Origin of the sequence: Lacihabitans lacunae (genome assembly GCF_042649125.1) — a bacterium.
GTDB lineage: Bacteria > Bacteroidota > Bacteroidia > Cytophagales > Spirosomataceae > Leadbetterella > Leadbetterella lacunae.
Map to the genome: position 1 here is coordinate 1 of NZ_JBHRYQ010000001.1, position 57,671 is coordinate 57,671.

Genomic DNA, 57,671 nt, shown 5'->3' on the forward strand with positions numbered 1-57,671 from the left:
TTTTTTATGCCTCCAATACCTAGTTTTAGTCTCTTTTTTACATCTTCACTCAATTCCAGTTTGTGATCGGCAGTAAGTGAGATTCCTAATTAGCATGAAAAATACGCATTTGTGAAACCTTTTCTTCGAGCGATTTTAGACAATAGGTCATTCACTCGCTTTTCTATAGGTGCGTCAGATTTTTTGTAAACGGGAGTCTGAGCCAATAAAAGTTAGAAGTCAAAAGAAATAGAAGTACAAGAATGCTGCTTTTTTTCATTGAAATTTAATTTTAAATCTAAACTTGGGTTTTATTTATTTACTGTCAAACGGGCATATTTTTATTTTTAAAGAAAACATACCTTAAACCTACCATTGAAGCCATTTTTTAAACATTTTGAAAAACACCCCCCTTTCATTAACTGGGTCGCTTGCCAGCGGGGCCTCCATTTTTTCCGGGAGGCCGGACCCTTCAAAAAAACGGAGCAAAAAAAACTGCACCCTGCAAACTCGCACAATTAAAATTCTTATTGTCAAGGTTCTAATAAAAAATACTTCCCAAAAGAATTTAACAGTGCTCAAACAGTGCAGGGCGATCTAATGATTTATTTTCTATTTTATTTACCCGTTTGACAGTTTTTATTTATTCAAAAAATGGTTTTTAAAGGTTGTTTTTCTTCAACTCAGATACCGCATAATCTGCAGCTCGAGCGGTTTAGGGCCATATACGTGATAGAGGATTTACGCATGAAGATGGAGGTCATGGCAGCTCCATCGGTTACGAAAACGTTTTTACAGGCGTGTACTTGGTTATATTTGTTTAAGACCGAGGTTTTTGGTCGAGGCCCATTCTGGCTGTTCCCATTTCGTGTATACCAAGGCCCAAGTGCACATCGCTTCTGTTGTTCCCAACCACGTTTTTAAATCCGGCAGTTTCTAACATTTCTACGGCCGAATTCATCATGTCTTTCCTCATCTCTATTTCGTTTTGGCCAAATTGGCATCAATACAATCTGCGGAATACCCCACTGATCTTTTTTATCTTTTGATAAATACATGCGGTTATTTGGGTCAGGAAGCGTTCTCCAAAGCCGCCAAAACCAATCGTCCATTTGCCAGGATGGGTAAGGTCTTCTTTAAAAGTGGCTCCAAATCCGTTTGCCCTACGCCGCGGCTCCAGCCCGCTCTGTTTGCTCCACCTTGGTAACCAAAACCACGGATATAAGAAGTTTGGCTGTCGCTTCCCCAGTTCCTAAACCTCGGAATAAAGAGCATTTGGTCGCTGTCCGAAGATGTAGTCGTCTTCAAAACCCTCAATGCTGGCATTGGCTCCCACACCCAAGTGATGATCCATAATGTTGCGGCCACTTGGTCGCTGTCGTTTCCAAAACCGTTTTGAAATCTCGCCGATTTGGAATTTAGCATTAGCCCTGCGGTGTTCATGGCTCCGCATTTAAGAATATTATTTTAGCAAAAAACTCTTCTGTTTTGTGCGTTTTCTGATGTATGATTCTTACACCAATGGCTTTTGCTTAGCTTCGTCATAGATAATTTCAGAGGCAATACTATCGTGTAAAATCGTCAGGTTGTTGGTACGCATCGCGGCCGGTATTGAGCCCGACATAGAACTGTAATAGCCACCATATGGACAGCCGCGGCTGCATTTATTTCTGTATTGGCACGATCCACGGCCTAGTTCGGTATGTTCCTGGGTGGGTTGAGAAAGGTTGGCTACACGACCAATAGTTACCGGTCGATTAAGTTTTTCTTTCATCATTTTTTTATAATAATTTTTTTGGTTTTCTGGCGATACATCGGCATTGGCGGCAAAAAATGCCCATCAGGCAATACGTCTAGTCCTTCTTTTTGACCACTTATTCCCACAAATTTTTCTACGTGTGTATACCAGCTTTCTAGGTCTTTGTATCTGATTGGCCAGTCTACGCCTATGCCATCTTTGGCGTTTGCTTCAAAATCTTTCTCGTTCCATCTGTATGACTGTCTGCCCCAATGCATACTTCTACCTCCAGTGTGGTAGGCCCTAATCCAGTCAAATGGTTTTTCTTCTATAAAAGGATTTTCTTTATCATTTGTAAAAAAAGTCTTGGTTTCTTCTGCTGCTCCTGCAGGAAAACGGCTACTTGCCCACATTTCTTCGGCTGAGTGGAGGGTGATTTTGCCTCTATGCTGAAAGTCCCAAGGCTGCCCCATGGCAGTGTCATAGCCAGACACGTGCGGCACTTCTTTGCCTCGTTCTAACATCAGTACTTTTAGTCCTTTTTCGGTTAATTCTTTTGCTGCCATTCCGCCGGTCATTCCTGAGCCCACTACGATGGCATCGTATGTATTATTTGCTTTGGCTTTTATATTTAAATTCATGATTAGCTAAATTTTTTAAGGTTTAATAGGCAAAAGATTTTTGACTAGGCTTGATTTTTATGACTTCCAGCCTTCCGGGTACTTGGTGGTAGTCAAAGTTTTCGGTGATTCCTTTTTCAGAGGTGAAGTATCCGAGTAGTGTCATTTCTTTCACTAGTCTCCAAAACGGTATCCCTTTGCCATCAGTATCCATTAGTTCCTTGTCTTCGTTGTCTCCCATTTTGGTCTGTTTGACATTCTTTTTCTTCATCAACTCTTTGGTGTCTGCCTCAAGTTTTTTGAGGGTGGCGGTTTTCTGAGCTTGGTTTTGTTTCAAAAAGCCTAGTTTATCTAGTTCGTCAAGGCCATTTGTGAAGTTTCTTTTTTCAGCGGCTTTATAGCAATCATTAATCATCATTTCTATAAATGCCGGCACGCCAGCGTCTTTTGCCCCAGCAGTTTTAGTGCGAGGGATAATCATTTCAGCCACCTCTGCCAATATGGCTTTCTGGGTTTTGTTAAGCGAGAAAGTAGAATCAAAACCTAGTTTTTTATCTAAGTTTTCCATGGCAAAAAGGGTAGGAGCAGAGAGGGTTCCGCCCATTAAAAGTGCCACATGTTTAATCAGGTTTCTTCTATTCATAATTTTTAGATATTTATTGTTGAATAATTCTTTTTTATTGTGGTTTATATGCTAACCCAGAAAGTAGCACATACAGGTTTCAATTTCAATACGTATTGCGTGTAGTCTATACCATTTCTTTTTATATGCTTAATTCTTTTAATTTCTGATATATCGCCATTATGCGGATTCCAGTTTTCTAATTTTAGCTTACCTCTTATCAGTATCTCAGTAGATATTACATCATCAGATGAATTAGCAAAAAAGAATATATCCTTGCCGTCTTTTAGCTTGTGCACATATGAAAATACTCCTAGTTCGCTTTTAAGTTTAATATTTTCTGTGAAGATTATATCAGCGTCCGTTTGTAATTCATTAATTGCTTTTGTTAGAGCTTCGGGATTTAATGCTTTTAGAAAAATAGCTTTTCCGCCTTTGGGGTTAGTTTGCATTGAAGCGTTTTTAGCTGCATTTTCACCAAATATTTCGTTAATGATTTCTACAATTTCACCGTCTTTACCTATCTCTGCTGACTTAGAAGGCAGTAAACCTGTTGCAATTACTTTACCTCCGTTGTCATAAAACTCTTTTATTTTTTTGAGTGTTTCAAGCGAAATTACTTTTCCAGCAGGTATTATTAAAAGCTTGTAATCTTGGAAGTTTTCGGTATTGCTTAGTCGTAATTTTTCTCCTTGAATTTGATATTTGTCCGATGCTAAAAATTCAGGATGTACAAAAGTGAAATCTTGCCGAATTTCATTGGTTAGCATTTCGCTAATTTTGAGATAATCGGCTTCAGGGTAGGTGAAAGCTCCTCCTCTTTTGTTTTCAGGGGCATCGAAACGAAAATCACCCTGCAAACTGCTAATGGGATACAAAACGGCAATTTCACTAATATTTCGTCCGCCTTGAAGCATAAAGCAAGATCTAGCTGCATATTCGCTATATGTTGCCAAGCCAGGACTAAGTTTTTTGCTATATGGTGAAATCAAAGGTGGAATATTTACCGTCGTGGGGTCATACCACATGCCGTGAGGAACAATAAAGTTTATGCCTCGTGCTTGAATTTCCATGAGGGCTCGGTAAAGCATAAGTGAGTCTACGGTATTTTCTTTTAAAGCACCGTAAATTTCGGTAGCAGTAATGGGCTTGTCATAAAAATTAGAGGCAGAACTGATTAATTTGAAGCCATCTCTGCCGTGTCCATATCCAATGATAAGGTCGGCCAATGGCATGTGTGAATGGCGGTAAAACTTAAAAATATCGCCGTTCATATCTACGGGTTGCTCAGCATAATTTCCAGGAGGGTGACCTGTGCTTTTTATCCCCTGTTTGGTTGCCCACTCAGCCGCGAGCCTTGGGTAACCCTCTGCCAGTAACTCGGCTCTTGTATTGAAAAAATCAATTCGAACAGACTCTGTTTCTGGTCCAATATCATACCAAAGTGCAGGATAATAAATTGTAGGGTCATAACCATTTAGCTTTTGGAAAGCATCATTAAAGTGAGGTGTCCAAGCTTTTTCGTGTCTCCAAAATCCGACGTCATCAAAAAAAGTGAGCTGTATGGTATTCTGAAAATAAGGCTTAAAACGCCTTTCGTACTCATCAAAAGTCAAACTCATGAGGTTTTTTACCGAAGTAGTGTCGAGGTAATCTACAGTGTAAGCACCTTTGTGATAAGTAGCTGGTATACAGGTAAAAATCATTAACTTCCAATTTCCCTCAGGTACTCTCCAGGTAAGAATTTTTTCTTTGATATAAGGTGAAACGTCGATTCGCTCTAGTGTTTCGGTATTCATAGCCACAGCAGCCATCAGTGGTTCGTTTGGAAGTACCATTTTAAAATTTCGGTATCCAGCCATTGTAAACTCTCTTTTCTCCAAACTCTTTCTAATATCCTGGGGAAATTTTTCCTCAAGCATACCACCTGCATTTCCGCTAGGAAAATCAGCATCGTCGTACATGATGACGTTCATGTCTAACTTTTTTGCAGTTTTGAGGATATGGTCATACTTTTCGAAATAGGATTCGCTCAGAAAGTCTGGCTTTGTACGTGTTACGGGTAATACCGCAACACCTCCAAAATTTGCCTTTAGCTTGGCATCTCGCATTTGCTCTTCAATGCCTTCGTTGCTTAACTCACCATTGATATGCCAAAAGGGCATAGGTTTGTATTTGTTTTCGGGATTTTTGAAGCTTTCTTTTTGAATTGTTTTTTTTTGACCAAAAGAAAACATTGTAGAAAAAAAGAATACAAAACAAATGCTTTTGTTTATGTTATTTAAGCTTAAAGCTATATTAGTAAACTTATTAAGTTTAATATATGTCATTGTCAAGATTAGTTTTTTAATTTAAATTCACTACTTACCACTCAAACACATAACTTCCAGATCCTACTTCTACGTGTACCGATTTGTTTTCTGCCTTTATGTTTTTGTAAATGTCAGATTCCGTCATTATCTGGCCATCGGCAGAGATTTGGTTTACCTTTGCCTCTGGTAGCATTATGGTAGCTGTAGTGTTAGCTGGTACTTCTACTTGTAGTTTCATTTTACCGCCTTCGCGAGACCAATGCGAAACTATCTGCCCGTAACTAGACTCGAAACTGGCTTTAGCAAAGTCTAATTTAGTAGTAGGGTGTGGTTGAATCAGGATGTGTTTATAGCCTGCTTCGCCAATTTCTATTCCAGCCACCACACGATACATCCAGTCTCCGATGGCTCCGTATGCATAATGGTTAAATGAGTTCATACCTGTGGTTTGAAACGTACTGTCAGGTTTTTGTCCGTCCCAACGCTCCCAAATAGTGGTGGCCCCCATTTTGACAGGATATAACCATGATGGGTATGTTTCTTGAAATAAAAGGTCATACGCCACGTCAGTTTGTCCGTTGTCTGAAAGTACTTTGGTAATATAAGGTGTGCCCAAAAAGCCCGTAGATAAGTGGTTTTTACGCCCTTTTATATCTTCTACTAAATATCCTACAGCTTTGGGTCTTTGGTTTTCGGGTAATAGGTCAAACATTAAAGCCAGAATATATGAAGTCTGCGAGTCAGAAGCGGTACGGCCAGAAAGCGTTACATATTCGTTGTTAAACTTTATTTTTATTTGTTCAAAAAGCTCGTTGTACATTTTTGCGTCTTCGGTTTTTCCTAAAACCTGAGCGGCTTGAGCGGTAAGTTTTGTCGAATAGGCAAAAAACGCAGTAGCTATATAGTTTTGATTGGTATGGCCGTCTGCTTCACGAGTAGAACCCGATGCAGGTACATAAAACAGCCAGTCGCCAAATACACTTCCGTTTTTCCAAATTAGGTTGTTTCCTGATTTTGAACGGATATATTCTACCCATGCTTTCATGCTTCCATATTGCTCGGCAAGGAGTTTTTTGTCTCCGTAAACTTCATAGATAGTCCAGGGTGCTATTACGGCCACATCTCCCCATCCTGCTGAGGTAGGTACTGTAAGCGAACCTTGTGGATTGAGGGCATCTGGAACAACAAAAGGCACCTCGCCGCCTGGGCGTTGGTCTGCTTTTACATCTGCCAGCCATTTGGTAAAAAAGGCTGCCACATCGGCATTAAAACTGGCAGTTCTTACGAAGGCTTGGGCGTCGCCCGTCCAACCTAGGCGTTCGTCACGCTGTGGGCAATCCGTAGGAACATCCACAAAATTCCCTTTTTGACCCCATCTAATATTACTTTGTAACTGATTAATTTTAGGATTTGAACATGTGAATTCACCAGTTTCCTCAAAATCTGAATGAACAACTACTGCTGTTAAGTTATCTGGCGTAAGTTCTGTACCTGCGGGAAGGCCTTCAATAGAAAAATACCTAAAGCCAAAGAAAGTAAAACGTGGTTCGTAAGTTTCCTCCATATTGCTCTCACCAATAATATAAGTGGCGGTGGCTTTAGCTGTTCTAAGATTGGCCGTATAAAATTCGCCGTATTTATCTAAAACTTCAGCATGTTGCATTTTTATAACTGTTCCTGCTGGCCCTTTTACTTTAAGCTTTACCCAGCCTACCATATTTTGACCAAAATCTGCTACTAAAGTGCCTTTTGGAGTTCTAAAAATTCGAATAGGTTTAATCTCTTGGATACGTTTTATAGGTGCACCCATTGAGGCCACCAATACATCATTCTTATAATTTGCAACATGCACAGCGTGCCATTTGCTATCGTTAAAAGCTGGCTTGGTCCAGTCTGATATGGTTTTGGTAGCGTCATATGTTTCGCCATTGTATATGTCTGCCATTCTGATTGGGCCCGCTTGCGAAGCTTTCCAATCTGCATCTGAGGTAATTATTTCTTCAGAATTGTCGGTGTATTTCACATGGATTTGACAAAGTAAGCCTCTTTGGTTTCCATATACAGCGTATTTGTTTTGCCATCCGAGGTTACCTCTGTACCAACCGTCTGCTAGCATAGCACCAACTGCATTTTTGCCCTGATTTAGATGGTTCGTAACATTATATACTTGGTATTGCAGGCGTTTGTTATAACTGGTCCATCCTGGAGTAAGTACTTGGTCGCCTATTTTTTGGCCATTTAGATAAAGTTCATAAAGTCCGTGAGCAGTTACGTATGCTTTTGCTTCTTTTATTTTTTTCTTAATAGGAAAATCTTTTCTAAGCAAAATGGTAGGCGAAATTCGCATGGTGTCATTCGGTATCTCTATCCATTTTGCTACCCATTCTGTATTTGATAAAAAACCAGTTTCGAAAATAGAAGTGGCACTCCAAGCTGATTCTTGGTCTTGGTTATCCCAAACTTTTACTCGCCAAAAATACCTCGTTCTACTTTTTAGTGGCCCGGCATACATTTGGAGTATTGAGGCACTTGAGTTTACTTTTTTTGATGTCCAAACGATTGATTTTTTGTTAAAATCAGTAGATTCAGAAACTTCGATTAAATATGCTGTTTGTGAAGTATTGCGTTTGTCAGATTTTAATTTCCAGCTCAACCTTGGCTCTTTAACGTCAATACCTACGGGGTTGGTTAGGTGCTCGCACGTGAGGTCGTAGGTGCTCAGCTGGGCACTCGCCACGAAACTAAGCAAGATAAGTACAATTGTCTTCATCATTTTTGTTAAGGTTTGATTGAATACGTTTTAAAAACTTTTTATTTCAGTTTTATTCTTTGAAAAAAAATAGCGTCGGTAGTTTTATGAAAAGTTGTGGAGAAAAGTAGATAAATGAGCGTTTTTTTAATAATTCTTGGACAAAATGTTATCCCCAAATCTGCTCCCCGAAGGGAGTAGACTTTTTAAGTAAGGGGCATTAATCAACCTATATCAATCAATATTTTTTTTAAAATGTATTTACGTTTAGTTCTATCACATTTTTTCCTGGCGAAAGGCGGAGGTTCCTGAAATTCATATTTGCTTTATTGCCGTTTAATATCACTTCGTCTTCAGGCGAAGCCATTAATTCTATTTCAGCCGAAACATTGGCAGGGATAGTAATCTCAAAAACTTGTCTCAAGCGGCTTTCTTTTACATACGACGCCACTATGTTTCCGTGAATCGTCGGTGTAGTTAAGCTGCAGTTTGTCAAAGTTCCGAGTTGAGGTTTAATGCTCATGATACTGCCACCGGGTGTTTTTGGTTTAATGCCCCACATGTTTCGAGCCACTATGTTTGCTGGTGCTGCACCCCATGCGTGGTTCCAGTCTAGGTTTGGTTTGTATTTGTTATCCCAAGCCTCCAGGGTCATGGTAGATCCAATCGCTATCATGTTCCACCAACTGCGGTCGTGGGTGGCAGTCATGAGTTGCAATGCATAGTTAGGTTCGTTGCCATTATATAAGGCCTCCAACAAATATTGAGCTCCATATACGCTACAAGCCATACCACGCGACTTCATGTATTTTACTACGTTAGCTTTTTTATCTGCTGGACAAATATCAAATGCAAGAGCCATCATGTTTGCATGAAGCGAAGAATGATCTGTGCCTTCTCCGTCTACATAACGTTGATTTTTTTCATCAAAAAGCTTTTCGTTTATGCTTGTTTTAACATTGAAGGCCAAGTTTTTAAACATTGACTCATCTTTTGTTTTTCCTAGCACTTTGGCAAACTCTGCCATTATTTCCATGTTTTTATAGAAAAAGCAGTTTACTACGGTGTTTATTGGCATAAATTCAAAACCATCTCGCTCTCCATCTATTCCGAGGTTTAGTTCTGCTCCATTTTGTGATTTTTTTCCCGGAGGCCAATCAACGATATCTCTGAGTTTGGTTTTGGGGTCGGTGAAGCCCAAGTTTTGCATAAACTCCGCTGTGTTTTTTTCTGAAGCAATACTGATAAGTCCGTCTTCTCTACGGAGCTCCATTAAGGTTTTATATTTCAGTTGTTCATAATATTTCTCAATTAGTTCGGTATTGCCGGTGTACATATAGTCTTGGTAAAACATAAGTGCCACATGCAGCTGCCACTCAGTAGGCCAAGTAGGGTGACCCATAAAGTATTCGATGGTTTTGCGGGCAATCATATATTCGCGGTCTGTGCTGTAGTGGCTCAGTTGGTTAAGGTAAGCGTCTGCCTCATACGGAATTCGCTCACGGTCGCCATCTAAATATAAACCCGAAAATGAACTGGCTTTCATGGTGTATTTACACAATTCCCACACTTGGTTAAGGATAGTGTCAGAGCTATTAAACGAGCTTTGATCGTATTCAAAATAGCTAAAGTAAGCTACTTGTTTTATGTCCTGGGTAGAAATACTCTGTTTGGCGTTTTCTATTTCACAATACCTAAATGGCATTATTACTGGGAAAGAGTCTGGCATCACTACGGCCATCGACCTGGTATTTCTTTCGTCAGGTTTAAGTTGTAACAAATACGTGTTCGTTCCTTTTTTTGCTTCGAGCACTACCTCTTGGGCTCTGATATTGCCACTTGGCTTTCTGTTAATATGGCCGTTTTCGAGTTGTTCGCCCAACCATACCTTTATTTTTTCATTTCTTTTTGCTGTATATTTTAGTTCCAAAGTACCGAATGCATCTTTCCCAAAATCAAAAAACTGATTGCCATTTGGTAAGACTTTTGAAGCATTGGGTGCTATTTTTTCTACCTGAAAAATATTAGTAGAAGACACCAAGTCTTTTATTCCTGAGATTTTGAATTGCTGAATTTCAGAATATTCACTAGTACGATTCACGGTATCCCACAAACGGACCTTCCAATAGTACGGTTTGCCTGGGGCAAGGGGTTTTCCTTTATAGGTTATGTCAGCAGATTTTTTGCTTCTTATTTGCCCGCTATTCCACATGTCGCCAATGTTGTTGTCGGCATTTTCTTTTGAGGAAGAAACTAATATTTGATAGGCAGACTGAAAACCCAACAACTGAGGCACAATCCAACCAAATTCTGGTTCTGCATCATTTATTTGAGCATTGGCGGGTTGTCTAATAGTTTCTACCGTAAGGCCAGTTGCTACGCCCGAATATGGGTCTTTATATTTCTTGATTAGTCTTTCAGTTGCCGCTCTTAACTCTTTTAGCTTGGCTGCATAAGCTGGGTTTTTAGCCAAGTTGTCTATTTCTTTTGGGTCTTTATTGAGGTCATAAAGCTCCTCGATCGTTTTGTCGTTTATATACCTAAAGTATTTCCAGCCTAGGGTCTTAATACCTTCACTAGGTGGTATGTCTTTAAACTCCCACAAGTGCTCAATTAGAACTGTGTCACGTAAGTCGCTCGATTTTGAGCTAACTATTGGCATAAGGCTTTTTCCATGCCATTGAGCGGGTTGTTTTAAACCTGCTAAGTCTACAATAGTTGCCGGCACGTCTGTATTGAGGGCGAGTTGATTTACGTCTAAGTGCTTATTTTCTCTTGGGTCAAAAACTATCAAAGGCACTCTGATTGAGTTATCGTACATTAGCCATTTACCGGCTAACTGTCTTTCACCTTGGAAGTACCCGTTATCTCCCATTACAATAATGACGGTGTTTTTATCCAAGCCTTTTTCTTTCAATTTGGCTCTGATTTTAGCTATTTCCTGATCTACCCCTGATATCATGCGGTAGTATCCTTTTACGCTATGTTGGTATTTCTCGGGGGTGTCATATCTCCATGTCCATCTTAGTCTATTAAAACCTTGTTTTACGATTTCGGGTAGCATATCGAAAAACTTATTGTCTGAGATGTCTGGTTTTTCTATGGTTACGTTTTCTAATTGGTGCTCGGTTTCGGGTGTCCAAAAATATTGCTCAGGTGCACTATCATGAGCATGAGGGGCACTGAAGCTTAGTGACAAACAAAATGGTTTTTTACTTGGAGATTTCTCTAAAAAATCGAGTGCTTGCTGGCCTGTATATCTGGTTAAGTGAACGGTGTCTTTTCCTATAGTTTTATAAAAATACCCCCTGCGGTCGTTGTATTTATTGTTTCTATCATAATCATCGTATTCGTCAAAAAGGTTTTCTTTTTTATCGTATTTTACGCCTAGTTTTCCAAAAAAGGCTGTGTAATAACCGCCTTCTTTGAGTACTTTGGGGTAGGCATACTGCATGTATTCTTCTTTGATAGCTCCTGTCTGAAAGTTGTAGCCATGTGCTCTTTCTTGCATACCACTTAGTAGAGTAGCTCTACTGGCAGCACAAATAGGGGTGGTTACCACGGCATTTTTAAAATAAACCCCTTGCCTAGCCAAGTTGTCCATTTCGGGGGTTTGCACATATTTGTTTCCCGCATATCCCAGTGCGTCCCAACGCTGATCGTCTGTAAGTATGAAGATAATGTTAGGCTTTTGGGTTTGTTGGGCGAGTGTCCGTTGAGCAAAAGTTAAAAGTAAGAGAGCGATAAAAACGATTTTCTTCATGGTTATAAATGTTTCACAATTTATTTGCTAGTTAAGTTATTGGTTTTAATTGACTAGAAAACAGTGTTTAAATAAATGATTTGGAAAAAGTACAGGTAATTAGTAGCTAAATTGATGAAAAATATGCTGAAAATGTTTTTTTTGAATTTAAAGGATGAGTTTCTTTTTTATTCAGAAACTCATCCTTGTAGATATTTTATCTAAAATTTACCATCCTGGGTTTTGCTTAATGTTCGGGTTTTGAGCGATACTTCCCAGTGGAATAGGCCAGTAATAATGCTTACTTTCGTCAAAAACTGGGTTGGCAATATCGGTTCCTTTATACACATCTATATAGGTTTTACCACTTGCAGGGTCTATCGAAGTTTCAATTTTTGCACCCACATATTTTGCTTTTGCAGCTGCATCAAACAGAATCCCTAAAGTTGGCTGGGCAAGTTTTTTTCCTTGTTTCCATCTTTTAAGGTCATTGTATCTAAAGCCTTCACCAAACAATTCGATTCTTCTCTCTCTTCTTATTTCTACCAAAAGTGGCGATATTCCTTCGTTGGCATATCTTGGATCTACAGGTATTGCATCTAGTTTCATGTGCGGCATACCTACTCTAGTTCTTAGTTTATTGATCGAAATATCTAAGTCTGTTTGCGTAATTTTTCCAAGTTCTGCTTGTGCTTCGGCATAGTTTAGTAGAGCTTCACCAAATCTCATCACCAAGGCTGGCGTTATTCCGGTGTTAAATCCTGGTCCAATATTCGGGTTGAAATACTTAATAATGTGGTAGCCTGTAGTAGAAGTATTTCCACCTGCCATTCCGGTAATTCTTGGGTATGTACGGTTTACGTCAAATACCAAAGTAGCGTTATCTTCAGGTAGCAAAATCGTCTGACGAAGTCTCGGGTCACGATTTGCGAATACATCCTCCAATACTTTATCTCCTTTGTAAAGTGGAGAAAGCGAGATAGGAAGTCCGTCTTTGCACAGATAGTCTTCAACGAAACTTTTTGTAGCTCCGCCAATGGTTCTGTGGACCGTTCTTTCTACGTTATTAAATAAAATACCGGATGCATATTTTTTCCAGTACATTACTTCTTTATTGCCAGTAAAATCTGCCAACCTTTGGAAATTGCTGTAATCGGCATTTGGGTTTCCTGTAGTATGTAACGAATATGGACCTTTGTCAATTAACTCTTTTGAGGCAGTAGCCGCTTCTGTAAGCCATTTTTCTGGGTTAGGAAGTCCGTGATATTTTCTAAATGTACCTTCAAAAAGACAAACTCTTGATTTGATTAAAAGTGCAGCCCAACGATTTAGTCTACCCGGATTTCCACCGTCTCCCCAACTAGCCGGTAAACCAGCCACTGCGGCATTTAGGTCTTCTAGTACTTTGTCCATTACTTCTAACCTTGGTGTACGACCGCTGTAAAGCTCAGGAGAATCAATGTTTAGTGGTTTGTCTAAATACGGCACATCACCAAATTTGCTGACTTTTTCGGCATAAAACCATCCACGAAACAACCGAGCTTCTCCTATGTATTTGTTTCTGATGGCATCTGTAACTTTAGTTTTCGGGTAGTTTTCTAGTCCTACGTTTATTGCTCGTATGAAGTCCCAACCTTTGTATCCAAAAGTTTGTGAAGACGCCGTAGTGGGAACCACTTGAAGACCTGACCTAACGAGTTGCATATAACCTACACCAACCGGAGCGAAGTTGTCACTAAAATTATCCTGAAACCAGATACTTTGGATGTTATTTCCTGTAGAGTGCCCTTGAAGAATGGGTACATTGTCATTGTTTATGGTCATGGCATATAGTCCATTGTTATAAACGGCCATATCGGCTTCGGTATTCCAAAATGTTTCGTTCGAAATTTCATCTAATGGGTACCTTTCCAAAAAATCTTTTTCGCAGCCAGTATTTACTAACAGTAGTGTTAGGATTAGGCTTGAAAGTTTTAATATATGTTTTTTCATTATTTTAGTTCTTTTTGAATTTTATCTAAGTGATTTAAAATGAAACATTTAAGCCGAATGTTAAAAGCCTTTGCATAGGGTATTCCACATTTGCAGACCTGATAGTTTCAGGGTCTAGAGGTTTTCTAATTTTCGAAAATTCCCATACATTGGCACCATTGGCGTACACTTGAATATTTTCTAATTTAAGTCTATTAACTAAGCTTAAAGGAAGCGTATAACTTAGGTTTACGTTTTTAAGACGGATATAAGAAGCGTTTTGAACGTAACGGCTTTGAGGTTGAATGTTTTTCTTTCCTAAAAGTTCGGGAGCTCCAAAGTAAGCGTCTCTGTTGGTTTCGCTCCATGAGTCAGTTAAGTGAAATTTCTCAACATATTCCGATTGGAAAGGGTAGAACCAGCCGTAGTTAGTATTGCTAGGCAGATATTGAATTTTGGCTATTCCTTGGAAGAAAGCAGACAAACCGAAGCTTTTATATCTGATGCCTGTGTTTATTCCAAATGTATATCTTGGACTAGTGTTACCTATTATTTTCCAGTCACCAAGATTACTCAATGTACCATTTCCTCTGTCAATTTTTCCGTCTCCGTTTAAGTCTTTGTACTGCATATCTCCTGCTCTCCAGGTGTTTCCAATTGAAGATTGTAGAGGAGCGGCTTTTACTTCATCATCAGATTGGAATAATCCTACGGTTTCATATCCCCATATTTGACCCAGTTTTTGACCTACATAAAATGTAGAAATATCACCAGTTGGGTTATTATATTTTGTAATTTCAGCCTGAGCGTCTGAAAGTGCCAAAGTAACGTCATAGCTCCAATCTTTTTTGAATTTGTCTCTCCAGGTTATCGAAGCTTCCCATCCTTTAGTTCTTAGGTCAGCTCCGTTTTCTTTTGGTGCTCGAGTTCCTAATATATCTGGATAGCTTACATCCAAAAGCATGTCTTTGGTGTCTCTGGTGTAGAGATCAAATGAAGCGTCTAACTTTCCTTTAAATAGCGTAAAGTCAAGGCCTACGTTTCGAGAAGTTACACTTTCCCACGTTAGGGTAGGGCTAACCAGACCGGCTGGAGAGATAATAGGTGCTGCTCCTGTATTGAAAATATACTGTGACATTGAGGCCGATAATGTAGAAATGTATGGGTAATAATTGCTACCTAATAATTGATTTCCTAATGTACCATATGATGCTCTGATTTTTAAGTTAGTAAGCCAAGACGATGTAGACTCCATAAAGTCTTCGTTTGATATCCTCCATGCACCAGAGAAAGAAGGGAAAAACCCATAACGTGAATCTGATGGGAATCTCGATGAACCGTCGTAACGACCATTTAACTCGATTAAGTATTTTTTCTTATAATCATAATTTAACCTATAAAAGGCACCTCTAAGTGCAACATGAGATCGCGAGCCTGTGGCAATTTGAGTACCAGTAGTAGCAGAAAGGTCATTTATTCCGTTCGAAATAATGCCTCTGTTTTGGCCTCTAATCCATCTGTTTTTACCTTCCTCTTGGTTGATACCCACCATAGCAGTTACTGAATGACTTCCAAGATTTTGGAATTCATATTGAGCATAAGCGTTTAATACACTATAGGTATTGTTTGTGTTTTCACTGGCTAAGTAATCATCTCCACTGTAGCTAGTTAAAATAAAGTCAGGTGCTAATAAATTTGGGTTAATAACTTCCACTTTGCTAGCTACGTCTTGGTATATTCTGTTAAATATATTGTAAGAGAAATCTGTTCTGATTTTAAGCCCTTTCATAGGAGTTAAAGTCATGCCTTGGGTTAGCCATAAATCGTGGTTTGTAAAAGTGGTTCTACCGCCATCTCTGAAATACGGGATAGCATTTACTCCCGCCATTTGCCTGCCGATATATGGTTCATAAGTAGCTCTGTCGCCTTGATTTATGTAATATGGAAGGTCAGGAAACTCAATTAATCTAAAAGGCTCAGCTCTTAATACTGAATTAATTGCTACATCATTTGAATAAAAGTGGGCTTTGTCGCTATACTGCGTATTTAAAATTATTTTTTCATCTAATGATAACCACTTGTTTATTTTAAAATCTCCTTTTAGCATAATGTTATATCTCTTAAACTTATCATTGCCAATTCTTTGGAAACCATCCTTGTTTATATATCCAAGCGACGCATACAGCTTTGCGTTTTCTGAACCTCCAGAAACCGAAATGTCATGTTGATTACTTGGCGAGTAATCGTTTATCAGTCTGTTTTTATAATCATTATTCCCATAAAATCTAATTACTCCATTGACCACTGCATATTGAGGGGCGGTTAAAGGGTTTTCAGAATAGGCTTTTGTACCCGCTACGTAATCGTCATCCCATTTTGGTACGTTGGAGTTTCTTACGGCCGCCTTGTTTTGAGCAGTTACAAATTCATACGGATCCGTAACTAGATCTACATTAAAAATTGACTTAGAAATTGAAATCTGATTATTGAAATTCACTTTTATTTTACCAGATTCTCCTTTTTTGGTTTCTACCAAAACTACACCAAAAGCCGCTCTAGCACCGTAAACTGCCGCCGCCGCTGCGTCTTTGAGTACACTTATGCTTTTGATGTCATTTGGGTTTATTCTATTTAAGTCCATCGGAACACCATCTACTAGAATAAGGGGAGATCCTCCGTTTATAGACTCATATCCTCTGATGTTAAAGTCTACAGCTGTGGTAGGGTCACCGTTTCTAACGGTAATGTTTAGGTTTGGAATTACGCCTTGTAAGCCTTCGCCCACAGTAGATATCGGCCTGTTTTGAAGCACTTTTCCTGAGGCTACACCAACAGCACCCGTAAGGTTAACTTTTTCTTGAGTTCCATATCCAACCACTACCACTTCGCTTAGGGCTTTTATGTCTGAAAGTAAGATTACTCTTATGTTAGTGCTATTTCCTACTTCTACTTCTTTTGATTCAAAACCCACATAGCTAAATACCAATATGGTTTTATCGGTAGGCACGTCTAACTCAAAGTTTCCTGAGATGTCAGTGGTGATACCTTTAGTGGTCCCTTTTATTACAACGGACACACCTGGTATTCCTTGGTTTTGTTCATCTACAACCGATCCGGTTACTTTTTTGAGCATCATTTGAGGGTCAAAGTACTTCGGTTTGTCTAATAAATAAGATGACTTTTTGATGGGAGCCATTGCGGTTTTCTTTAGTAGAATGCGGTCTCCAAATACTTCGTATCCGATAGAAACAGGCGAAAGAATTTCATCCAAAACCTCTGAAAGCTTTGATTTATTTATGTTTAATGAAAAAACTTTGCTTGGTCTTATTTTGGTACTGTAAACAAACTTTACGCCGGTCTGAGATTCTATTTGAGACAAGATCTGTTTTAGCTCAGTTTTTTCTACTTTCAAGCTAACCGCTTTGTTTAGTACCTCTTGAGCTTCGGTGTTCTTAGCGGAAGCAATGCCTAAACTCAGCAGGACTAAGAATAATTGTATCGCAGATATTTTCATAATCTCTCTCAAATGTTTGAGAATGGGTAGTTTTTTTTTCATAAATTTGATTGTTTTATTAATTTAACTAGTTGAGAAAACAGTCTTTCCAAAACACTCGTTAGGAAAGAAAACCTAAGGACCTCAAATGTTCGCAGCATTTTTGGTCCTTTTTTATTTTAACAGCCTTCGCCATTTACAAAAATGACAGTTCCTCTTTTTTCATATTGGGCATCTATTGATTTACATATTAGTTCTAATTGAATGTACATGTGGAGGTCATTTAAATCCGCCGTTATTCGGCATTGGTTTAGCTTTTCGTTAGAAACCACAAAGTCTATTCCGTATAGTTTTGAGAGTACATTTAATACCTCTTGTAGTGGTCTGCTTTGAAATATTAAACTAATTTTTGATTGTTCGGCCTTTCCAATTGGCTTGGGTTTTTCTACCAAACTGGGTTTTATATTTTGTGTTACTTCGTCATAAATCACTTTTTGATTTGGTGTTAGTATCACCCCGTTTTTTTCGTTTTTTCTGGATTTTTTACTTGTATATACCGAAACCTTCCCTGTGTTTACTACCACCTCTATTGATTTTGACTTTTTGTTTTCGTTTATCCAAAAACTAGTTCCCAGTACCTCAGTAGACAAGTCGCCTGTGTGTACAATAAACAGTTTGGTAACGTCTCTTTTTACTTTGAAAAATGCATTTCCTCTTAGATGAACCTCACGTTTGTCAATATTGAAATTCTTATCATACGTGATACTGCTGTTTTTAGAAAGATGCACTTCCGTTCCGTCTGAAAGCAATACTATTTCTTGGTCTTTGGTGTCGTTTGATATTTCAATGTTGTCGTTTTCTAATAATGCGGTGATGTTATTTTTGTCAAAAATATTTACATTAAATAGGTAAGAAATGACCAACATAACCGATGCTGCAAGCCCTACATAAAATCCAATTCTACGTATTTTAGAGGTGCGGTGATTGTTTACTTCTTTTGATATAGAAGCCCACATTCTTTTTTTTACCACTTCGTCATTTTGCTTCATGACAAAGTTTAGGTCGTTTGCATTTTGGGCTTCGTTCCATTCTTCTAAAAGTCGATTTTCCTCTTCGGTGGTGTTGCCATCGAGGTATTTTTTTGCTAAGTTATTAAACTCTTCTAGCGTCATTTTTTTTGTATTAGTTTATATGGTATGACTTTAAGTTTTCTTGTAAAAACTTCAAAGACTTCGTTATATGATACTCCACGGCTTTTGGTGTAAGGTTTAGTTGGTCGGCTATTTCTTTTACCGATTGATCCTCAAACCTACTTTTTCTAAATACTTCCGCACTTTTTTCAGGAAGCTGATTGAGCACTTTGTCGAGGGCGTTGGTGAGTTCTTGAAAATTTACAATGTTTTCAGTGTCTCTATTTTCTTTTATCTCCTGAAAAATCAGATATTCTTGGTATTTTCTATAGCTGATTCTCGATTTTATATAATCATACACTTTGTTTTTTACAGAAAGTGTTAGGTACAAATCTAGGTTTTGAATTTGTACTTGGTCGTGTCTTTTCCAAATACTCAAAAACACCTCTTGAACCAACTCTTCGGCTTCTTCCCAAACTCCGATTTGGTTATAGGCTACAAAAAGTAGTTTTTTCCAATAGCGGTTATAAATCTCCTCGAAGGCCCATCTTTTGCCTTCATAAAGAAATGTTATTAGAGAATGGTTGTCTGTTGCTTTTTTGTTAAGCATCCGTGTAAGGTTTTTAAGGTTTACAATATAGAGTAGATTAAGTCGACTAAATCCCTAAATAATTTTATAAAATATTTGAAAAATTATTTTTTCTTGATTTTTGTCTTTTTTAATCTTTTGAAAATCATTTGGTTGAGTTTGCTCAGGATAAAAAAAATACCCCTGAAAAACTATCGATTTGACATCAATGAGTCTAACAGGGGATCCAACCTTTTCTATCTAAAAATTTAGTCCATGCGGTTAGGTTAAACTTAACCTCGCCGCAGTTTTTGATTACTACTTGCTCTTTTTCAATTATCGCTAATTGAAGGTGTTTTTCATGAGAAACTTTTGTTCTATTTTTCATATAGAGTAGTTTTTGAAGTATAAATCCCTAGTTTTTCGAAAAAAAAATATTTTTAAGGTTTGAACACTGCTTTAAATTCTTTCCAGAAAACGCAACTGAAACTTCTAATAAAACCATTTGTCAAAAAGTCTAATTTAAGCCAACAAGCGAGTTTAAGTGCTGAATGCTTGGCTTCCGATTTAAAGAGTTTTCGTATGTATATGGTGTCATTGGTTTAATTTTTAAGGTCTAATGTTTTTTTTCGAAAAAAGGTAAAACGGGCGTATTTTGATTTTGTAAAAATTGTCTAAACGCCGTCTTTTTTTTAATGTAAAAAGCACTTTTTTTAATTTTCTAATAATCAATTTGACTTTCTTTCCGTTTTTCGCTTATTCGAATTCCATATTTTATTCGATAAAAAAGCTATGGTATTTATTGATTATTTGACAAATCTAAATACTCTGTAATTGGGTTTAAATGGATGATTTGATAAATTAAATACACAAAATGATAGGTATAGTACAATTTCTGTTTTTTGTGATTGTGTTGAAAATTGAATTAAAATAAGATTTAGTTTAGCTTAATTTTGAAATTTTGTATACAGTATTCAAGTTTATTTCAATAGATTTTTTCATCAAAATTTGAAATAAAAAATAGCCCTGTTTTTTTTAGAAAAACGCCCATGAATATCTCTTAATTGGCAGTATTTTTTCGTTTTTGTGTATAAGTATTTTCGTTTTGTTTTGTTTGGACTTTCAATTGTATAAAATACAAACAAAACGGTATTTTATTTTTCACTTTTTGCCTTGCTGTTATTCGTAAAAGTTTACTTTTTTTATTCCCTTCATAGGTCTTTTTTTTGGAGTTTTTAATGAGAATTAAAAATTGTACTTTTTTAATAATTAGTTGAATGATATTTAAGTTGTTTTATCATTTTGTATAAATAAAATATCAAAATGTAGATTGTTGACTTTGTTTAATTCCTTCACATTTACAGAAATATTTGTATTTGCTTTCATGTACGCATCGCTATTTGGATCTTTACTAGGCACGTATTTTGTATATTAAGTAGCTTTATATCAGTAAATTATATTTTTTTTTCTTTAGTGATTGTTTAAGCTTATGTTATCATTATTTGTCCAACTAGCTCATTGATTTAAAAATCTAATTCTAAAATTCAAATGAAAGGTTTTCAACTTGTTTTCTTTTTCTCTGTTCTTTTTTGCTCAAACCTCACCTTCGCTCAGTCTAATAAGCACCCCGTCATATGGATAACAGAAGAGGAGAGAGAGCAGGTGATTGCCAATACAGAAAAATACGATTGGGCTAAAAGCATCTTGGGTCAGCTGCATGAACATGTAGACGCCTTTATGGTTTCTCATAAATCTAATCCAGAGGTAATTCTCAAGTCGATTCCTACCTTTGGTGGAAACCTAAATGAGCACAACCGCATATTGACTTTAGCAGCCGAATCCGGAATGCTGTATTACCTAAGCAAAGACGAAAATTATGCTCAACTTTCTGCTGATATTATTGCGGCTTATACGTATCCGTTGGCTTTAAAAACTCCCCAGACTACCCAAATAATGGGGGATGCATTTCATGATCCACGAACTTGTTACAATATGTTGGCTCTCGCTTTTGATTTTACATATACTTTCTTAAACAAGAACCAAACGCACATTTATAACTTAAATACTCGGCAATCTCAGCCTTTTCAAAACGAAATAGCTCAGCAGGCATTTAAGAATATCGTAGGGAATATATTGCAAGAGTACGGCGAAAGCGACAAGCATGGTCAGTTTATATCAAACCACCCGGTGCTCACTGCTCCTGGAGCTTTATATTCTATACTTTGCATTGACGATTCCGTAGAAAGAGAACGTCTTTTTAATGTTTTTTGGGAGAAGGGTACCAAACATCAGCCTTCATTTAAACATACCATCCTGCCTATGTTTTCGGGTCAAGGCATTTGGCCTGAATCTTTAAGTTATAGTTTTATGCCCAATATTTCTTTGGTTTTAAATATCGTGGATCGCATCAAACCAGAGATGAACATAACCAAAGATTACCAGCACATATTCAATGGCAATTTTCTGTTTACTAATCTTAGGCATCCAGATAGGCGGTTTGTACGGTTTGGCGACTCAAAAAGAAACAATGATTTTACAGAGGCCAATTATCGCTACGCTCTTCATATTGCAAGTAGGAGAGGATATACTGCCTTGGCTAAAGAATCAATGGAAGCCTTAAAGAAAAACTATGCTGCCAAAGGCGGAAGGAAGCCTAATATGAGCAACACTACTTACGATAATAGCAACTTTTTAGAACTCTTTTGGGGTGTTCCAATTCCCGAAACTAATGTAGGCGAAATATCCTACAAACCTACTGTGATAGTAGAGCACGCGGGAGTAGCCCTACAGAGAAACTACGTGAAAGAGTACAATGAGCTTTATGGATTATGTGGAATTATCGGTGGGGCACATTATGTGCATTCACACCTGACGGGTATAAGCATGGAGCTTTATGGGGCGGGCTATGTTATGGCTCCAAATGCTGGATTGCCCGCTACGGTAGAGGAAAGGCAAATACCGCTTCATGAGCATTATTATAGAATATATGCTGGCAATAACACCGTAGTAGTTAACGGAACTTCGCATGGCAGAGATGAAGGCTCGTGGAAAGGCAAAGCCAATGTTTGGCAAAATAAGACAATAAATATTGCCGCTGAACCCAAGCATTTGGAAGAGCCGATTACAGATAAGTTTAGTTTTGCTACCCAATATTTAAAAGATGAAATCAATAATGCCGATCAGGAGCGAACGCTTAGTGTAATCAGAACAAGCGATACAACTGCTTATTATTTTGATATGTTTCGGTCTAAATCATTAGGCGAAAATAAGTTTCACGACTATCTATATCATAACATTGGGGACGCAGTGCACCTCACAGACCTTAAAGCAAAGGAACTTGCACTAACCGAAACGGATCGTTATCAAAATGATATTGGCGACGTAGTCCACGCACCCGGCTGGCGGTATTTTGAAGATACCAAAACTACTGAGCAAGTTTCAGATGCCATAAAGGTTCGTTTTGATATTAAGTATGATAACCGTTATATGCACATGTTTATTCCCGGTGATGTTAGCCGTGCATATACTACGGCCTTGGCTCCGCCCACAAGAGAAGCTAAAAATGGGTATGTTAATAAGAAGACGCAAGTTTTGGCAATACGTCAAAATGGAGAAGCTTGGGACAGACCTTTTGTTTCAGTTTTTGAGCCTTCATTGAATCCAAAATCGAGCATTGAAGCTGTAGAACATTTAAAAAGTGGGACGAAAATAGTCGGGATAAAGGTAGTGACTCGTTTAGGTGAAAAAACCATTACTGATCATATTATTTCACAAGATGACTCGAAGGCTATTTACAAAAATACAAAATTAAAATTAGCTTTTAGAGGCCGTTTTGCAATTATCAGAAGTGAAGAATATAAGGGAAAAGAAAGCACGCAACTTTATATTGGAGAAGGAGAAAATTTGAAATACAAGAAGTGTAAATTAAAAAGTGATGCTTCGAAAAAAGCATTTCAAGTATTTGATAATTAGTAGTTTGTTAAAATAGATTAAAGATTTAGAATGAAAAATAAGATTACCTTCATAGCATTTTTATAACTCTTAAATAATATTGTTTTTGGGCAAAAAGTAAACGCACCTCTTGGCCGATTAGCAATAGTAGCAGATGGTAACTCTCCTGACCCTGACGACCTCGGCGGCACTGCTGTTTCATTGGCTTTGCTACGTGCTGCAGGACTAGAAAAACGCTTGGTGCATTACTCACACAGCTGCGACCTGGTGGTGCTACAAAGAATTTCAGAAGTCGCCGAAAAAGAGCGACACGCACTCATGCAAACCGCCTGTGACGTAACCGCTAGAAGGTGGGGCGGTTTCGAACATATCACTTTTATGGATGCCAAATGGCAAACCGACCAAACCATAAAACACCTCACAAAAGCTATAAACGCCTCAACGGCCGAAGACCCGCTTTGGATAGTGGAGGCTGGTGAACCAGACATCATTGGATTTGCTCTTCAGGCGGCACAAAAAGAGAAACTAAAATTTGTAAAAGTAATAACGCACCATCCTGCAAACGACAATGCCGGTGATTTTTTTAAATGGCAAGAAATTTTGGATTTTGGCGTAGAAGAAGTGCGTATTCCCGACCAAAATATTGATTTAAAAGTGGACTTATCAAAGTGGGACTGGGCGAAAAATCACGATGATGACCGCATAGAATTGATTTGGTTGATGGGTAAATTGGCAGAAGTAGACGACGTGGTGAATTTCCAAAAAGGAATGTGGGACTGTTCGGACGCTGGCATGGTGCTTTATTGGATAACAGGGGCAACAAACGGCGGGTTGAAAACAGGAAAAGTGGAGGATGTACGAAAACTGCTGCTTGATTTTGTGAAGAAGAATCCTTTGAAATGAATAAATATTTTATTTACATGAAAAAAATACAATTGTTTTTACTTATTTCCTTAAGCGTTAACTGTCTGGTTTTTGCTCAAAAGCCACCCAATGTCGTGGTTTTTCTGGTTGATGATTTACGGCCAGTTTTGGGTTGTTATGGTAATAAAGTAATCAAAAGTCCTAACATAGATGCTTTGGCCAAAGACGGTGTAAAGTTTAATAAGGCGTATGCCCAGCAGGCTATTTGTGCACCTTCTCGTATGAGTATATTAACCGGAATGCGACCTGAAAACATTGGAATTTATTCGCTTTTTACGCCCCTGCGATCTGTTCATAAAGAAATAGTGACTATGCCGCAGCTTTTTAAAGAAAATGGTTACGTGACAGTTAGTTTAGGGAAGGTTTACCACCACGTATCCGACGATAAGGAGAGTTGGAGTATGCTTTTCCCGAATGAGCCAAATGCTTATGTGAAACCTGAGAATATCGCCATTGCTGATGAAAGAAAAGGAAACGGGCCCGCTTTTGAAAATGCGGAAGTAGAAGACGAGGCCTATAAAGATGGTCGTGTGGCCAGAGATGCAGTGGAGACTTTAAGTAAAATAAAAGACGATAAATTTATGATGGTGGTAGGCTTGAGTAAGCCACATTTGCCATTCAATGCACCTAAAAAATACTGGGATTTATACAATAAAGATCAGTTTGTGGTTCCCAATACCAAGGCACCGACAAACGCCGGCAAATATGCACTTACAAATTGGGGCGAACTGCGAAACTATGCAGGCATACCGCAAGTGGGGCTTTTGGACGATGAAACTGCAAAGACTTTAATGCAGGGCTACTATGCATCTGTGAGTTATATGGATGCCCAAGTAGGAAAAGTCATGAAAGCACTAGATGATTTGGATTTACGCAAAAACACCATTGTAGTTTTTATGAGTGATCATGGTTGGAAGCTTGGTGAATATGGAGCTTGGTGCAAGCACACTAATTTTGAAATAGACGTAAATGTGCCACTGATAATAAGCCGCGAGTCGAGCTATGAAAAAAGGAAAGTAAATGCGAGTTCTGATGCTTTGATAGAAAATGTGGATGTTTTTCCGACTCTCGCTGAGGCTTGTGGGCTAAAAACACAGGAGCTAGACGGAAAGAGTTTGGTTACACTGGCCGATAATCCCAAACAGTGTTTTCACAAGGCTGCTTACAGCGTATATCCGAGAGGGAAAAATATAATGGGTTTTACATGTACCGACGGCAAGATGCGGTACACCGAGTGGTGGGACAATAAAGGCAATAAGCTCATAGAGAACGAGTTGTATTTTAATAAACAAAACTACATGAAGGTGAGCCAAAATTTTGCTCAAAGTGATAAATATCAAAAAGATGTAGAAAGGATGAAGGCCTTGTTGTCGGTTCAGTTTCCAAATGAGGAGCGAGCTAACTACCCACAATTTGACAAATGAATATTGTTACGGTTAGCATAATTTTAGGAAGTTCTAATCCTCTAACTGGTTCCTAAACTGCTTAGGTGTGATTCCTGTTTTTTGTTTAAATAATCTATTGAAATAAAAGTCAGATTCAAACCCCAGTGAATACGCAATTTCTTTTTGAGATAATTTAGTCCGTAGCAGCAACTGTTTTGATTTTTCTATTTTAAGAGAAAGATGATATTGCAATGGAGATATGCCAGTTTGTTTTTTGAAATCAATTCTGAATTTCGAATAGCTTACACCTAATTCCGCTGCAATTGCTTCTAAGTTTAAGGTTTAATTTATTTTATTATACATCAGGTGTTTCGTTTGAGAAACCATCTGATTGAGGTAGTCTTCGCTGTTGCTGTTCTGCTGAATGTTATAAAGTTCGGCCATTAACTGCATACAAATACCAGAGGCCAGTCGTTGATAGCCAAAAGGCTCATCTTCGAATAGTTGAAATAAAGTATCAAAGTAACCAAGAACAGTGCTTCGGTTACATTTTGAAATTACGGGTGATTGTGACTTGAAAAAGCCATTTGACAGAAACTGTTTTGCAATTGGTCCAGAAAAACCCACCCAGCGTTCGCTCCACCCAGTTTTTTTGTTTGGTCTGTATCTATGCCACATACCTGGAAATAGCAAAAAGCCATCTCCGGGTAAAATTTTCTTTTTGCCCGTTTCTTTACTTTCAAATTCACCTTCGCCCTCAGTGATAAGTACAAAATGAAATTCATCAAGGGTTCTTCCCTTTTCCCAAGTAAACATGTGACTTCCCGGGTGGCCCTTGGATGGATACTCAATATTTTTGTCTACAGATGCTCTTCCAAGGTTATTTATATAGAAGCCCCATTTTTCGTCTTGTTCAAATACCATGAGGTATTTTTGGTACTTTTTATTCATATCATTTTGTGTATATAATTTATCAATTTGTCAATTGATAAGGTTTAATGAAGTATGTAAATTTACAATATAAAATACAAATAGTTATATTTTTTGTTTCATATACATAAAATAGCGGGATAAAGTTATACTATTTTTTATAAATGTAATATTTCTATTGGTAGTTTATTTTTGATTAAAATAAAATCAAAAAGTGCTATTACTGTGTCAAATAGACAAATTTTGAAAAGGGGTTATTTGGCAAGAAAAAACAATAATTATTTTAAAAAAAATGAAAACTAGGTTAATCTTCAATAGTATTATTTTAGGCATATTATTGGTCTACGGAACTGCCTTTTCGCAGGCCGATAAAAAGCCAAATGTGGTATATATATTGACAGATCAGTGGAGGTCATCGGCACTTGGATATGCGGGAGATCCTAATGTGAAAACTCCCAATTTGGATAAGTTTTCAAAGGAATCGGTCAATTTTACAAACGCGGTTTCGGTTACGCCAGTTTGTACGCCTCATCGGTCGGCACTACTCACCGGGCGTTATCCAACCACCACCGGAATGTTTTTAAATGATACTTATTTGCCTTCTGAGGAGCTTTGTATGGCCGAAATTTTTAAGGCAGAAGGTTACAATACCGCATATTTAGGAAAATGGCATTTAGATGGCCACGGTAGAGAAAATAATGTAGCTCCCGAAAGACGCCAAGGGTTTGACTATTGGAAGGCTTTGGAATGTTCTCATGACTACAATCATATGCCATATTACGAAAACAATAACCCTGAAAAGAAATACTGGGAAGGCTACTCGCCATTTGCGTTAGCCGATGATGCTAAGATGTATATGGCCAATCATGCTAAAGACCAAAAGCCTTTTTTGCTATTTATTTCCATCGCTACGCCACATTTTCCGCACGACAGTGCACCAAAAGAATACAAGGCTTTATACCCAAAAGAAAAGTTAATACTTAACCCAAATGTTCCGAAAGAAATTGCCGAAAAAGTAAGAGTAGAATTACAAGGATATTACGGACATTGTACGGCCACAGATGCCGCTATTGGCCAGGTTTTGGATAAACTTAAAGACCTAAAAATAGACAAAAATACGATTGTAGTTTTTTCTGCCGACCATGGAGAAATGATGGGCGGCCACGGACTGCGACCTTTCACAAAACAGCTCGCTTGGGACGAATCTATTAAGGTGCCGTTTTTGATAAAGTATCCTAAAATTGGTAAAAATAAAGGAAAAGCAGTGCATGCACCAATAAATACTCCTGACATACTTCCTTCTATTTTAGGTCTTGCTGATATCGCTATTCCAAACACTATCGAAGGTGAAAACTTGGCATCTTTGATTAAATCTCCAAATGAAAGTGTAGATAGAGCGGCTTTGTTGTTAAACATTCATCCTTTTACGAGTGAGTTTAAATATCCCGAATATCGGGCCATACGAACAAAGCAATATTCTTATATAAAAACATTAGACGGCTCAAGTAAGCTTTTTGATAATAAAGCAGATCCTTATCAATTGCTTAACTTGTATGATAATCCGGCTTATGCAATGCTACAAAATGACCTGGAAAGTAAACTTCAAATGGCCCTTAATAAAATTGGTGATGATTTTCAGCCAAAAGAATATTATTTGAAAAAATGGAATTTTGTGCTGGATAAATCTAAAAACGCAATCGATTATTGGAGTTTTGATAAAGGAAATGGGGTAATGCAAACACCCAAATTGAAATAAAAATAGCCTGAGTTTTTGATAAAAAACTTGAAATAAATAAAATATGAAAAAAATATTTTTTCTTTTTTTACTGGGCATATCGAGTCTATATGCACAAAAAATGCCCAATATCATTTGGCTTAGTGCGGAAGATCTGAGCCCACGTCTGGGATGCTACGGCGACTATACTGTTCCTACGCCCAATATTGATAAAATTGCGAAGCAAGGAGTGATGTATACCAATGTATTTACCACAGCGGGAGTTTGTGCTCCTAGCCGAAACGCAATAGCCACGGGGCGTATTCAAACCAGCAATGGCGGACACAATATGCGAACTCAAGGCAGTACCTATCCCGAAAAAACAGGATTGCCGAAACACTATTCAGTAGTTATGCCACCTGATGTTAAGCACTTTGCGGAGCTTCTTAGGGCTCAAGGATATTATTGCACAAACAACGTCAAGACAGATTATCAATTTGAGGATATTCCGTCTATTTGGGACGAAAGCAGCACTACTGCTCACTATAAAAACAGAAAAGAAGGACAGCCGTTTTTTGCGATTTTTAACAGTACCATCACCCATGAGTCACAGGTTTGGGCGAGAAGTAAGCATCCATTGAGAGTAGATCCCAAGAAGGTAAAACTTCCTCCTTTTTACCCAGATACTGATTCTGTGAGACTAGATGTGGCACGTTTTTACTCTAATATTTCGGAACTAGACGATTGGGTAGGAGAAAAAATGAAAGAACTGGAGGAGAATGGTTTGTTAGAAAATACCATTGTGATGTTTTGGGGTGATCATGGAGACGGCTTGCCTTTTTACAAAAGAGAAGTTTATGACCGTGGACTTAGGGTGCCGTTTTTAGTTCGTTTTCCTAGTGGCTACCCAACCAAAGGTCAAAAACCTGCAAACTCTACCGATGACCGTATGATTTCTGCAATCGATTGGCCAGCTACTGTGTTGTCGTTAGCGGGTATTCCTACTCCAAAATGGATGCAGGGGAGATCGTTTTTGGGCAAATATGCCACTGTGGAAGGTCATCCGTATATATTTGGTGCAAGAGATCGCCTTGATTCAGAATACGATAGGGTTAGGTCCGTAAGTGATGGCAGTTTTCAATATATTAAAAACTTCAGCCCCGAAAAACCACTTTACATGGACATTGAGTTTAGAAAGCAACAGGCCTCAATGAGAGAAATTTTAAGAATGCGAGACAATGGGCAACTTAACGAAACTCAAATGATTTGGTTTAAGCAGACCAAGCCATCAGAAGAATTTTACGACATAAAAGCAGATCCTTTTCAATTGGTAAACCTAATTGACAATTCGAAATATGCTTCTAAAATAAGTACGTTTAGAGAGGTCTTTACAGATTGGCAAAAGGAGGTTTATGACTATGGGGAAATCGAGGAGAAAAGTTTGGTAAAGCAAATGTGGAATGGACAAAGCGAGCCACCTACCACTGCTAATCCAATACTTAAAATTGAAAAATCTAAGCTAATGATATCTTCAGCCACAGAGGGGGCTTCCATAGTTTATAAAATTATAAAAAACGGCATAGAACCTCAAAGTTGGGAAGTTTATTCAAAACCAATAACTATTCCTAAAAACGCAAAAGTAAAAGCAATGGCTCAACGAATAGGTTTTCAACCTAGTGAAATAATTGCCTTATGAAATATCTGATTTTTAAGTAGTTACCTTAATAAAGGAAAATCTTTCAAAAAAGTATTTATAGTATTTAAATGCAATTGGCAAAAAGCCATCGAGGGAAATCTATTGCCTATTTATTGCCAAAAAATAGTGTTTCTTTCGATTATGTATTTTGGTAATTAGTCAAAATTGGAATTAAAAAAAACTCTCCATTTTAAACAAAAAAAATGTACGCAAAAGAACAAAAATACCTAATAAGAAAATGGCTTTTGGTGCCAAAGGTTTATGTGAATATTTCGATATTTCTAAATCTCACTTTTGGTGTTTTCCTAATAAGTTTTAGTGCATATTCAAAAGTATTGCCAATTGATCTTAAGTGTGAATACAGAACCAACCCACTCGGAATTGACAATAAGACTCCTAGGCTAAGTTGGATATTGTCTGAGGCTTCACCGGTGCGTGGTCAAAAACAAACGGCGTTTCAAATAATAGTGGCCAGCAGTAAAGAAAACCTGAAGAAAAATATCGGTGACGTATGGGATTCGGGTAAAATAAAAAATAGTACTTCAGTAAATAATATTTATGCAGGGAAAGAGCTAAAGTCAGGTCAATTCTACTTTTGGAAAGTACGAGTTTGGGATGTTTCTGGTGCTATGTCAGAATGGAGCAATTCGGCAAAATTTGCTATGGGATTGCTATATCCTGAAGATTGGAAAGGCTCATGGATTTTAAAAAATGATCAGAAAAAAACAGATCACAATTGGTATAGGAAAACCTTTACTTTAAAAGATGACGCAGTTTCTGCCTTGGTTTTCGTAGCCTCGTTTGGGTATCATGAACTCTACGTAAATGGCGAAAAAATCACTGATAATGTGATGAATCCCGTAATGTCTTACATGAAAAAGCGGATTCCATATTTGACCTATGATATTAGCGACAAACTTAAAAAAGGAGACAATGTTATCGCCATTTGGCATGCTGCTGGTTGGGCTCGCTGGCAGCGAATCACCGAATATAAAAATCCCCCTTTTGTGTTTAAAGCCCAAGTAAACATAAGTTCGGAAGGAAAAGAGATTTCAATGGCAACGGACGATTCTTGGAAATGTAAAAAAAGTAATAGTGAATATTATGGAGATTGGGATATTCTGCATTTTGGTGGGGAAACCATAGACGATAGAAAAAAAGAAGACGAATGGAACACGATTGCTTATGATGATTCCAATTGGATAAATGCTAGTATTTATAAACCAACTGAAGTAAGAAACCAAAATTCATTGCCCATTATTAAAGAAGATATTCCTGTAAAAAATACCGCGAATTTTCAAATAAATAGCGAAATAACAGCTGAGTTAAGTGCTCAAATGGTAGAACCTCAGGTAAAGTTTGAAGTAGTAAAACCAATTGGAGTTACTGCAAATGTCGACGGAACTTACATGATTGACATGGGCGTAAACTATACAGGTTTTTTCGAAATGAAAATGCATAAGGGACATGAGGGCGACTCAGTGCTGTTTGAGATTAGTGATCAAACTGAAAAGGTAATGAACTGGAACCAAAAGAGTAAATATATCTACGGGAAGTCAGGTGAAGGTGTTTTTACAAATAGGTTTAATGTAGCAGGTGGCCGATGGATAACCGTTTATGGTTTAAAATATAAGCCGCAATTAGTTGATATAAAAGGTTATGTGATTACAAATGACCGAAAACGCATCAGTAAGTTTGAGTCTTCGAGCGAACTTCTCAATCAGATTTATGAAATAAACCTCGACACATATATAGCCAATACTATGGACGGTATTTTGGTAGACTGTCCGCATAGAGAAAGGCGTGGTTGGGGCGAGGTAACAGTTGCGGCTATGTATGGTGACGCCTTGCCGAACTTTGAAAGTGGAGCTTACATGGACCAGTATACCCAGTTTTTGCGGGATGCTCAAAATGAAGAAGGGCAAATAAATGCAATTATAAATGAAAACGACAGGCCATTTTTAATGTGGAAAGCCAACAGCCCAATCACCATTTGGGAGTCTTACAGAATGCTTGGGGATAAGAAGATTTTAGCTGACAATTACGAATCCATGACAAAGTGGATGACTTGGCTTTTTAATCATTCAAATTTTAATACCGGAGGTGCTTTAATAACGGGCAAGCAGGGTGTACTTAGTTTTCCGGGTCTGGGAGATTGGTGTACACCAAGGGGGAATTTCTGGACGAGTAGCAACTCGCCCGATGCCATACATTTTAATAATTCACTTTACGCTTTTATGCTTGACAATGCCTTGCAGATTGCCACTGCCTTAGGAAAAGCTGATGACGCCAAAGTATATGCAGAAAGACTAAACGTACAGCGAGAAGCCACCCACAAGATGACTTATGATTCAGTAACTGGTAAATACGGAAGCGGGCAGCAAATCAACCAAGCTTTCGCACTTATAGCAGGAGTAACACCCGCATCAGAAAAGAAGAAAGTTGAAGCCGTGTTGGTAAATAATGTGCTTTACGATTTTCCTTATTATGACACTGGGAGCTCTGGGCAGGCACTTTATACCCGATATTTTACAGAATTTGGTGAACGCATGGACCTTATTTATGAGCTCCTTCAAGACCGTCACCACCCGAGTTACGGGTATTTTATAGACCAAGGCGAAACCACTTGGCCGGAGCGTTGGTCATCGGTAGGAATGAGTAAAATACACACGTGTTATACCGGCATCGGGGGGTATTTCATTAAAGGTTTTGGTGGTATTAGGCCCAACGAAAACGCCTTTGGTATGAAAAGTATGCTCATAAAGCCAGCCTTGGTGGGCGACTTAACTTTTGCCAACACTTCGTATAAGTCTTTATACGGGAACGTAGTAGTAAACTGGACGAAAAACAAGAATACTGCTTGTTTTCATATTGAAATTCCGATTAATACCACTGCCAAAATATATTTGCCTGCCACAGATAAAAAGGTAGTTAAAGTAGGAGGTCAATTAGCCGAAAAAGTGAAAGGTATTCGCTTTTTGGGATCAGAAAAAAATGAAGCGGTAGGAAACTATGTTATTTATGAAGTTACCTCTGGGGTATATAATTTCTCTGTTAGTAATGTTCCTTTAGTTACTTTCCCAGAACCATTGCAGAAGCCAGAAAATCTATCAAAGATAGGTAGAATAAGTGCCTCCTCTATGTTTATTGAAACCGAAAAACTTCCTGGTTTCGAGGCATTTAAAGCCAACGACGAAGTTGATTCCACTTCTTGGCAAGCAAACGAAGCTAATACTCAGTATTTAGAACTGGAATGGATAAAACCGCAAATATTTAATAAAGTAGAAATAAATGAAGTAGGGGACTTAATAGGTAATTACAAAATCCAATATTGGACCGGAACGCAGTGGAAAGACTTGGTGATTGATCAAAAATGTGGAAGAGCTAAAGTACATATTTTCAAAGAAGTAAAAGCTACAAAATGCCGAATTTTTATATTAGATGCCATTAAGGCTCCATCTATTTCTGAGTTTAAAATATTTAATGATACAAAGCTAAAATGACAAAAATAGGACTATTCGGTATAGGATTAGATACGTATTGGCCTCAGTTTAAAGGCTTGTTTGAACGCTTAGAAGGTTATCAAAATCAGATAGCCGAAAAAATGCAAGAGTATGGTGCAGAAGTTATAAATGTAGGCATTGTAGATACACCAGAGAAGGCGGTAGAAACTGCTGATTTTTTGAAAAAAAATGATGTCGAGTTAGTGTTTTTGTATGTTTCAACGTATGCTTTGTCTTCCACAGTTTTGCCTTTGGCACAAAAGTTAAAATGCCCAATAGTCATTTTAAATATTCAACCTGTAGCAGCTATAGATTATGAAAAATTTAATCTACTTGGCGATAGAGGGAAAATGACAGGGGAATGGCTGGCCCATTGCCAAGCATGTTCTGTGCCTGAGCTCGCCAATTTATTCAATCGAGCAAGTATCGATTATGAAATTGTTACAGGTTTTTTGGGCGAACCATTCGTTTGGAACGAAATAAAAGGCTGGATAAAGGCTACTCAAGTAGCTGCCACTATGCGGACCAATCGCTTAGGAGTTTTAGGCAATTACTATGGAGGCATGTTAGATGTTTATTCAGATTTGACAAAGCAATCTACAGCGTTTGGTACCTACATAAAAGTCTTAGAAATGTGTGAACTTAAAGCTCTAAGAGACGATGTAACCGAGGAAGAAATACACGGAAAAGTGCAAGAGTTTAATGAAACTTTTGAGGTAATAGAAGCATGCGAACAAGTCGAGATTTTAAGAGCCGCTACCACTTCAGTTGCACTAGATAAGCTAGTAAAAGCTCATGACTTAGGTGCACTGGCTTATTACTACGAGGGACAGCCTGGAAATGAATATGAAAATATAGTGACTTCAGTAATAGCCGGAAATACCTTATTAACAGGCAAAAACATACCAGTAGCTGGCGAATATGAAGTAAAGAACGCTCAAGCCATGAAAATTATGGACGCATTTGGTTCAGGTGGTTCATTTTCAGAGTTTTATGCCATGGACTTTAACGACGATATTGTTATGCTTGGCCACGATGGACCTGCACATTTTGCTATTTCTCAAGGCAAAGTTCAGCTTGTGCCATTGCCGGTTTATCATGGAAAGCCAGGCAAAGGCCTATCTATACAAATGACCGTAAAGCACGGGCCCGTAACGCTCCTTTCCGTGGTTGAGGGCAAAGACGAAGTATTTATGTTGGTGGCCGAAGGTGAATCTGTGGAAGGGCCAACCCTTCAGATTGGTAATACAAATAGTCGTTATCGTTTCTCAGTAGGGGCGAGGATCTTTATGAATGAGTGGTCAAAAAATGGCCCGGCACACCATTGTGCCATCGGCGTAGGGCATATAGCAGACAAAATCGAAAAGTTAGGGAAAATATTAAAAATGAAAGTTGTGCGTGTTTGCTGAAAAAGAACGGCAATTTTTCGAATAAATGAATACTAAATAAAGAGTTAAATATGAAATATAGATTACTGAAATTTCTTTTTTTATTGCTTTCGTGTCTCAATTTTTCTTTTGGGCAAACTGCTCCAAAAGTCAAAGTTTCTGACTTGGCTTTTAAAGCACTCACGTGCAATACCATTTCTAATCCAAGTGCTATAGAAACTACACAGCCGGATTTTGCGTGGATAATTACTTCTAAAGGATACAATAAATCTCAATCTGCCTATCAGCTATTGGTGGCCACTAGTCCTACAAAATTAAACGTAAAAACCTCTGATATGTGGAATTCAGAAAAGGTCAAAAGCTCTAAGTCAACCTATGTAAAGTATCATGGTAAGACCTTAAAAGCAGGTGAAAAATATTATTGGAAAGTTAAAATATGGGATGAGCGAAATCAAGAGTCAGGCTGGTCTGCACCGCAAAGCTTTCAAATGGGCCTTTTAGATGAGTCAAATTGGGGAGAATCTAAATGGATTAGTCTAAACAAAGACACCCGAACTTCGGAGCACCGTTTTAGAGAATACATCACATCTAAAATGGTAACGCCCGAAATGGTAGAAGGGAAAGCTGCGGCATATTTTAGAAAGGAGGTAAATGCCCTAAAATCCATTAAAAGTGCTCAAGCATATATCTGCGGATTGGGATACTATGAGTTTTATTTAAATGGGAAAAAAGTAGGCGACCATGTGCTTGATCCAGCTCCGTCTAACTATGACAAGCAGGCGTATTATGTGCATTATGACATCACCAAAGATTTCAAACAAGGTAAAAACGCTTTGGGGATTATCGTAGCAAATGGATTTTATGGACAAGATATTTCTTGGAAAAGCGACAAGGAATCAGAGGCAAATATGGCATATGGAAATCCAGCAGTTCGGATGCTGATAAAAGTGACATTTTCAGACGGTAGTCAGACTGATTTTATCACCAATGATACATGGAAGGAGTCCACTGGCCCAGTAGTTTTTAATAATATTTATGGGGGAGATACGTACGACGCCCGCTTCGAAATTAAGGATTGGAATAAGGTGGCATTTAATGATTCAAAATGGGGCTATGCAAAGGCTATTGTGCCTGATATTGCTAAAGTTAGTGCTCAGCAGATTCCGCCCATCAGGCGACTAAAAGAGTTTAATCCTGTTCGAGTTTTTCAATCACCGCGTGGTACTTGGATTGTAGATTTTGGTCAAAACATAGCTGGATGGGTAAAAATAAAAGTACAAGAAAAGTCTGGTCAACTTATTGAAATAACCACCACAGAAGCCTTGACGCAAGACGGTCTGGATATTTTTCAAGGGGCTACGGGCGGAGGTGCCAATGGCATGCCACAAGTTTTTAAATATATCTGCAAAGGCAGCGGTGCAGAAACTTGGGAGCCGCAGTTTAGCTATCATGGTTTTAGGTATGCCGAAATAAAAGGAATAAGCAAAAAGCCCACTTCTGATATGATCAGGTCGGTTTTGGTAGCTACAGACATTCAAGAAAATGGGAGCTTTTCTAGTTCAGACTCACTGCTCAATAAAATGCACAGTATTAGCAAATGGACGATAGTAAGCAATATTCACGGAATTCCTGAAGACTGCCCGCATCGCGAAAAATGCGGTTGGCTTGGCGATGCCCACGCATTTTGTGAATACGCCCTTTATAACTATGAAATGGGTAATTTTTATAAAAAATACATGGAGGATATTCGAACTCAGCTGCGACCAGCCAAAGGTGGTGAAAATGCCAATCGTCAATACCAAGTACCTACTATGATAGCTCCCGGAAAACGAACATCTGGCCTTGCAAAATTAGACTGGGGTGTAGCTACCATGTATTTGCCGTGGTATAACTATTTGTATTACGGAGATGCCGAATTGGTAAAAGAATATTATCCAGAAATGAAAGACCTAAGTAATTATTATTTGTCTTTTAAAGATAAAGATGGCATCATTCAAAACGGTATGGGAGACTGGTGCCCGCCAAGTTGGGACAGGCTCAAAAATCCGGGTGCTATGGAGTGCGATCCTATTGTTTCAGCAAATGCCTATTTCTATGATATTTTAGGTGTCATGGAAAGGTTTGCAAAACAAAATAACGATGCATCTTTTGAAGCAATATTAAAAAAAGAAAAACAGGAACTGATGCTTGCGTTTAATAAAATGTTTCTGAAACCGATTGGCTCCACTTCTTACAAATGGTATGGCAGTCAAACCGCTACGGTTATGGCATTACAGTTTGGTCTAGTGCCACAGTCTGAGATTAATGCAGTTGTAGAAGGCCTTGCATATGATATTAAGCACGTAAAAGGCGGCCACCATTCTACAGGGATTCATGGAAATCGGTACATCTATACTGTCCTTTCAAAGTATGGCAAAGCGGATTTGGCTTATGATATTCTAACAACACCAAGTTTTCCAAGCCAAACCTATGTCATGAACTATGGTTTCACTACCTGGCCTGAGCGGCAGTTTGATTGGGATACTATGGAAGGTTTAACCAACTCGCTCAATCATCCTATGCACAGTGGTTTTGCTGCATATTTTTTCGAATCTCTTGGCGGTATAAAATCTACCACCGAGTCTGCTGGGTTTAAGGAGTTTACTGTAAACCCTATTTTTCCTGCTAAAATTACCAGCACTTCTGTTAGTTTACCGTCGCCGTATGGTCAAATTTCAAGCAGTTGGAAGTCCAACGGGATACGTTTTTCAATGAATTTAGAAGTGCCTTTTAATACAAAAGCTAAAGTGTTATTAAGTAAAAATGAGCTTGAAACGCTCAGTATAAACGGCGTTGCTTTAAAAGATTTCTTAAAAAACAACCCAATCGAAATTGTTGATTCCTCCACATTGGTGTTGGGTTCTGGTCTATATACGTTGGCTTATTTGAAACAATAAGCTTGATTCTACTAAGCGTAAAACTTAGATTTTACGAAAACACATTGCTTTGCTTTGGCCCGAAGTTAGGCGTGTAATTATCTGTTGGTTATTCTTTAAAATCAAATTTTGACTAGGCTTATTATTAGCTATAGATAGCTACTGCTTTGTCTTTTAAGTGGGTTTTGTTTTTACAAAAAAAATAAAACAACCTCAAGTTTTGACATTGAGAAAACGCAAAGTCGAGACTAAGTTTTAATTTTTTAAGGACTTTTAAATATGTGTATTATGGGCTTTTTTGGAATGTAAATTATTGTATACTAAACTTTTAACTAATTTCTTTATGAAAATTAACTTACTTTTTGAAAATTTTCTGAGTTTTAAGAAAACTTGGATAATTGCTTTACTGTATTTTTCCTGTGCCTCAGTATCTTATGCTCAGTCGGTTTCTGGAAAAGTAATAGCAGACGGTCAGCCTTTGCCCGGTGCTTCTGTTTTAATCAAAGGAACAACTCAAGGAACCACCTCCGATATTGAGGGTAAATTTACTATTGCGGCGAATCCAAACACCACGCTCGTTTTTTCTTTTGTTGGCTATACTTCAAAAGAAGTTGTGGTAGGAAATCAATCGTTAATAAATGTAGAATTGCTGTCAGATAATCTCCTTGACGATGTGGTAGTTATTGGCTACGGAACACAGAAGAAATCGGATTTGACGGGTTCGGTTTCTTCTATCAGTGCCAAAGAAATATCGCAGGTACCCAATTCTAGAGTAGACCAAGCCCTTCAAGGTAGAGCAGCTGGTGTGCAGGTGACCCAAACAAGTGGAGCTCCCGGTGCAGGCACATCTATTCGTGTACGTGGTGGTAACTCCATTACGGGAAGCAACGAGCCTCTTTGGGTTATTGACGGCATTGTGGTAGGTTCTGACTTTAACTTAAATAATATCAATAGCAACGATATCAAGTCTATTGAAGTCTTGAAAGATGCTTCTTCAATAGCAATCTATGGTTCTAGAGGTGCAAATGGGGTGGTGCTAGTAACCACAAAAAGTGGAAATAGCACTGTAGGAGGTAAGCCACAAGTTAGTGTGGGTTTATACTCCGGAATGCAATTAATACCAAAAACTCCGGCACAGCTTACCCAAGCACAACAGATAGCTTTTACTAACGAAGATGCTAAGTTTAGATCTGCCGCCCAGCCATTTCCAAACGACCCATCTACTTATCCCAATAACGATTGGTTCAACTTATTGATGGATACTTCGCCGATTTTTAATGCGGATGTTTCGGTGTCTGGCTCATCTGAAAATGGTAAAATAAGTTATTACAACTCTTTGAATCATTTTAACCAAGACGGTCTTATTAAAAATTCGGGAATTAGTAAATTTATATATCGCTCTAATTTGGATATAAAGCTAACCAATAAGCTAAAAGCCGGCTTTAGAGTTAACTATTCACGTCTACATCAAGATAACGGAACTGTGGGCTATAGTCAGTTGTTAGCAACATTGCCTACCACACCGATTTATAATGCCGACGGCACTTTTAATGGTTTTGATGAGGTTATTGGAGCACCGTTTTCTAATCCGGTGGCAAATGCAAAATTAAATACCAACGAAACCTATACAAATAACTTTTTAGGTACGGTCTATTTGCAATTTAATCCATCTAAAAACTGGATGATACGCTCTACATTTAATCCAGAATTTAACAATACAAAAAACAATCAGTTTGATTCAAGCCAACGACCAGACTACTTATTAGTGGGCGACTTAGGTATTGCCAGTGTAAACACAGTGGCCACCACAGGTTGGAACAATGAAAACACTGTTCAGTATTCGTCAGACTTTGGTACTGGGCACAATGTGACTGTTTTGGGTGGAGCTTCATTTCAAAAAGTAGTAACCGAACTCACCGGAGCACAGGCATTTGGCATTACCAGTGATGTGGCAGGGTTTAATAACTTGGCTTTTTCTGACCCAAGAAGGGCAGTGGTTACAAGTGGATACTCAGGATTTCAAATCGCTTCTTTTTTCGGTAGATTAAATTATACGTTTAAAAATAAATATCTATTTACTCTTGTAGGTAGAACAGACGGGAGTTCGGTTTTTGCTAAAGGAAATCAATTTGGTTTTTATCCGTCGGTAGCCGGTGCTTGGAAAATAATAGAGGAGCCGTTCATGCAGGATCAAAACGTTTTCTCTGACCTAAAATTACGTGCAAGTTTTGGTCGCTCAGGAAATCAGGCCATTGAACCATACAGAACTAAAGCGATTTTGGTAGAAGCGAATACTACCGTAAACGGGGTGGAAGTACCGGGTTTAACGTTGGGCAGACCAGCTAGCCCAAACTTAGGTTGGGAAACCACCACCTCTTTTGACTTGGCATTAGAAGGGGCTTTGTTAGGCGGAAGGTTATTTACAGAATTGAATTTTTATTACAAAAAAACCAAAGATTTGTTGTTAGATGTCACAATACCTCGCCAAACAGGTTTTACAAGTCAATTGCAAAACATTGGTTCGCTTCAAAACAAAGGGTTGGAGCTTCTTGTAAATTCAAAAAATGTAGCGAAAGCCAACTTCAAATGGAACACTACGTTGACCTTGTCTGGCAACAGAAACAAAGTGTTAGATTTAGGTGGGGCTCCTTTTATTGATGTGGTAGTTGATCCAATTTTGGGTTCAGGTAATACTCGAATTATTGTAGGCGAAACTGTTCCCGTTTTTACGGGTGTTAGGTATTTGGGTACTTGGAAAACTCAAGAAGAAATCAATGCTTCTGGTATGTCTTCTCAGGTAGTAGGTGGGCCAAGGTATGAGGATTTAAATGGGGATAAAATAATTTCTACGGAAGACAATGTGGTGTTGGGTAGCCCTCAGCCTGACTTTATTTATGGCCTCGAAAATTCATTCTCTTACAAAAACTTTGACTTGTCTTTTTATTTGCAAGGAACAGTTGGCAATGAAGTATACAACCTCAGAACACGTACCTCGATGTTTCAGCGTGGCGAAACCACCAAATATGCCGAAGTGGCGGATAGATGGACACCAGAAAACCCTACCTCAGATATTCCAAGAGCTGGGTCAGATGCCGTAACCAATGTAGTAAGTAACTCTGCATACGTAGAAGATGGCTCTTTTTTACGTCTAAAAACTGCACGTATCGCATATAATTTACCTACGAGCAAGATTGGAGGAAACAAAATTAAAGCCATGACGGCCTATTTTACAGGCACTAACCTGTTGTTATTTTCAAAGTTTAGATTGATTGACCCAGAGACAAGTAGGTTTGGAAGGTCGGGTCTTGGAAATATCGCTCAAGGATTTTCGAATGGCGAATATCCAAATGCAAAGGTATTAACACTGGGTCTAAACGTAACATTTTAAATTTTAATCAGATGAAAACAAGATATTTATTCCTATACATAGTTTTACTATTCTCAAGTTTTGGATGCGAGAATTTTTTAGAGGAAATTCCAAGAGACATAGTAGCACCAGAAAACTTTTTTAATTCCGAGGCAGATGCCAGGCAGGCTATTTCGGGTATTTATGCTATTTTAAAAAATAACTCGCTTTACGGGCAGGTTGGTCTTGATCACTTTTATGATAACGGAGCAGACATAATAGAGCCCAACCGAGCGGCAGATTTTGTGGAGCCTATTGGTAACTATTCCATGAACGAATCGCTCGCTGGAGTTTCTATTCAGCTTATGAGTGTTTCAGATACTTGGAAAGACTTATACAAAATCGTTTTGAATAGTAATATAATAATAGCGAGAGTTACTAACAATAGTGCGATTCCTAAAGCTGCACAAACCCAAATTGTGGCTGAGGCTACGTTTATGCGTGCTTTTGCTTATTGGCACATAACCAATTTGTGGGGCGATGCACCATATTATGAAGGGGAGCTTAAAATTGATGAAATAAAAGTTTTGGGAAGAACGCCAGAGGCTACAATTTTAGCTGGGATAATTAAAGATTTACAGTTTGCCCAAGATAACCTACCGGCTACTTTAACCGTTGCACAAAGGGGTAAAGTTACAAAATGGGTGGCTGCCACAGTTTTAGCAAAAATATACATGAAGCAGAAAAACTGGAAAGCTGGGCTTGATAAAAGTTTAGAGATAATTAATCAGTCTGGGCATAAACTTTTGCCAAATTATGCTTCAGTTTTTGATCCTTCCAATGAATATAATTCTGAAATTATTTGGTCATTAGACTTTGCCAAAGATATCGTAAGTCAATTTGAAGTAGGCGTAACAGCTTTAGCCGGAAACGGAAACTGGAGACCGAGTATGTTTAATCCTCGTTTGAGAGATGAGCCTGCCAAAACTTCAGAGAGAAACGCACTAGCAGCAGCCTTGACAGCCAGGGGCGAGGCTTTTAACGGTACTGGCCTTCAAATAACTTCAAAAGATTTTGCAGAGAAATTTCCTAAAAATGACTTGAGGAGGCCGCTAAATGTTATGCAAAACTATTTAGGTTTCGATCTAGTGTTTCCTTACATGGCAAAGTTTATGAATTTGAAACTTGATACTTCTCCCCGTTTTAATCACTCAGACAACAGGATGGTGTTTCGCTTAGCGGATATTTATTTGATGGCAGCAGAGTGTCAAAATGAATTGAGCGGACCTGCTGCAGCATATGAGTACATACATGCAGTCAGAAAACGTGCCTATGCTACTCAGGCTGAATGGGAGCTTAAAGGACTAACACAGCAACAGTTCAGAGAAAAAATGTATGACGAGCGAAAGTGGGAGCTTGCAGGAGAAGCACACAGAAGATACGATTTGATCAGATGGGGGATACTCTTAGATGTAGTTAAAAAATTGGAGTATCGATTCTGGAAGCCCAACCTTAATATTAAGCCCTACCATGTTAAGTTACCAATACCGCTGCAAGAGTTAGAGGCAAACCCAAATTTACTAAAGTCCGACCCGACAAATAATGGGTATAGAAATTAGATTGATTATAAAGATTGTTTTTTTGATTGGCCGAGGTAGTTTTACTTCGGTCAATTTTTTTGCTTGAGGGAGAGGGTTTGACTATTGTTGATTGTGCGACTTCTTCAATGAGGCTAAGATTATTGATCTGTTTTGGATTCTTTTGATTAAGCTTATTCTATTAACATTCATTAACAGAAATTTTATGTTATAATACCTTTGAATAAAATAATACAAGGATAAATAATTTTAAAAGTTGAAGAATTAATACTAAACCTAATCTAAAATTATATTTTCCCCTTGTTTACTTAATTTTTCAAGTCCATTTTTAATATCTTTTATTTGTTCGGGTGTACGTCCCTGCCAAATTTTTACTTCACCGACTACTTTAAATGGGTGTTCAGAACGGTACGACATCGTAGGATTCCCAGGGAACTTTTTATCGGTTACATTCGGGTCATCCTCAATTGCCCCCGTTGCTTCTACCAAATAAATTCGTTCCATGCCATTGCCGGAAGCAAGTTCAGCACCCAAAATCGCCGTATTTAAAGTAGCTGTAACATAAACATGTTTCAGTTTTCTATTTTCGTAATTGGACTTAAATCCTATCTGAATGTAATCACCTATTTTTAAATCTGCTTTTGTGCCGTGGAAGTATGTCTGAGAAAAAGGTTTTGGTAGATTTGAGGTGAGGTCCTCTTCTTTGTATAGGTTGTCCATAATTTTATTTTTTCTATTTCATTTTCGATTACTCGGGTTTGTTAGCTTAATTTAATAAGAATTATTTGCTCATAAATTTGTAAGCAAAGAAAGTTGATATTCTGAAATTTATCTGTATAATTCGGAATTTGTTATCAACTAATGTTATAAGTTTTATCAAGTATTAAGTTTAATTCTTAAGAGTTTGATCGATCTTATCCCTTGGCTATTAGCTATTTGAAAACTAAGAAGCAATTTAAGGTTTGGTTTTAATTTATAGGTGCATTTCTTTAGAAATTTTTTCTAGAATATCTATTTGGATTAAAACTGTTTATTTAAATTGTGATATTCGATTTTTTCCATATGTGGAAAGTAAGGCAAGATTTCTATAAGCTCCTTTGTCTTGATTTCGTCAATGTTTTGAAAAATTAAAACTGCGTCTTTTTTTGAGACTGAAATGAAAAAGCTTTCTAAAATATTCTGTTGTTTCCATTGATTGACATATTCCATTTCCTTTTTAGGTAATTCAGGATTTGATTTTATGATGTCAATTCCATTTTCTGAAAGTGTAATTAAAACTAAAATTCTATTCATTTTTTTAAATTTATTGAACAAATATAAAAATATTTAAACTTTTTGTATCACTTTCTCTTGCGAAATTATTCGATTGAAGTGTGTTTATTTTATCATAAAGCTATTTCATTTTCAATGCTATCCATCTTAATTAATTGGTTGTTTGAGTGAGTTTTTATTTAAAAAATCAGCAGAGGTATTCTATTAAATGTATTTATGAATATCAGGGTTTTAGTAGTAAAAACGTACATTTATAAATATCCCTTAGACTTGAATTGGTATTTAGCCCTTGATATTGTTTGCTAATGTGAAAAATATTGTAAATATAGCTTCAAAGGATAAGGAGCCAAAAGAATGTAAATATGTAGTTGCTTCAAGTGACATAGAAGATGTTAAGTGCTTGCGTAGTGTAAAATTCCTAATAAGCATTAGATGTCATTAAAGCTAACCTTGCACAATATATAAGACCATAGCTTAATAAGATTTGTAAATCAAAAAGCAAAAAAAAGTGATGGAAAGCATCGGGTATTTTTTGTGCATATTTTAGTCGTATCCAAATTTTTATTGTTTTGGCAAAGATGGCTTAGCTATTTTGAGTAGCTCTTTATTCTTTCGGTTTGTACAGAATAATTATCTGAACTAGTACTGCCATAATAATTAAGAATATAATTTCTCCTTGGGTATAAAGGTTGATAGTGTCTTTGGCTTTGTTACTAATTAATACTTGCTCTTTACCTTCTTGTAATTGAATTTTTGACAGCTTGTATAATTGTTCGTCTATTATTTCTATACTTTTGATTAGCTCACCGTTTGATAAATTGACATCCGACTTTTCTTTTTGTTTTAGAGTTTTTAATTCCTCTTGCAGAAGATTTAAATGGCGTTTCTCTTTTTCAGTCAATTTTGTAATTTCATACCTATCTAACAATTGATCAATTTCTTGATTAAGTTTATTGTTTTGATTCTTGAAAAAGTTAGTGTCAGAGGTCAGAATAGCTATTTGCTTTTCTTTAATTATCCTTGTAATATCGAACAAAAGGTCACTAGCCACAATTCTGTCTTCAAACATAGTCTTCACAGAATTGGTAAGTCGATTGAAATTGTCTCGGTCAATAATGTTAGTTATGAGTACAATAAAGAATACCAAAAGAATGCTTGCAACCCATCTTATTTTAGTGAAAATATTCATATGGTTAATTATTTAATTTTGCCCTACATACCTCAATTACAAAATGAAGGATTTCGGATTAATTTATTTTATTTACGCCCGACATCAAGTAGGGTTATAGTATAAATTTAATTAAATAATTTTAACCAGCAATGAGCCTTGAATAAATCGTTTGGACGAAATCGCGGGTTTATACCTGACTAAATCAAAATATTCGAATAGTCCTTCCGGAAGTAATAGTTGGATAAAATCTTGCGTCATAAAAGAGTTTTTTTTACCCAAAGTAAATATCAAATTCCTCTCCCCCAACTTTTTTGCTTGATCCCCAAAGTAAATATCAAATTCCTTTCCCCCCAACTTTTTTGCTTGATCCCCAACTTTCACTTTTGTAATGAGAATTGTAATGAGACTAAAAACAAAAAAAACCGACTCATTTCTGAATCGGTTTTGACTTCTAAGAGCCTCTTATCGGGATCGAACCAATGACCTACTGATTACAAATCAGTTGCTCTACCAGCTGAGCTAAAGAGGCGTTCTCTTTAAAGTGATGCAAAATTAATGCGTTGAAACGTTCTGTGCAAGTATTTTCGAAACTTTTTTTGAAAAAAAATACAAGACTTTGATTTTCAGTCACTTTAAATCGAAATTAATTTGCGGCAACTATTAGCTTAAGTTTGTCTTGCAATTCTTTCAGCTCAATTTCCGCTTTCGTAACTTTTTTCAGGTACTCTTCTTTTAGTTTTTCTGCTCCTTTTGAGAAACCAAAAAACTCCATATTGTTTTTTGTCAAAGAGATTTCGTCTTCAAGTCCTTTGATTTTCCTGCGAATATCGTTTTCTTGTTTGTCTAAGTTTTTAGAACCACCGCCTGACTTTAAAACCACCTCTACTTCGTTTTGAAGCATAAGTTTGTCTTTCTCCGATTTGTCTAATCCCGAAGCGGCCTTCACATAATCGTTTATGGCGTTAATAAACCTCGTCTGAATGCTCTGAATATCTTTTCTTGGCACAAATCCTATTGCACCAAAATTTTTCTTGTATTCGCTCAGTTTGGCTAGGTTTGCATCGCCTGCTTTTACTAGGTTTTCTATTTCATTGCAAATGGCTTCTTTCTTGGCCAAGTTTGCCTTAAATTCTTCGTCTTGGGCCTTGTTTTCATTTCGTTTTAAATCGAAATATTTATCACAAGCAGCTTTAAATCTATTGTAAAGAGAATCTTTGTATTTTTCAGGAACCTGACCTATTGATTTCCATTTTTTCTGAAGTTCAATAATTCTGTTTGTGTTTGGTGCAGAATGGTCTTCAGCCGCAAGTATTGCATCGGCTTCAACACAAAGTGCTTCTTTGGCTTTTAGGTTAGCTTCTCTTTTAGCTTCTAGTTTTGCAAAGAACTCACTTTTGTTTTTGAAGAAATGTTTTAGCGTTGCCCAGAAATCTTTGCTGATATCTTTGCCTTTTTCTCTTGGCATTGGGCCTTTTATAGAGTTCCATTGGTCTTGAATCGCCATTACTTCTTTTGACTTGGCATTCCATTCGTTTATGCTGTCAGAGTCAAAGCTCAAAAATGGCTTTAAGTTTTCTAGTATTTGAGCTTTAGCATTATATATATCCTCCATCAGCGACTGGTTTTCTGTCGCCAATTCTCTTTTCTTGTCATATATTAAGTCAAAAGCCTTCTTTAGTCTCGCCCAAAGTGCGTCTTGCTCTTCTCTAATGCCAGGCCCTATTTGCTTGTATTCGTTAAGCAAGTCATTGGCTTTTTTGAGAGTAGCGTTTGTAAGCGGAGCATTTTTTAGAGTTTCTGCTATTTCCTCTATCTTAACTACGGCCTCTTCTTTTAATTCAATATTTTTCTTTCTATCTAAATCTTTCAGTTCATTTTGTATACTTCTAATATCAAAATATCTGTCAACCAAAGCGTTATATGCAGACCAAAGGGTGCCATTGTGAGGAGAATTTACATTTCCTGCATTTTTCCAGTCAGACTGTAGCTTTTTGAAAGCATCCCAGTTGTTTTTTGACTCGCCTTTTTCTTCTACTTCTACAATGTCTCTCAATTGCTGAAGTAGTCTCGTTTTTATTTCGAAATAGTCTTCTCTTTCTCTTTCAAGTTTTTGGAAAAACGCATTTCTTTTTTCTCTAATTTGAATTAAAATACCCTCGAAACGGATAGCATAGTTGTCATTTTTGAATTCAAAACCTTCGTCAGAGCCATTTTCTGCCACGTATGCTTTTTTAGCGTCTTTTTTGGCTTTAATATTAATTTCATCAAATGCCGGATGGATGGCCTTGATTACATTATCGATGTTTTTAACATCCGAAACCGATAAGTTTCTAGCATTCATGGCTTCTAACATTTTGTCTGCTAGAGCTACAAAATCTTTCTTTTCAAAGTTGTCAAAGTTTTCGTCAAAATCAGGAATCTCAACTTCTTCTTCAATTTCCTCGATGTCCTCTATTTCATTTTCAGGCTTTCGTGTGACCTCAGTCATATTTTCCGAAGTAGGAATTGCCGTATTTTGCGGCTCTTCTGCAGATGCATTTGCGTCTAAAGAAGACTGCGGCGAATCAGTGGCGGCATCAGCGGATGTAGCCTCAGAAGTTTCTTCTGCATTTGCAGCAGATGATTCTAGAGTTTCCGTTTGAGCAGTACTGTTTTCAGCAGACAATTCAGTTTTTTCCGAAACTATGTTTTCGGCACCGGTGTTATTCTCAGTGTTGTTGGTCGGTTCTAATTCTTGGTCAATCATCAAAAAAATATTTTTGTAGAGGTCTAATTAAATAGGACGCAAATTTAATAATAATACGTAACAAAAAGCATAAAGGTTTATAAATATGGATAATTCATTAGTCTCTAGTCTTCGTAAATCGTACGAACTAAACGAACTTTTAGAAGAAAATGTTTCCCAAAATCCGATAGAACAATTTAGGACTTGGTTTAAAGATGCGATTGATGGCGACGTAAAGGAACCAAACGCTATGGTTTTGTCTACTATCAAAGACGGAAAGCCCTCTGCTAGGGTGGTTTTGCTTAAAGGTTTTGATACCGAAGGATTTACTTTTTTTACCAACTACGAAAGCCATAAAGGGCAGCAATTGGGCGGTTCGCCATACGCTGCACTTACGTTTTTTTGGGATGGGCTTGAGCGTCAGGTCAGAATTGAGGGCGAAGTAAGTAAGGTTTCTGAAGGAGATTCTGATGCCTATTTTTGGTCAAGGCCAATTTCTAGTCAAATAGGGGCATGGGTGAGCAAGCAGTCTGAGGAGGTTTCAGGCAGAGATGTTTTAGAGAAAAGTCAGGCTTTTTTCGAAGAAAAATTTAAAAATGTATCGCCTATACCAAGGCCGCCACACTGGGGCGGGTATGTGTTAAAGCCGAGCACCATAGAGTTTTGGCAAGGTAGGCCTAGCCGACTTCACGACAGATTGTTATATAGTTTGGAAGAAAATACTTGGAAAATAACACGTTTAAATCCGTGATTATAGCCCCGGTAATGCAAATGACCTACCATTGACGACAAGCTCCTTGGTAGGTTTTTTGTTAGACTTCCATTCAAACTTTTCTAAAGCCATGTCTGGTTTTACTATTTCTCTTGGCGGAATTAGCATTGACTCCGGATTCCCCCTAAATGTTATCTGTTTTATTTTTTTGTCTTTGAAACTAAAGTTCATGTTGCTGCACTGCACTTTGTTTAAACCCACAATCTTGTTTTTTTCATCTAAAGCAAAGTATAGCGACTCGCCATTTCCATCTACTTTTATGTCTTTTATGGCAGATGCTTTATCAAAATAAGCATCTATTTTTCGTCCTTTTATTTGGTTGAAATTCTTAATAGTATCAGATGCCACCACAAAGCTATTTTGTCTAAGCTCCATGTTGCTCAGACGATTGTTTTTCATGTAAATAACCACACTGTCGGCTTCTAATTGGTTTTGATTATTCCAAATAACAGGCGTTTGGAAAAAGAAAATTGTGGAGTCTTTAAGGTCATAAACCAATGAATCAGAGATACTTTGAAAGTCTTTTCTAAAAACCTTTACGTTTCCATCAGCTACAAGTTTCTCCATGTTTCTTCTTAGGTCATCTTTTTTTGTAGAATCCAGTGGAGTTTTTGAAGCAGTTGAAGTAAATAATGAATCTGACTTCGTTTTTTTGTCTTTTAGTAAAAGGCTATCTGTTTTTATGGGTTTAAAATTGCTTTTTAAACTGTCAGGTAAAAACTTGTCTTTTATTTTTTCATAAATCAAAAGCGTATCAGAGCTCAAGTACAAGGTGTCGGTTTTGCTGATGTAGCGAGAGAGCGTTTGTCCCATTATTTTGGTAAGACCCAACTTACCCGTTCTGATTCCTTTTTTACCTAAAATAGTGAGGCTGTCAGTAAAAGATACAAAATACACATTTCCTTTGGCCAAGCCCGACTCCGCAATGTTGTCAAACATCAAGGTGTCTGCTTCTAACGCATAATCAAGATTAGACACGCGAGCCCTTCCCTCAAAATGAGAAACTTTGGTGTTGATATTGTAAGTGCCTTTGTAAGAAGACAAATCGCCATCTTTGCTTTTTATGGTGGTAAACGACTTAAAATAAGCCATTTTAGAATATGTATCGTAGTCGAGTGAGTCGGTGCAAAGGGTATAGGATGGATTCAGGATTTCTACATCGCCTATGTAATTGAAAAACTTGGTTTTGGTATTGTAATAACCCTGATTGCTCGAGAGTTTGCTTGAGTCTTGGTTAATCGTACCGAATTTTGGATAATACGCGATGTCGTTATTGAGGTTATATAGAATTTTAGTAGTACGCAAAGTTACTTTTTTGTCTCTAAGTGTTACATTTTTGCCCAAAACCTGAGCCATGCGTTGGTTTCCGTCATAAAGCAGCGTGTCGCCTACAATCGTTAGCGTATCGCCTTGGTTTATCACTACTTTGCCGTATGCTTCTATGATATTTGAAGACTGATTATGAATAGCTTTGGTGCATCCTAAAAGTACGCCTCGGTGCTTAAAAATTACATTTCCCATAAAGGTTTGGGTTTGGCTTACGGTGTTATCTCCAACCAAACTATCGGCTCTAATTAGCTCTATACGTGACTTTGGGCCGTTGTCAGCTATTGGATTTAGAGGTTTTTGGGCCAATGCCGAAAGAGTAATACTGTATAAAAAGCCAAATAAAATCAGCTTCTGAAAATATGATTTTATGGGTCTCAATCTTGAATTTTTAATCATTAGGCAAAATTAACGTATTTTTGTCAAACTATATTTTTTTGAATGAATGGAAGAAAAGTTTTTAGCATATATTAACAAACATCAGCTTTTTACTTTGGTAGATCGGGTGATGGTGGCCGTCAGTGGCGGCAAAGACTCCATGGTTTTGCTGCACCTTTTGCATGCTTTAAAGTTTAAAATAGGAGTGGCCCATTGCAATTTTCAGTTAAGAGCCGAAGATTCAGATGGAGATGAAGCCTTTGTGAGAACATTTTGTGAGGAACATGAAATTCCTTTTTTTTCGGTCAAATTTGAAACAAAAAAATATACCGCTCGTGCAAAGGTTTCTACTCAAATGGCCGCCCGAACACTTCGTTACGAATGGTTTGAGAAGTTGCTTAAAGAAGAAAAATACGATTATTTGGCAACAGCCCACCACCTCAACGATAGCATAGAAACTTTAATTCTTAATATTTCGAAAGGAACAGGACCTAAGGGCTTAAGTTCAATCCCAAATAAGACCCAAAACATCGTAAGGCCGCTACTTTTTGCCTCATCTGAAAATATAAAAAACTATATAGATACTAATGCCATAACTTGGCGTGAAGACGTTTCGAACGCTACCACAGATTATCAACGAAACAAAATCAGACATGAGGTTATGCCTGTTTTGAAAGAAATAAACCCGGGATTGGAGCAAACGGTAAGCATAAACCTAGAGCGATTTGTCGACTTGCGGGCTATTTTTGAGCATCAACTCTCAGAATTTGAAAAGCAAGTGCTTGAAATTCAGTCTGATGGAGTTTTGATTGATTTTGAAAAGGTAATGGCTTTTGCCGGACATCCTTTGCTTTTAGAAGAATACCTAAAGCCTTTTGGGTTTAATATAAATCAAGTAAAGGACATGCTTGCGTCTAATAATTCAGGTACCAGTTTTTTATCAGAAAGTCATCAAATTCTTTGTGGAAGGAAGTCGTGGTTTTTAAGTGAAAAATCACAACATGAATTTAAGCCTTTAGTAATTAGTGGATTTGGTGAGTTTTCATTTGGGGTAAATAAGTTAATTGTAGAAAAAGTAGGATCCGACATTGCTACCGCAGATTTGAAAAACCCAAGCTTCGCTTTTTTAGAATTGGACAAAATCCAATGGCCTTTAACGCTCCGCACTTGGCAGCAAGGAGACGTATTTGTGCCTTTCGGAATGAAAGGTAAGAAACTGATTTCTGACTTTTTGATCGACCTGAAAATAGAACCACACCACAAAAAAACACAACTGCTACTGTGCGACCAAACTCAAGTACTTTGGGTTTGCAAAAGACGTATAAGCGATAACTATAGATGCTCCGAAAATAGTAAAAATGTCTTAAAGTTAACTTTTTTTTAAATATTAAATATTTGATTATTAGTATTTTGTAATCTTGATTTTCAGTAATTTTATTTTTTGGCACGCAGTTTGATAATTGATTAGGTACAAAGAAAAAAAACCTTAGTTTTTCCTAATTAATATAAATTTAAAATGCTGTCCTTAACTAGAAATACGTACGGCCTCCTCGTAGTTTGCTTGCTGATGTTTTCACAAACAATGGCACAAATGAGTCGTTTTAAAGCGGCAAACAGTGAGTTCGAAAAAATGTCCTATCCACAAGCTATCCGAAATTATGAAACCTATTTGGCTTCATCCGCAGGCAAAAATGAGCATCAAAAAGAAGCTTTGGAGAAATTGGCTTTTTGCTACCGAAAACTACAAGACACCAAAAACGCCGAGCGAGTATATAAAGACCTTTTTAAAACTTATGAAAGTAAGTTAGAAAGTGAGCAGTACTTGTTTTATGCTCAGTCGCTGGCCAACAACGGTAAATACCGCGAGTCTCAAAAATATTACAGCAAATACGGCGAACAACAAAAAGAAGACCTCCGAGGACGGAAATTTACAGTCGCCTACATGGACAACTCTATGTTTTTCAAAGATTCGGCCCTTTATAAAGTTGACTATCTGTATCCTATTAACTCCAAATATTCTGATTTTAGCCCAATGTATTACGAAAACGGCCTCGTGTTTGTTTCGGCAAGAAATGAGGGCTCAGGCATAAAACGTATTTTTAACCAAAATGAAACTCCTTTTTTAGACTTATTTCTTTTTAGTGATACCATGCAGCTAGCTCGCGAAACCAGGAAGTTAGCTTCGCTAGACGCTCAGCAAGCTACTTTGGGTTCTGGAAGTAAAGGTAATAAGCCTTCAAAAGTAAGTAACGATTCATTTGAAGAAGTAGTAGAGCCCGAAATAGACGAGTTTAGCAAAGCTCTGAATACCAAATATCACGAAGGCCCGGTTACTTTTTTCAACGATTATAAAAAACTGATTTTTACTAGAAATAACTACAATAAAGGCCGGTCAAGAAAAAGTGAGAGTGGTGTAAATATGCTCAAACTCTACATCGCTACCAAAAAAGGGAGCAAGTGGGGAGATGTAAAAGAGCTTCCATTTAACTCCGACGATTATTCTACGGGGCATCCGGCACTGTCAACGGACAACCGAAAACTGTATTTTGTGTCTGATATGGCGGGTGGCTACGGCGGCACCGATATATACGTGGTAGACTACAAAGACGGGCAATGGGGATCACCTGTAAACCTTGGCAGAGAGGTGAACACTGAAGGAAACGAGATGTTTCCGTATATGGATGAGGCTGGCAATTTCTATTTCGCTTCAGACGGTCATGCGGGTTTGGGTGGCATGGATATTTTTTACATGGAATTTAGGAATGGTTTGCCATTTGGTGAAGTAGAAAACCTTGGGTATCCGATAAACTCTACCAAAGATGACTTTGGCTTAATCACGCGAGCGGATCGTTCAAGCGGATATTTTAGTTCAAATCGTAAAAAAGGCTATTCAGACGATAATATATATGCATTCCAAAAAGGCTGCAAAATGCTTGAGCTGTTTGTCTACGACGCAAATACGCAGCAGCCAATCAGAGATACGGAGTTGAGATTGGTGAAAAATGGGGTGAACAAACAAATGTATTTGACCAATTCGAGTGGTGCCACTTCGGTGTGTTTGGAGTCCGGAGTAGACTTCTCTTTTAAGGCCTTTAAAGAGGGTTACGAAGTTGGGAGTATCACCTATGGATCTATGTCGAGTTCGCTTTCTAAAAACCAAGTGTTAAAGATATATTTGGAGCCAAGCAGAAGGCAAATGGTTAAGGGTAAAATCATTTCGGAGCTGAACCAAAAGCCTATTCCTGGAGCAGTGGTAACACTTGAAAATCAGAAAGATGGTAGCATAGAGACCGTAATAACAGGAATGGACGGACGCTACACATTTATGCCAGATCGTGACGGGAAATATTTAGTGACTGCCGTAAAAGAAAATTACGCCAAAAACACCGAAAATATAGGTAAAGTTAAGTCCTCGAGAAGAAATTCGACAATTGAACAAAACTTTGGCATGATTGGTGAAGGTGATATATTTAAGATAGACAATATCTATTATGATTTTAGTAAATCTGAAATAAGGGCAGACGCCAGAAAGGCCATTGACACAAAGCTTATACCGATTTTAGAAAAGTATCCAGATATTCAAATCGAAATTAGATCACATACAGACAGCAGAGCTACCTCAGAGCACAATCAAAAGCTCTCAGACGAAAGGGCTCAAGAGACTGTTAAATATTTAATCAAAAAAGGTATAGATCCTTACAGATTAACAGCCAGAGGATATGGTGAGACGGAGTTGGTAAATGTATGCGAAGACGGAATTCCGTGTTCGGAAGAGAAGCACCAAGAAAACCGAAGGACGGAGTTTAAGGTGTTGAGCATCAGAGAGGTTTATAGTTACAGAAAGTAAGATTTTTTTTCATAGTTTAGGGTTAAGGTTAATGTCATAAAAAGCATTGCCAAATTGAGCGATGCTTTTTTATCTTTCCCAAACAAAAGTTTTTTAAAGTGGTGTATTATAAATAATTGAAGTATTTAGCTCCCACTTAAAGTTAGTTTTTTTTTTCATAGTTTAAGGTTAAGGTTTATTGGAAAGGCATCAACAGTTTGCTTGATGCTTTTTTTTTCTTCTCCTTATAAGAACAGAAATATTAAAATAGGTTTTAGATAAAACCATAATTGGTTAAAACGACAAACTTATTAGAAGATAGTTTTTTTTTTCATAGTTTAAGGTTAAGGTTTATTGGAAAAGCATCATCAATTTTGAATGATGCTTTTTTTGTTTCCTACTGAATCTATCTTTAATTTTGGGGAAACCATTTTTTTAAAATGCTGACGGGTCTACTTATAAAAAACTATGCTCTTATAAAGCATCTCGAAATAGCACCTGGCAAAGGGCTAAATATTATTACGGGTGAAACTGGAGCAGGAAAATCTATCATGCTTGGAGCTCTCGGTCTACTAATGGGAAACCGAGCCGACACCAAAGCTCTTTATTCAGAAGATGAAAAGTGTTTTGTAGAAGGCAGTTTTGAAATAAAAAATTTAAGTCTGAAAAGCTTCTTTGACGAAAACGACCTCGAATACGAAGATATTTGTGTTATTAGAAGGGAAATTTCGCCAGCTGGCAAGTCACGGGCATTTGTGAATGACTCCCCCGTTACCCTCGAAATCCTCAAGCCACTTGGCGAGTTTTTGATGGATATTCACTCTCAGCATGACACCATTCAGCTCGGTTCCAATACATACCAACTTTCTATTTTAGACGCTTACGCTCAAAATTTACCACTGCTGGAAGAGTTTAAGGAGTCGTATGTGGTTTTTAGAAAAGTAGAGAAAAAACTAGTTCAGCTAAAAGAAAGTGCCACTCAATTTCAGAAAGAGTTAGACTATAATTCGTTTTTACTCGAAGAGTTAAAATCGCTTCGTTTGGAGAATTTTTCGCAAGAAGAACTTGAGGAAGAGTTGTTGGAACTCGAAAACGCTGAAGAAGTAAAACGAAGACTCTCACAATCATTTGATTTTTTAAACAATTCGGAGCTTTCTGGGCTTCAATTAGTCAAGGAAGCGGGTTTGGCCTTGGGTTTTATAAGCCAAATTTCGGATAAATATAAAAGCCTAAAAGAAAGGTTACAAAGCACATTGATAGAGCTTCAAGACATCAGCGGCGAAATAGAGCGTATTGAAGGTGCAGTGGAGGTCAACGAAGACAGAACTATTGAGGTAAAAGATTCGTTAAATCTATTGTATAAACTTCAGCAAAAGCACAGTGTAAAAACCGTGGCAGAGTTGCTCGTTTTACAAGCCGATTTTGAAGAAAAAGTAAATACAGTTGCCAACCTTTCGGAGGAGATCGCAAAGCTAGAAAAAGAAAAAGCAGCGGCTTTAGAAAAAGTTAAGACCAAAGCAGAGAAGTTAAGTAAGTCAAGGGTTTCGGTTATTGGTAAGTTTGAAAAAAACATTGAAGTGCTGCTTCACGAACTGGGAATGCCAGACGCCCAAATCAAAATCGCCAGTAAAATAAAAGAACTAGGGGCCGACGGTCAAGACGAAATCGCGTTTGAGTTTTCGGCAAACAAGGGCCTTTCGCCTAAGTCGTTAAAAGAAGTAGCTTCAGGCGGTGAGTTTTCGAGGTTAATGTTGGCTTTGAAATATATTTTGGCAGAAAAAAGAGCCTTGCCAACTATTATTTTCGATGAAATAGATACCGGAATTTCGGGTGAAGTAGCCATCAAGGTAGGTAAAATGATGGATGATATGGCCAAAAACATTCAGGTGGTAGCCATCACGCACTTGCACCAAATAGCAGGTAGGGGACAGACGCACTTATATGTTTATAAAGACAATTCAGACATAAAAACGGTCAGTTTGATGAAAAAACTAAGTCACGATGAACGTATAAATGAGTTGGCAAAAATGATTGGGGGACAAAACCCCTCAGAAAGTGCTATTCAAAGTGCAAAAGAAATGTTAGTAGATAAAAATTAATTTAAATTAAAAAATATGAAAAAGGTAAATTTATTGGGAGTAGTCTTATTATCGACAGCCTTGAGTTTAAGTAGCTGTAACAATAAATTAAAAGCGGAGCTAGAAACTGTAAATACAGAGCTAATGAAGGGTCACGACGATGTGATGCCCAAAACCATGCAAATAGCAAGTGTAAAAAAAGACCTTTTGGCGGCTGCTGAAACTTCAAATGATTCATTAAAAAATCAAGCACTTGAGATTTCTACTTCTTTACAAAAAGCCGAAGACGACATGTACCTGTGGATGGATAACTTTGGCAAAGCCATGAACGATGTAAAAAACGAAGAAGAGAAACTGAAACTATACAAAGAACTTAATACCGAAATCAAAAACATAACTACGCTAACTGACGAGTCTATTGCAAAAGCAAAAGCTTATGTTGCTACAAATTCAACTGTTAAATGAGATTTTTAAAACCAATTATATTCTTTTGTCTTATATCATTAATTTGGTCTTGTGGCGATTCTTCGCGTGAGTTGCCTATTTTGGGTCAAACTGACGTTTCTGCCTCCGGCGATACCACATATCATAAAATCCCTGATTTCGCTTTTATTAATCAAAATGGCGATAGTCTGACCCAGGATTTTGTGAAAGATAAGGTATATGTCACCGATTTCTTTTTTACCTCATGTCCTACCATTTGTCCGGTTATGAAAACCCAAATGATTCGCGTGTACGAGAAATTTCAAGACAATCCAAATTTTGGTATAATCTCACATACCATTGATCCACGCCACGACTCCATTTCGGTTTTAAAGGAATACAAAGACCGATTAGGCATAAAAGGCGATAGCTGGCAGTTTGTAACTGGCGAGCAAGAAAAAATCTACGAGATTGCTCAGAAAGACTATATGGTTTCGGCTTTAGAAGACTCTACAGCCGTAAATGAGGGCGGTTTTATACACAGTGGTGCTTTTGTGTTGGTAGACAAACAAAAAAGAATCCGTGGAGTTTATGATGGTACGAAAGAAGTTGAAGTAAATAAACTGATAAAAGATATTGAATTACTACTTAAGAAGTAAAATTTTCTTGTTTGCACTGCTCGGTGTAACTGCGTTTTCATGTACCTCCGATGATCAAATTCAATACGAACAATATGTGATTTATGGAGGCGACTTGTATATTCAACACTGCTCCAACTGCCACGGCGTCAATGGTGAAGGCCTCCGAGATTTATATCCGCCTCTAAAGGGCTCTGATTACTTAGCAAATAGGGTTAAAATAATTTGTGCCATTCAAAATGGGCTAAAAGGTGAGATAGTCGTCAATGGTAAAAAATATAATCAGGTGATGCCCAAAAACAATCAATTGTATAGCCTAGACCATGCTCAAATAGCGACTTATATCTATGACAAGTGGGGCGACGAATCAACCAAGAAACTAGTGACGGTAGAAGAAGTCGAAAAAGCCAATTGCAATTATTGAGCAGTAGTATCTACAATAGTTCGGATAGAGTCTACCATAAATACACCTTTCGGCTTTTTTAATGAATACTTTGAGAAGTCTTCGGTAGCTTCCATTCCTCCTGAGGCAGTTATAGTCTCCCTAGGTGTTTTTATAGAAACCAATTTGTCAGAATAAATCTTTTTGGTAACCGGGTTCCAGTACAATTCATTTGTAGAAAGACTCTGTTGTAGAAGTCTGTTATTAAAGAATACGTTTCCTTTTAATACATACAGGTTGTTTTCTTTCGAATATCTCCCTGAGTCGCCTCTAAGACTCGAATATTCAACCCCGTTTTTGTCTAAGAAATTAACAAATACTGCTTTGGGGTATACTTCGTCTTGGT

General features: G+C 37.6%; 34 protein-coding genes, 1 tRNA gene and 2 pseudogenes (1 of these 37 running past the window's edge). 17 read left to right on the top strand and 20 right to left on the bottom strand.

Features of this window, described 5'->3' with window-relative positions; genetic code table 11:
* Positions 1–640: 640 nt before the first annotated feature.
* The 10 genes and pseudogenes from ACFOOI_RS00005 to ACFOOI_RS00050 all read right to left on the bottom strand — a co-directional run bounded on the left by ACFOOI_RS00005 (position 641) and on the right by ACFOOI_RS00050 (position 19,312).
* Positions 641–2,358: pseudogene (locus ACFOOI_RS00005) on the bottom strand (GMC oxidoreductase).
* Between the two features lie 22 nt (positions 2,359–2,380).
* A complete protein-coding gene (locus ACFOOI_RS00010; RefSeq protein ID WP_379833456.1) occupies positions 2,381–2,980 on the bottom strand; it encodes a gluconate 2-dehydrogenase subunit 3 family protein in 600 nt (199 codons plus the stop codon).
* A gap of 44 nt (positions 2,981–3,024) precedes the next feature.
* Positions 3,025–5,289, bottom strand: a complete 2,265-nt coding sequence (locus ACFOOI_RS00015) for a glycosyl hydrolase (RefSeq protein WP_379833458.1) — start codon at positions 5,287–5,289, stop codon at positions 3,025–3,027.
* 34 nt (positions 5,290–5,323) lie between these two features.
* Positions 5,324–8,044, bottom strand: a complete 2,721-nt coding sequence (locus tag ACFOOI_RS00020; RefSeq protein ID WP_379833460.1) for a family 78 glycoside hydrolase catalytic domain — start codon at positions 8,042–8,044, stop codon at positions 5,324–5,326.
* A 226-nt stretch (positions 8,045–8,270) separates the two neighbouring features.
* Positions 8,271–11,783: a family 78 glycoside hydrolase catalytic domain gene (locus ACFOOI_RS00025; RefSeq protein WP_379833462.1), complete on the bottom strand. Its 3,513-nt coding sequence runs from the start codon at positions 11,781–11,783 to the stop codon at positions 8,271–8,273.
* Between the two features lie 207 nt (positions 11,784–11,990).
* Complete coding sequence (locus ACFOOI_RS00030) at positions 11,991–13,754, bottom strand: RagB/SusD family nutrient uptake outer membrane protein (RefSeq protein ID WP_379833465.1); 1,764 nt, start codon at positions 13,752–13,754, stop codon at positions 11,991–11,993.
* A gap of 34 nt (positions 13,755–13,788) precedes the next feature.
* Positions 13,789–17,289, bottom strand: a complete 3,501-nt coding sequence (locus ACFOOI_RS00035; RefSeq protein ID WP_379833468.1) for a SusC/RagA family TonB-linked outer membrane protein — start codon at positions 17,287–17,289, stop codon at positions 13,789–13,791.
* A gap of 116 nt (positions 17,290–17,405) precedes the next feature.
* Positions 17,406–18,398, bottom strand: a complete 993-nt coding sequence (locus tag ACFOOI_RS00040) for a FecR family protein (RefSeq protein ID WP_379833471.1) — start codon at positions 18,396–18,398, stop codon at positions 17,406–17,408.
* Positions 18,399–18,408: 10 nt separating this feature from the next.
* Positions 18,409–18,966 (bottom strand): RNA polymerase sigma-70 factor, encoded by a 558-nt coding sequence (locus ACFOOI_RS00045; RefSeq protein ID WP_379833474.1) that lies wholly within the window; start codon positions 18,964–18,966, stop codon positions 18,409–18,411.
* A gap of 193 nt (positions 18,967–19,159) precedes the next feature.
* Positions 19,160–19,312 (bottom strand): hypothetical protein, encoded by a 153-nt coding sequence (locus ACFOOI_RS00050; protein WP_379833477.1) that lies wholly within the window; start codon positions 19,310–19,312, stop codon positions 19,160–19,162.
* A 1,160-nt stretch (positions 19,313–20,472) separates the two neighbouring features.
* Here ACFOOI_RS00050 and ACFOOI_RS00055 point away from each other — a divergent pair.
* From ACFOOI_RS00055 to ACFOOI_RS00065, 3 genes are all read left to right on the top strand, one after another.
* A complete protein-coding gene (locus ACFOOI_RS00055; protein ID WP_379833480.1) occupies positions 20,473–22,896 on the top strand; it encodes a hypothetical protein in 2,424 nt (807 codons plus the stop codon).
* A gap of 180 nt (positions 22,897–23,076) precedes the next feature.
* Positions 23,077–23,778 (top strand): hypothetical protein, encoded by a 702-nt coding sequence (locus tag ACFOOI_RS00060; RefSeq protein WP_379833482.1) that lies wholly within the window; start codon positions 23,077–23,079, stop codon positions 23,776–23,778.
* A 17-nt stretch (positions 23,779–23,795) separates the two neighbouring features.
* Entirely contained in the window at positions 23,796–25,223 is a 1,428-nt protein-coding gene (locus ACFOOI_RS00065) for a sulfatase (RefSeq protein WP_379833485.1), read from the top strand.
* 33 nt (positions 25,224–25,256) lie between these two features.
* On the opposite strand, the pseudogene ACFOOI_RS00070 reads toward ACFOOI_RS00065, so the two are convergent.
* Both ACFOOI_RS00070 and ACFOOI_RS00075 read right to left on the bottom strand, forming a co-directional pair.
* Positions 25,257–25,511, bottom strand: a pseudogene (locus ACFOOI_RS00070) (helix-turn-helix domain-containing protein); the annotation flags it as partial.
* Positions 25,512–25,526: 15 nt separating this feature from the next.
* On the bottom strand, positions 25,527–26,135 hold the full coding sequence (locus ACFOOI_RS00075) for an AraC family ligand binding domain-containing protein (protein WP_379833487.1): 609 nt from the start codon (positions 26,133–26,135) through the stop codon (positions 25,527–25,529).
* 271 nt (positions 26,136–26,406) lie between these two features.
* Here ACFOOI_RS00075 and ACFOOI_RS00080 point away from each other — a divergent pair, with 271 nt between their 5' ends.
* The 7 genes from ACFOOI_RS00080 to ACFOOI_RS00110 all read left to right on the top strand — a co-directional run bounded on the left by ACFOOI_RS00080 (position 26,407) and on the right by ACFOOI_RS00110 (position 42,295).
* Positions 26,407–27,870, top strand: a complete 1,464-nt coding sequence (locus tag ACFOOI_RS00080) for a sulfatase family protein (protein WP_379833489.1) — start codon at positions 26,407–26,409, stop codon at positions 27,868–27,870.
* A 43-nt stretch (positions 27,871–27,913) separates the two neighbouring features.
* On the top strand, positions 27,914–29,524 hold the full coding sequence (locus tag ACFOOI_RS00085; RefSeq protein WP_379833491.1) for a sulfatase-like hydrolase/transferase: 1,611 nt from the start codon (positions 27,914–27,916) through the stop codon (positions 29,522–29,524).
* A gap of 203 nt (positions 29,525–29,727) precedes the next feature.
* On the top strand, positions 29,728–33,027 hold the full coding sequence (locus tag ACFOOI_RS00090; RefSeq protein ID WP_379833494.1) for a family 78 glycoside hydrolase catalytic domain: 3,300 nt from the start codon (positions 29,728–29,730) through the stop codon (positions 33,025–33,027).
* Complete coding sequence (locus ACFOOI_RS00095) at positions 33,024–34,436, top strand: arabinose isomerase (RefSeq protein WP_379833496.1); 1,413 nt, start codon at positions 33,024–33,026, stop codon at positions 34,434–34,436. Before ACFOOI_RS00090 ends, ACFOOI_RS00095 begins: the two co-directional genes overlap by 4 nt.
* 50 nt (positions 34,437–34,486) lie before the next feature.
* Positions 34,487–37,351: a family 78 glycoside hydrolase catalytic domain gene (locus ACFOOI_RS00100; RefSeq protein WP_379833498.1), complete on the top strand. Its 2,865-nt coding sequence runs from the start codon at positions 34,487–34,489 to the stop codon at positions 37,349–37,351.
* Between the two features lie 322 nt (positions 37,352–37,673).
* A complete protein-coding gene (locus ACFOOI_RS00105) occupies positions 37,674–40,718 on the top strand; it encodes a SusC/RagA family TonB-linked outer membrane protein (protein ID WP_379833501.1) in 3,045 nt (1,014 codons plus the stop codon).
* An 11-nt stretch (positions 40,719–40,729) separates the two neighbouring features.
* Entirely contained in the window at positions 40,730–42,295 is a 1,566-nt protein-coding gene (locus ACFOOI_RS00110; protein ID WP_379833504.1) for a RagB/SusD family nutrient uptake outer membrane protein, read from the top strand.
* A gap of 255 nt (positions 42,296–42,550) precedes the next feature.
* Here the strand turns inward: ACFOOI_RS00110 and arr are convergent, their stop codons facing one another.
* From arr to ACFOOI_RS00140, 6 genes are all read right to left on the bottom strand, one after another.
* Positions 42,551–42,994: an NAD(+)--rifampin ADP-ribosyltransferase gene (gene arr, locus ACFOOI_RS00115; protein WP_379833507.1), complete on the bottom strand. Its 444-nt coding sequence runs from the start codon at positions 42,992–42,994 to the stop codon at positions 42,551–42,553.
* Between the two features lie 300 nt (positions 42,995–43,294).
* The gene (locus ACFOOI_RS00120; RefSeq protein WP_379833510.1) at positions 43,295–43,567 is read right to left on the bottom strand and encodes a hypothetical protein; all 273 of its coding nucleotides are present in this window, start codon (positions 43,565–43,567) and stop codon (positions 43,295–43,297) included.
* A 583-nt stretch (positions 43,568–44,150) separates the two neighbouring features.
* Positions 44,151–44,735, bottom strand: coding sequence for an MCP four helix bundle domain-containing protein (locus ACFOOI_RS00125; protein ID WP_379833512.1), 585 nt, complete (start codon positions 44,733–44,735; stop codon positions 44,151–44,153).
* A 111-nt stretch (positions 44,736–44,846) separates the two neighbouring features.
* Entirely contained in the window at positions 44,847–45,098 is a 252-nt protein-coding gene (locus ACFOOI_RS00130) for a hypothetical protein (protein WP_379833515.1), read from the bottom strand.
* 75 nt (positions 45,099–45,173) lie between these two features.
* A tRNA-Thr gene (locus ACFOOI_RS00135) sits at positions 45,174–45,246 on the bottom strand.
* 114 nt (positions 45,247–45,360) lie between these two features.
* A complete protein-coding gene (locus ACFOOI_RS00140) occupies positions 45,361–47,463 on the bottom strand; it encodes a DUF349 domain-containing protein (RefSeq protein WP_379833518.1) in 2,103 nt (700 codons plus the stop codon).
* A gap of 85 nt (positions 47,464–47,548) precedes the next feature.
* Here ACFOOI_RS00140 and pdxH point away from each other — a divergent pair, with 85 nt between their 5' ends.
* Positions 47,549–48,193, top strand: coding sequence for a pyridoxamine 5'-phosphate oxidase (gene pdxH, locus ACFOOI_RS00145; protein WP_379833520.1), 645 nt, complete (start codon positions 47,549–47,551; stop codon positions 48,191–48,193).
* Here the strand turns inward: pdxH and ACFOOI_RS00150 are convergent, their stop codons facing one another.
* Complete coding sequence (locus ACFOOI_RS00150; RefSeq protein ID WP_379833523.1) at positions 48,194–49,921, bottom strand: OstA-like protein; 1,728 nt, start codon at positions 49,919–49,921, stop codon at positions 48,194–48,196.
* Between the two features lie 64 nt (positions 49,922–49,985).
* Between ACFOOI_RS00150 and tilS the strand changes: the two genes are divergently transcribed.
* From tilS to ACFOOI_RS00180, 6 genes are all read left to right on the top strand, one after another.
* Positions 49,986–51,302 carry a tRNA lysidine(34) synthetase TilS gene (gene tilS, locus ACFOOI_RS00155; RefSeq protein WP_379833526.1) on the top strand — a complete coding sequence of 439 codons (1,317 nt, stop codon included), beginning with the start codon at positions 49,986–49,988 and terminating at the stop codon, positions 51,300–51,302.
* A gap of 207 nt (positions 51,303–51,509) precedes the next feature.
* On the top strand, positions 51,510–53,765 hold the full coding sequence (locus tag ACFOOI_RS00160; protein ID WP_379833529.1) for an OmpA family protein: 2,256 nt from the start codon (positions 51,510–51,512) through the stop codon (positions 53,763–53,765).
* Between the two features lie 419 nt (positions 53,766–54,184).
* Positions 54,185–55,843, top strand: a complete 1,659-nt coding sequence (gene recN / locus ACFOOI_RS00165) for a DNA repair protein RecN (RefSeq protein ID WP_379833532.1) — start codon at positions 54,185–54,187, stop codon at positions 55,841–55,843.
* A gap of 15 nt (positions 55,844–55,858) precedes the next feature.
* Positions 55,859–56,287 carry a hypothetical protein gene (locus tag ACFOOI_RS00170; protein ID WP_379833535.1) on the top strand — a complete coding sequence of 143 codons (429 nt, stop codon included), beginning with the start codon at positions 55,859–55,861 and terminating at the stop codon, positions 56,285–56,287.
* Positions 56,284–56,904: an SCO family protein gene (locus ACFOOI_RS00175; protein WP_379833538.1), complete on the top strand. Its 621-nt coding sequence runs from the start codon at positions 56,284–56,286 to the stop codon at positions 56,902–56,904. Before ACFOOI_RS00170 ends, ACFOOI_RS00175 begins: the two co-directional genes overlap by 4 nt.
* Positions 56,882–57,307: a c-type cytochrome gene (locus ACFOOI_RS00180; RefSeq protein WP_379833541.1), complete on the top strand. Its 426-nt coding sequence runs from the start codon at positions 56,882–56,884 to the stop codon at positions 57,305–57,307. The genes ACFOOI_RS00175 and ACFOOI_RS00180 overlap by 23 nt, the downstream gene beginning before the upstream one ends.
* Here the strand turns inward: ACFOOI_RS00180 and lptC are convergent.
* Positions 57,301–57,671, bottom strand: the 3' portion of a protein-coding gene (gene lptC / locus ACFOOI_RS00185; RefSeq protein ID WP_379833543.1) for an LPS export ABC transporter periplasmic protein LptC. 199 nt of this gene lie beyond the right edge of the window; 371 of the gene's 570 nt are visible here — the last part of the coding sequence; its start codon lies off the right edge, out of view — the gene reads right to left on this strand; its stop codon occupies positions 57,301–57,303. The genes ACFOOI_RS00180 and lptC overlap by 7 nt on opposite strands.

Excerpts from the sequence above, each read along its gene's own strand:
- tilS (WP_379833526.1), top strand. The coding sequence starts at position 49,986 with ATGGAAGAAAAGTTTTTAGCATATATTAACAAACATCAGCTTTTTACT.
- ACFOOI_RS00170 (WP_379833535.1), top strand. The coding sequence starts at position 55,859 with ATGAAAAAGGTAAATTTATTGGGAGTAGTCTTATTATCGACAGCCTTG.
- ACFOOI_RS00045 (WP_379833474.1), bottom strand. The coding sequence starts at position 18,966 with ATGCTTAACAAAAAAGCAACAGACAACCATTCTCTAATAACATTTCTT.
- ACFOOI_RS00075 (WP_379833487.1), bottom strand. The coding sequence starts at position 26,135 with ATGAATAAAAAGTACCAAAAATACCTCATGGTATTTGAACAAGACGAA.
- ACFOOI_RS00080 (WP_379833489.1), top strand. The coding sequence starts at position 26,407 with ATGAAAACTAGGTTAATCTTCAATAGTATTATTTTAGGCATATTATTG.
- ACFOOI_RS00085 (WP_379833491.1), top strand. The coding sequence starts at position 27,914 with ATGAAAAAAATATTTTTTCTTTTTTTACTGGGCATATCGAGTCTATAT.
- ACFOOI_RS00035 (WP_379833468.1), bottom strand. The coding sequence starts at position 17,289 with ATGAAAAAAAAACTACCCATTCTCAAACATTTGAGAGAGATTATGAAA.
- arr (WP_379833507.1), bottom strand. The coding sequence starts at position 42,994 with ATGGACAACCTATACAAAGAAGAGGACCTCACCTCAAATCTACCAAAA.
- ACFOOI_RS00010 (WP_379833456.1), bottom strand. The coding sequence starts at position 2,980 with ATGAATAGAAGAAACCTGATTAAACATGTGGCACTTTTAATGGGCGGA.
- ACFOOI_RS00110 (WP_379833504.1), top strand. The coding sequence starts at position 40,730 with ATGAAAACAAGATATTTATTCCTATACATAGTTTTACTATTCTCAAGT.
- ACFOOI_RS00120 (WP_379833510.1), bottom strand. The coding sequence starts at position 43,567 with ATGAATAGAATTTTAGTTTTAATTACACTTTCAGAAAATGGAATTGAC.
- ACFOOI_RS00125 (WP_379833512.1), bottom strand. The coding sequence starts at position 44,735 with ATGAATATTTTCACTAAAATAAGATGGGTTGCAAGCATTCTTTTGGTA.
- ACFOOI_RS00160 (WP_379833529.1), top strand. The coding sequence starts at position 51,510 with ATGAGTCGTTTTAAAGCGGCAAACAGTGAGTTCGAAAAAATGTCCTAT.
- ACFOOI_RS00105 (WP_379833501.1), top strand. The coding sequence starts at position 37,674 with ATGAAAATTAACTTACTTTTTGAAAATTTTCTGAGTTTTAAGAAAACT.
- ACFOOI_RS00100 (WP_379833498.1), top strand. The coding sequence starts at position 34,487 with ATGAAATATAGATTACTGAAATTTCTTTTTTTATTGCTTTCGTGTCTC.
- ACFOOI_RS00090 (WP_379833494.1), top strand. The coding sequence starts at position 29,728 with ATGTACGCAAAAGAACAAAAATACCTAATAAGAAAATGGCTTTTGGTG.
- ACFOOI_RS00020 (WP_379833460.1), bottom strand. The coding sequence starts at position 8,044 with ATGATGAAGACAATTGTACTTATCTTGCTTAGTTTCGTGGCGAGTGCC.
- ACFOOI_RS00140 (WP_379833518.1), bottom strand. The coding sequence starts at position 47,463 with ATGATTGACCAAGAATTAGAACCGACCAACAACACTGAGAATAACACC.
- ACFOOI_RS00025 (WP_379833462.1), bottom strand. The coding sequence starts at position 11,783 with ATGAAGAAAATCGTTTTTATCGCTCTCTTACTTTTAACTTTTGCTCAA.
- pdxH (WP_379833520.1), top strand. The coding sequence starts at position 47,549 with ATGGATAATTCATTAGTCTCTAGTCTTCGTAAATCGTACGAACTAAAC.
- ACFOOI_RS00055 (WP_379833480.1), top strand. The coding sequence starts at position 20,473 with ATGAAAGGTTTTCAACTTGTTTTCTTTTTCTCTGTTCTTTTTTGCTCA.
- ACFOOI_RS00040 (WP_379833471.1), bottom strand. The coding sequence starts at position 18,398 with ATGACGCTAGAAGAGTTTAATAACTTAGCAAAAAAATACCTCGATGGC.
- ACFOOI_RS00065 (WP_379833485.1), top strand. The coding sequence starts at position 23,796 with ATGAAAAAAATACAATTGTTTTTACTTATTTCCTTAAGCGTTAACTGT.
- recN (WP_379833532.1), top strand. The coding sequence starts at position 54,185 with ATGCTGACGGGTCTACTTATAAAAAACTATGCTCTTATAAAGCATCTC.
- ACFOOI_RS00050 (WP_379833477.1), bottom strand. The coding sequence starts at position 19,312 with ATGAAAAATAGAACAAAAGTTTCTCATGAAAAACACCTTCAATTAGCG.
- ACFOOI_RS00175 (WP_379833538.1), top strand. The coding sequence starts at position 56,284 with ATGAGATTTTTAAAACCAATTATATTCTTTTGTCTTATATCATTAATT.
- ACFOOI_RS00030 (WP_379833465.1), bottom strand. The coding sequence starts at position 13,754 with ATGAAAAAACATATATTAAAACTTTCAAGCCTAATCCTAACACTACTG.
- ACFOOI_RS00015 (WP_379833458.1), bottom strand. The coding sequence starts at position 5,289 with ATGACATATATTAAACTTAATAAGTTTACTAATATAGCTTTAAGCTTA.
- ACFOOI_RS00095 (WP_379833496.1), top strand. The coding sequence starts at position 33,024 with ATGACAAAAATAGGACTATTCGGTATAGGATTAGATACGTATTGGCCT.